Raw genomic sequence first — 56,325 nt, forward strand, 5'->3', positions numbered from 1 at the left:
TGCACCGCCCTTGACGATCTTCTCTTGCAAAACCTCACGGTTGATTGCCCAAGCCAAAGCGGTGCGGACATTGATGTCTTGGAACTCGGGCTTCGTCAGGTTGAAGCTGTAGAACGAGACATAGGTCGAGGGCGCGATCATCACCTGATCCGGGATCTCGGCCTTCAGCGCCTCGATTTGGTTCACCGGGATATCATAGGTGATGTCCAGCTCACCGGCTTGGAAACGCTTCAGCTCGGTCGCGACATCTTCGGTGACGTAATACTTCACCTTCTCGATGCTAACATTGGCCGCGTCCCAGTAATTGGGATTCTTTTCCAAAAGGATATGGCTTTGCGGCACGACTTCCTTGATCGCATAGGCGCCGTTCGTGACCACTTTGGTCGGATCGCCAAAGGCCGCGGTGCCGCTGGCTTCAAGGCTCGGGCTATGGACTGGCGACATCTGGAAAGCGCCCATCAGATACAGCAGATGCGGCGCGGGATTGTCCAAAGTGATCACAACCGTGCGATCATCGGGCGCGGTGACGCCAAGGGTCGAGACATCCGTGGTCTCGCCATTGGCCAAAGCCGCGGCCCCGGTGATGCTGACCGTGGAATAGAAGTAATAACCCTTCTCCGAAATCGTATCAGGGTTCAGCGTGCGCGAGACGGCATTGACGAAATCTTGCGCCACCAGCGGCTCGCCATTCGACCATTTCAAGCCTTCGCGCAGATGAAAGGTATGGGTCAAACCATCTTCAGAGCTTTCCCAACGCTCAGCCGCGCCGGGCACGATCGTGCCACCGGGACCGAAGTTGATCAGCCCCTCATAGGCATCCATCAAGATCCAGCCGGTCGCGCCGTCAAAGACGACATGCGGGTCCAGCGTCGACCATTCCGAGCCCATGCCGCGATCCAAAACCCCGTCCGCCATCGCCGCCCCGCCCAAGCCAAAGGACAGCGCCGCGCTGGCAAGTAACAGGCCAATTCCCTTCATCTTCATGGTCTAACTCCCTGTCATTATTGTTTATTTTTAGTGATTTTAGTTTGAAAGTAGGTCCCCACTTCGCACCGGGGTCTCCCCGGCGACATGCGCAAGCCCCTGCCCTTTCAGGCAGAAGGGGTGTAAATCACGCCGGAAGAAAAGCCCGGCATTGGGGGCAAGAAGCGGCAAGCGCCGCCGGGTCAAAGGGTCGCTGACATGGCCAAGGATCTGGTCCTTCTCGACCATTGCTCCCGGCGTCAGCGCCCAAGTCACAATGCCGCCCTGCGCGGCAAAAACCTCACCCGCGCCATTGAGCGGAGTTTGCAGGGCGGGCGGATGGGCGGGCTTTGGCGCGCCGGAGATCACACCCGCCGCACCCAAAAACGCCATCATATTCAACGCATCTTGCTGCGCCTGCGCATCCGAGACATCGCGCTGACCGCGATATTCCAGTGTGGTGGCGAAGGTCGGCTGCGCAATCGGATGGTCCGGGAAGCGCTTTTGCAGCGCCCGCCAAGGCGCGGTATGCGCCTCATCAAAGGCATTGCCGCCAGAGGTATCTTCCATCAGCGCAAGCACGGCCCCGGTGCAGCGGCCCAAAGCCTCGGTCAGCGCGGGGTGCGAGGAGGAGGTGTAGAAATGCATCACCGCCTCATGGTCGCAGTGCAGATCCAGCACCAGATCAGCATCATGCGACCATTGCAAAAGCCGCTGACGCAGCTCTTCATTCTCGGATTTCGGGGCCAGTGCCTTTAGGGCTTTGGCAAAAGCTGCGCGGATGATCTTGGTGTTCTGGCCTGCATCTTGGGTCAACTGACCTTCCAGCGCATCGCCCGCCAAAGCGGCAAGATCGAAATGGCCACGATTATAATTCTGCATGGTTTCAAGGTCTTGCCGCCCCTGCGGCTTGCCTTGCAGCCATTGCGTCAGCCCGATCGGATTGGCGAATGGCACGACCGAGATCTGCCCGGTGATCCGCCCCTCAGCCTCGGCCGTATCCAAAAGTTCCATCAGATGCCAAAGGAGGATCGCCCCCGGCATTTCATCGGCATGTAAAGCGGCTTGCAGATAGACCTTGGGGCCGCCCCCCGCATCCCAGAAATGACGGGTCAGCTGGCGGCGGCTGCCGGGGCTTACGGGCGTCAGATCTAGGATCTCAGTTTTCATGGCAACCTCACCGGGTCAGCAATGATCTTTGCAGGTTTTTCAAGTCGATCAACTCTCATCCGCATCCTCCAGCTTGCCCAGCAATGGCTCTAGCAAGCTTTGCGCCGCCGCCAGTGCACGCGCGGAATCAAACCCTTCGGGATCGATGCATTGTTCAAGCCAAAAGCCATCCGCCAAAGCGATCACCGAGGCAGCCATTGCGGCCGCATCCACCTTCAACCCATGCGCAAAGCAATGCTCTTCAATCGCCGCCTCGACCGCCGCTTTGTAGCTGCCGTAATTGCGTTGATGGGCCGCGCGCAGTTTGGGGTTCACTGCAAACTCCCCCCAAAGCGCCAACCAAATCCGAAGGTTTTCAACGCTGTAGCTTTCAACGCCGAAAATGCGCTTTAACATTGAGGGAAATTTCAGCGGCGGGTCCGAGTTCACCTCTTGCAGCATCGGCTCATAAGCTGCCTCGTAAACCGCCGCCAAGAGCCCGTCTTTTGAACCGAAATGATGCGCGATCAAACCGCGCGAGGCCTCGGCCTTTTTGCAGATATTGTCGATGGTGAAGGCGGTGATCCCGCCCTCCCCAAGACATTCAAGTCCGGCCTTCACCAGCATCGCGGCCCGCTCTTCGGCGGCGTAACGGCGGAATTTTGGAGGCTCAGATATGGTCACGCGGGATCGCCCTTTCCCAAGACCGGCGGCGAATCTCACTGCCGTTTTCGCTGATCACCGTCTCGGCGGTCAGATGGAAATGCGTCAGATCGCAGGTCATTCTGGCGCGGCTTTCATGGGTGAATGTGCCGTCCTTGCGGATCTGATCAACCCTGTAAGCCAATGACATCTCAGCCGATAACGGGTCTCCCTCAGTGATCTGATAGCGGGCAAAGCCGTCGCTGCGCTGGCGAATGCCAATCTCGGGGAACTCGTGATCATAGGTCCAGCGCGGGAAATCGACCGTGATGCGGCCTTCAAGCAGGTCCCGGGTGATCCGGCGCGGACTGGCGGGGGCGACCGGATGGCTGATCATCGGTGATTCCGGCGCGGCCTCAGGCGGATCGAAGGCGCGCAGATGCGCATCCTCGGCGCGCGGCGGGCGCACCGGCAGGTGCAGCACGGTGGCACCGGTGTCGATGGTCAGCGTCACCGCCTCGGGCGATGGCCAAGCGATCGGCCAATAGTTGGACGAGAGCGACAGGCCGATGCGATGGCCCGCCGCAAAGGCATGGGCGATATCGTCAAGCTCGACCTCAACAGTGATTTCCTGCCCCGGAACAAGGGCTTGCGGATTTCCGTGGCCCTGATGATGCGTCAGGTTCATCAGCCCCAACGTCACCCGAGTTGAGGCGCCGTTCGGGGCCACATCGTTCAGCCGCGCCGCGACCAAAGCCAACGGCTTATCGCTGGAGACTCGCAGGGTAACCCTCGGCGCGCCAAGGATTTCCAGCCGCTCGGGCAAGGGCTCTGACAGCCAGACCAGTGAGCCCGCATCATCCTCGCGCTGGTCCACCGGCCAATCGGCATCCGCGCCGTAGCGGCCAATCTCGCCCGCCGCCATCCCCACCCAAAGCGGCGAAGAGATCTGCGCTTTGCCCGGAGCTGCTGCCGCGTTTAAGCCCGCGCCAACCGGATGATACTGCCGCCAATCAATGCGCGGTGAGGGCCATTGATCCTCGCCCACCCAGCGGCCGGGCCGCTCAGTATAGCAAGGTTTCGGCGGCAGCCCCTCTTGCATCCAAACCCGCAAAGCGGGTTCGTCCATGATGCCGGTGTCACGCCCCTTCATCCAATGATCGCACCAGCGCAGCACTTCTTGCAGCCAGCCGATCGCCGGTTCCACCGTAACATCATGCGGATAACTATGCGCCCAAGGGCCAATCAGCCCGCGCACCTTATCCGCGCCAAGCCCCGCCAGAAGCCGCGGCACCGCTTCCGAGTAATTGTCCGCCCAGCCCGAAACCGCATAGACCGGGATCTGGATTGCCGAGAAATCCTCACAAACCGAGCCCTGCTGCCAGTATTCATCACGCCGCTGATGATCGAGCCAAATAAGGCCCCAAGGATCATTCGCTTCGATCCGATCCAGCCAGATTTGCCGCCAAGCGTCGCCGTGCAAAGCCGGATCCGGCGGCAGGTCCATGCCGGCCACCATCGTGCCCGACCAATCAAGATTGTCCTTGGACAGACAACCACCGATGTAATGCACGTCAGTGGCATAGCGGTCATCGGTGAAGCCCACCGCGATCACCGTTTTCAGCGCCGGAGGCTGACGGGCCGCGATCTGCAAGCCGTTGAAACCGCCCCAAGATATCCCGATCATCGCAACCTGACCGTCGCACCAATCCTGCGCCGCGATCCAAGCGATCAGATCGACGCCATCCAACTGTTCTTGCAGCGAATATTCGTCGTAAAGCAGCCCCTCGCTCTCGCCACAGCCGCGGATATCCACGCGGATACAGGCATAGCCATGCCCGGCCAGATACATATGCAGCCCCTGATCGCGCGAACGGGTGCCGTCATGCTTGCGGTAGGGCAGATATTCCAAGATCGCCGGATGCTTGCCGGAAGCCGGACGCCAGATCTTGGCCGCCAGCCGGGTGCCATCGGGCAAAGGGATGAAGAGATTCTCCACCACGTCCACCTGATGCGGAAAATCTGTGCGGATCTCGGCCACCGGTCACCCCCTGCTACTGAACGACCATGCAACAAGGCGCGATCTTCTGTCAAACACTCATGCATGCTTGACCGATCGCGGAAGGCGCTCTTACTATACGAATGTTCAGCAAGGAGTCACCATGCCCCGGAATCCCCGCTACAATACCCTGTTCGAGCCGGTTCAAATTGGCCCGAAAGTCGCCCCAAACCGGTTCTTTCAGGTGCCGCATGCCAGCGGCATGACCAATGTCAGCCCGCGCGTGCGCGCTGCGTTTCGCGGCATGAAGGCCGAGGGCGGTTGGGGCGTGGTTTGCACCGGGGCCTGTTCGGTGGATCCTTCGTCTGACGACAGCCCGTTTCCGAATGCCACGCTCTGGGACAAGGCCGACATTAAGGCGCATAGGTTAATGACTGATGCAGTCCACGCGCATGGCGCTTTGGCGGGGGTAGAGCTCTGGCACGGCGGGGCGGCCGCGATGAACCGCACCACCCGCTTCGCGCCTTTGTCGCCCTCGGGCGTGCCTTGGATGGCGACCCATGTCGGCTTCATGACCTCGGCCCGCCCTAAGGTCATGGATGCGCAGGATATTCGCGATCTCATCCGCTGGCATGCCGAAGCGGCAAAGCGCTCTGAGGAGGCCGGGTTTGACATCCTCTATGTCTATTCCGGCATGGGCTACCTGCCCTATCAATTCCTTTTGTCGGATTATAACCACCGCACAGATGCCTATGGCGGCTCGGTGCAAAACCGGGTTCGGTTAACGGAAGAGCTGATTGACGCTGTGCGCGATGCCACCGGCGGGCGCTGTGCGGTGGCCTTGCGGATCTCGATGCAAGAGCTGCGGTCGCGGCCTTCTGAGGTCGCGGAATCCGAGGCGCATGAGGTGATGTCCTACCTCAAAGACGCGCCGGATCTGTTCGATGTGAAGATGGATTATTCGGCCTTTGACTGCGCGCCAAGCCGCTATTCGGCCGAAGGAAGCCATGAGCAGACGATTGAATTCATGAAGAAAGTCACCACGAAGCCCGTGGTTGGCGTGGGGCGTTTCACCTCGCCCGATACGATGGTGTCGATGGTGAAGCGCGGCGTTCTTGACCTGATCGGCGGCGCGCGGCCCTCGATCGCTGACCCCTTCCTGCCCGCCAAGATCAATGAGGGGCGCGAGGAGGATATTCGTGAATGTATCGGCTGCAACATCTGCATTTCCTCGTGGCATGACGGGGTTTGGGTGCGTTGCACGCAGAACCCGACGGTGGGCGAGGAATATCGCCGGGGCTGGCATCCGGAGAAAGTTACAAAAGATTCAGCGGGTTCGGTGCTGGTGATCGGCGGCGGGCCGGCGGGGCTGGAGGCGGCGCTGACCTTGGCGCGGCGCGGCTTTGAGGTGAGCCTCGCCGAAGCGCGGCGCGAATTTGGTGGGCGGCTTTTGTGGGAAAGCAGCCTACCGGGGTTGCGGCAGTGGTTCCGGGTGGCAGATTATCGGCTGGGGCAGCTCGCAAAGCTGCCAAATGTCACGCTTTATCCCGAAAGCCCGCTGACGGCAGCAGAGGCTATGGAGTTTGGTGCAGACCACATCGTTGTGGCCACCGGCGCCGATTGGGACCGCGCGCTCTGCGGGCCGAATGAGATCCCCGAGGGGCGGCTTGAGGGGGCTGCGGTCTATACGCCCACCGATTTGGCCGCAGGGCGCATCCCGCAAGGCCCTGTTTTGGTGCATGATTTCGACAATTACTACATGGGCTCGGCCGTCAGTGAATGGCTTTCGGGCAAGGGGCTTGAGGTGACGCATGTCACCACGGCGGGCAATGCGGCGGCTTGGGGTTTCATGACCAATGAGCAACCGCAGGTGCATAAGTCCTTTGCCGCAAAAGGAATTACCCTGCGGACCGCAGAACGAGTGACCGGGTTTGACGGCGGGGTGGTGCGGCTGGCGCATATGCTCTCAGAGACGCCGTCTGAGGTTGCGGCGGCCTCGGTTGTGCTGGTCGGCACACGGGTTTCCCGCTCCAGTCTGGCCGAGGAATTGCGGGCCTTGGGGGCAATTTCGGTGCATCTTGCAGGGGATGCATTTGCGCCCGGCGCCTTGGCACATGTGACCTATAGCGCGCATAAGACGGCACGGGAGATTTCCGCCAAGCCTTTGATCAAACGGGATTTCGCAATCCCCAGCCTTGAGTTGCAAGCATGAGCCGCCGCCCCGAACGCAGCCGCCAAGCGGCGGTGCAGCAACGCCCCTTTGGCCAAGTGCCGAGGCATATTGGCCCGGTGGAGGCGATCAGCGCCGATCAGGTTGAGGCGATCCATCAGGCCGCGCTGACCGTCCTGCGCGATACCGGCATGCGGGTGCTGGAGGATGGCGCGCGCGATCGCTTCCGTGACGCGGGGGGGAAGGTCGACGGACAGATGGTCCGTTTCGACCCAGAGATGGTGGAGGAACACCTTAAAACCGTGCCCGCGCGGTTTACGCTGGCCGCCCGTAACCCATTGCACAATTTGACTTTAGGTGGCGCGGATACGGTTTTTGCCTCGGTCGGCGGGCCGGCCTATGTGATGGATCTTCAGCGCGGGCGGCGCGAAGGGACGCTCTCGGAGATGGAGGATTACCTGCGTTTGGTGCAGGTTTTGAACGTCATCCAGCAAGAGGGTGGCGGGCCGTTTGAGCCGATGGAATTGCCGGCGCATACGCGGCATCTCGACATCTATTCCTCGCAGATCCGGCTTCTGGATAAGAACTGGCAGACCCAGACTCTGGGCCGCCGCCGCACGCTTGATGGGCTTGAGGCGGCCCAGCTTGGCATGGGGCAAAGCCTTGAATATATGGCAGAAAACCCCTGCCTTTTGGGCATCATCAACACCAATTCCCCGCTGCAATTGGACATCCCGATGTGCGAGGGACTGATCACAATGGCCGAGCATGGGCAGGTCAATGTGATCACGCCTTTCACCCTGTCGGGGGCGATGGCGCCGGTGTCTTTGGCGGGGGCTTTGGTCCTGCAACATGCCGAGGCTTTGGCGGGGATTATCCTGACGCAAATCGTGCGGCCCGGGGTGCCGGTGATGTATGGCGGCTTCACCTCAAACGTCGATATGCTCTCGGGCTCGCCTGCTTTTGGCACTCCGGAATATTCCATCTGTTCAATGGCTTCTGGGCAGCTTGCCCGTCGGATTGGGGTGCCGTTCCGGTCTTCCAACGTGACTTCGGCCAATGCGGTGGATGCGCAGGCGGCTTATGAGAGCATGATGTCGCTTTGGGGCGTGATGCTGGGCGGCGCGCATCTCGTCAACCATGCGGCGGGCTGGATGCATGGCGGGCTAACCGCCAGTTTTGAAAAACTTATTCTCGACGCCGAGATGCTGCAAATGCTGCAAGCTATGCAGCAGCCCGTCTCGACCGATCCGAGCGAATTGGCGCTTCAGGCGATTGCCGAGGTTGGCCCCGGCGGGCATTTCTTCGGGACTTCTCATACACTTGAGCGCTACCGCGAGGCCTTCCATAAGCCGCTGATCTCGGACTGGACGGCGCATGAGGCTTGGAAGGCGGGCGGCAGTTTGGGAACGGTGGAGCGTGCCTCGGCGCTTTGGCCAAAGCTTCTGGCGGAATACCAAGAGCCGAAATTGCCTGAGGATCGGGCGGAAGAATTGGCCGCTTGGGTGACAAAACGCAAAGCCGAAGGTGGCGCGCCGATGAACTGACCTCGGCTCGGTTAACCTTCGGAAAAGGCCCGAAAATCTACGTATGGTTTTGGGCTGTTTTACGTATGGTTTACGTATGGCTTTGGTCGGGCTTTTTGCGCTTCACCCAATGGTTAACGGTAGGGCGGCTTATTTGCCGCCGCCCGCCGTCTCGGACCCGCCGCGGGTCAGGTAATAGGCGATCAGGATCGGTAGGAAGGTCGCGGCAAAGACCACAATGGCGACCACATTGGTCACTGGGCGCTGCCTTGGCCGGATCAGCTCATTATACATCCAGATCGGCAGGGTGCTTTGCTGGCCTGCGGTGAAGGTGGTGACGATCACCTCATCAAAGCTGAGCGCGAAGGCGAGCATCCCCCCGGCCAAGAGCGCCGAGCCGAGGTTGGGCAGCAGCACATAGCGGAAGGTCTGGAAGGCATTGGCGCCAAGATCGGCCGAGGCCTCCATGATGCCACCGGACAGGCGGCGCATCCGGGCGACGGCGTTGTTATAGACGATGACGATGCAGAAGGTGGCATGGCCAAGGATGATCGTCCAAGTGCTGAACGGGATCTCCATCACGCCGAAGGCCGAGCGCAGCGACATGCCGGTGATGACGCCGGGCAGAGCGATGGGCAGGATGACCAGAAGCGAGAGTTGCTCGCGGCCGAAGAATTTGGCGCGCGACATGGCGGCGGCGACGAGCGTGCCGAGGATGATGGCAAGGATCGTGGCGACGCTGGCAACCTTGAGCGAGAGCCACAAGGGCGGCCAGATATCGGCGCGGTTCCAAGCGACGCCGAACCACTGGGTGGTGAGGCCGGGCGGCGGGAATTGATAGGTCTTCTCCTCGGTCGTGAAGGCATAAAGGAAGATCAGCAGGATCGGCAGGTGCAGGAACAAAAGCCCCGCGAAGGCGGCGGCTTTGAGGCCAAGCGAGGCGCGCGGGCCAGAGAGTCTGGGGTCAGAGAGGCTGAGGTCAGAGCGCATCGAAAGCCCCCGCCCGTTTGGCCAAAGCCAGATAGATCAGCATGATCAGGATCGGCACCACGGCGAAAGCGGCGGCGAGCGGGATATTCCCGGCGGTGCCTTGCAGCTGATAGACCGCCATGCCGATGGAATTGGCCGAATTGCCAATGATTTGCGGGATAATGTAATCGCCCAAAGTCAGCGAGAAGGTGAAGATCGAGCCTGCGATCACGCCGGGCATCGCAAGCGGCAGGATCACGGTGCGGAAGGTTTGGGCCGAGGTGGCGCCAAGGTCGCTGGAGGCTTCCAGCATCGAGGTCGGCACACGCTCAAGCGCGGCCTGCATTGGCAGGATCATATAGGGCAGCCAGACATAGACGAAGACCATGAAGGTGCCTGCCGGAGAGGTGGAGAGGGAGGAGCTTTCCAGACCCGGTATCGAGAGGATCCCGTTGATGATCCATGATGTATGCGTGCCCTCGGCCGCCCAAGTGAGGATACCCTCTTTGGCGAGGATCAGCTTCCACGCGTAGACTTTGACGAGATAGCTCGACCACAGGGGCAGCATGATGCCGAGGTAGAAGGCAGCTTTCCATGCGCCTTTGGCGTAGCGGGCGGCGAAATAGGCGATGGGGAAGGCAAGGATCGCCGAGGTCAGGGTGACGGCACCGGCCATCAGCACGGTGCGGCGGATGATGTCGAGGTTTTGCGCCCGAAAAAGCTCGGCATAGGTTTTGAGGGTGAATTCCTCTTTCACCACGCCGGAAAATTCATCGATGGAATAGAAGCTTTGCAGCAGGAGGGCGGCGAGGGAGCCAAGATAGACCACCCCCAGCCAGAGAAGCGGCGGGGTGATGAGGAGGAGCAGCAGCAGCCCCGGGCGGCGCCAAAAGAGTGCGGTGAGCTTATCGGCCCAGCCACGGGCGGGGAGGATCGCGCCTTTCATGCGTGGGTCCTCTGTGTTCGACCGCCGGGGGCCAGCCCCGCCGCCGATTGGTTCTCGAACCAATGGCGAACGCAATCGGCAGCCCCCGGAGTATTTCGGTCAAGATGAAAGCGGAACGTGGTTTTCATCTTGATATAAATACTCACAGCAACGCGAGTCCGGGGCGCAGCGATGGTCATGCGCCCTCCATCAGATGCAGAGCTTTGGGGTCGAAGCGCAGCGAGCGGGTGTCTCCGATCGCGGGTACGGGTTGGCCGCTCGGCAGGAGGGCGGCGATTTCGGTGCCTTGGGCGGTGAGGAGGATGCGAGTGGCGGCACCGAGATAGCGCAGGCCGGTGACTTGGCCGCTGATCTGGCCCTCGGGGCTCCCGGGTTCCACCAATTGCACCGATTCGGGACGGAGTGAGGACCATTGCGCGGGGCCGCCGAGGCTTTGGGTCAGGGCGGGCGGCAGGACGTTGGAGGAGCCGACGAAATCAGCGACGAAGCGGCTGGAGGGTCGGTCGTAAATTTCTTGCGGGCTGCCGACTTGCGCGATGCGGCCTTGGTTGAAGACCGCAAGGTGATCGGCCATCGACAAAGCCTCGTGCTGGTCGTGGGTGACGAAGACGAAGGTGAGGCCAAGTTTGGCTTGCAGGGCTTTAAGCTCATCCTGCATCGCCTCGCGCAGTTTGAGATCGAGGGCGCCAAGGGGTTCATCCAGCAAGAGGACGCGGGGTTCGTTGACCAAGGCGCGGGCCAGCGCCACGCGTTGGCGTTGGCCGCCGGAGAGTTGTGCGGGTTTGCGGTCGCCGTAGCCTTCGAGTTTGACCAAAGCCAGCATCTCTTCGGCGCGGGCGTGGCGGGCGGTGCGGGACATGCCTTTGACCATCAGCCCATAGGCGACATTGTCGCGGACGTTGAGATGGGGGAACAAGGCATAATCTTGGAAGACCGTGTTGACCGCGCGCAGATGCGGGGGGATGCGGCTCACATCCTCGCCAAAGATGCGGATCTCGCCGGTGGTGGGTTGCTCAAAGCCCGAGATCAGCCGCAGGCAGGTGGTTTTGCCGGAGCCAGAGGGGCCGAGCATGGCGAAGAACGCGCCTTCGGGCACGGTGAGATCGACCCCGTCCACGGCTTTGGTGCTGCCGAAGTGACGGGAGACATTGGAAAACGTGACGGCTGCGGTCATCTGCGGGTCCGGGGATTGGGGCCTTGGCCGAAGGGGCAGGATGGACGCGCGGCCCATCCTGCAAGCTCAAGCGATCAGCGCCCGCCGATCACGCCGATGTAGTCAGAGACCCAGCGGTAATAGGGCACGCAAGCGCCCTCGCCTTGGGCGCAATTCGAGACCGGGGTGGTCCAGAAGCGGATTTTCTCAAAGTCATCCATGCCATTGGCGGTGCAGCTTTCCGCCGTCGATTTGCCCGAGCCATCGGTGCAGGCCGCGGGCACCGATGGGTTGGCGCCGAACCAGACCGCAAGGTCAGATTGCAGGTTCGAGGACAAAGAATGCTCCATCCACATATAGGCGCAGTTGGGGTTCTTTGAATCGACATGCAGCATCGAGGTATCTGCCCAGCCGGTGGCGCCCTCTTGCGGGATCACCGAGGCGATCGGCTGGCCGTCGGCTTGCAGAAGGTTGCGCTGGAAGGGCCAAGAGCCCGAGGCGACCACGCCTTCATTCTTGAAGTCGTCAATCTGGATGAAGGCGTCATGCCAATAGCGGCTGACGATCTGGCGCTGGCCGCGCAGCAGATCCAAAGCGGCGGCATATTGCTCTTCGTTCAGCTCATAGGGTGAGGTGATGCCCAGCTCGGGCTTGTGGAACATCAGATATTGCGCGGCATCGGCAATATGGATCGGGCCGTCATAGGCCTGCACCCGGCCTTTGTTCGACTGGCCATCGGGCAGGTTTTGCTCTTCGAAGACGATGTTCCAGGAGGTGGGCGGCTCTTTGAAGGTCTCGGTGTTATAGACCAGCACGTTGGGGCCCCACATATAGGGCACGCCGTAATGCACGCCGTCGACCGTGTGCCAGACCGCATCTTTCAGCCGGTCATCGACATTCTTCCACGAGGGCACAAGGTCGACGTTGATCGGCTGCACCCGGCCGCCGGCGACCAGCCGCAGGGAGGCATCGCCCGAGGCGGTGACGATGTCGAAGCCGCCTTCATTCATCAGCGCCACCATCTCATCCGAGGTGGCGGCGACTTTGACATTGACCTTGCAGCCTGAGCTTTCTTCAAACTTGGTCACCCAGTCAAAACCGGGATCGGTCTCGCCGCGCTCAACATAGCCCGCCCAAGCGACGATGTTCAGCTGGCCTTCACCGGCGCCGAGTTCGGTGACCTGCGCCAGCGCCGGGACGATCCCGGTCACCAGTGCCAGCGCCGTGGTGGCAAGCAGCTTAAATGATGTCATGGCAAACTCCCCATTGATCCCTCGGGCGGCTATGGCCGCACGGACGCCGGTTTTTCCGGTCATGGGAAAAAGCCTAGGTCAGGCTTTTCATTTCGCAAAGCTAAATCATTAAGCCGTTTCTGGCCGCCATAGTTCACGCTTTACCGCGCGAGCCGCGCAGAGAAACCGGTGAAAAACGAACATCCTTTGGCAGAGGTGTCGTGCTAAATTGTAGGTATCCTTGGATGGAGAGACTGGCATGCGCCTGCCTGGCCCTGCGATACTTGCAAGCTTTTTCTATGCATTTTCAACGCTTGGCGCTTTGGCCTGTGCGCGGCCCAACGATGCCGCCCAGATCGTGACCGAAGTGATGCAATGGGTGAATGCTGAGCGATCTGCGCGTGGCTTGTCATCGTTGAGGTCTTCAGCGCAGCTGGCCTCGGCCGCGCAGGCGCATGCCTGCGATATGGCCCGGCGCGGGTATTTTGACCATGAAGGCAAAGGGGGCCCTAGCTTTTCACGCCGGGTGAAGGCCTCGGGCTACCGGGTCGGCACGGCGGTGGAAAATATCGCCAGCAGCACCCAGCACAACGCGCAGGTTCCCCAAAGGCTTTGGCGCAACTCGCCGGGGCATTGGGAGAATGTGCTGGACCCAAGGTTGCGCGATATGGGCGTGGCCGTGGCCCTTTCGGGCAACAAGCTGCTTTTCGTCTATGTCGGCGGCGCGAATTAGGCGGTTTCGGGCGCTTGGCTGCGGATCTTGGCGGCCAGAAGCGCCACAAGATCCGAGCGGGTGACGATGCCGACAAGCTGGCCTTGGTCAACGATCGGCAGACTTTGCTGGCGGGTGTCGAGAAGCAGCGGCAGGATCTCGGCCAGCTGCGCCTCGGGCGGTTGAGTAACAGCGGGCTGGGCAAGGGCCGTGGCCGGTTGATCGGGGTCAGCCTCGATCAGGTCGCGGTCATGGATGAGGCCCGCGAAACCGCCCTTGGCATCGCGCAGCGGCAGGGTGTTAAAGCCGTGATGGCGGAAGGCTTGGGCCAACTCATGCGCGGTGGCCTCGGGCGGCAAGGCCACAACGTCGCGCGACATGATATCGGCGGCGGTGAGACCGCCCAAATGGCGAGCGGTCGCCTCGGCCTCGGCCACTTCCAAAGCGCGACCAAGGTCCTCGGGACCAAGGTTGGGCGAAAGGCGCAAGCGGGTGAGGATGGTTTGCAGATCCTCGGGCCGCAGGCCAAGGCGACGGTCGGCGGTAGGATCAGCGGTGAGGTTGGGGCTTTGCACCGGGGGCTGGCGGAAGGGATAGGTGCGGCCCGAAAGCCGGTGCCAGAGGTAGCCACAGAGCACCAAGAGCGCCGCACCATCACCAACCGGAGAGAGCGCGTAGAGCAGCGAGGGCGGTGCGGCGGGGTCGGCGCTGAGCACGATCACCAAGGCGACAGCGCCGCCGGGCGGGTGCATCGAGCGACTGGCATGCATGGCAAGGATCGCGAGCGCCACGGCAAGCCCAGCGATGGCGAGCGGCGGCAGGCTGGCGGGGAGCAACCAGAGCGCTGCAAGGGCGGCCATGGCCGAGACCACGCTGCCAATCACCACCGACCAAGGCTGGGCGAGGGGCGAGTTCGGCACCACGCAAATCAGAAAGGCGGTGGCGCCAAAGGGGGCGATGAGCCCTGCGGCAGGCGCTCCGGGCAAATGGCCAAGGAGGAGGCCGGTGATGAGAAGGATCAGCGCGGCCCCCAAAGCGGCGCGGGCCGAATCGCCCGTTGCCGGGCGCGGCATCGCCGGGCCAAGGGCGCGCAGGACGGTCTTCATGGCGCGGGGGCTTTCGGCCAGATGCCGCGGTCAAGCATCACCCAGCCTTCGCCCGGCGGCGCGGGGGGCGGCGGCGCACCGGGCTCGGACACCCAAAGCTGGATATGGTCGGGCTTTTCGGGCGCGTCGCCTGCGGCCATGATCCGCCAATCAAGGTTGAAACCTTCATCCAGCAAGCCCTCGGCGTAGAAGGCGATTTCTTCGGCCTCAAGCTCTTCGGCGGGGTCATGGGGCCAGCCACTGGCCTCCCAAAACACCAGACCTTCGATCAGGGGGGAGCGGGCAGCGAGCCGGGCCAGAGGGGCGAGGAAAGTCTGCGCGGGCGAAGGGGTGGCGGCCATAGGGGCGTCCTTTGGAATTGGTCAGGCGCGGCGGCGGTGGGCGATGCGCAAAAGGGAGCGCTCCATCAGCGCCATGCCGGGGGCGCGTGAGGAGGAGCGCAGGGTGAGGTCGGCGTCGAGCAGGTCGGTGATCGCGGCCTCAAGCACCGGGAGCGCCCAGCCGCGGGCTTGGGCCTGCATCTGGTCGCGGCGCGGGCCGAAGACGCGGGCGCGCATCAGGCCGGATTGAAGGCCGCCGGGGTCGGTCATCGCGATATGCAGGCTGCGGAAATGCCGCAAGGCGCCGATGCAGATGGTGACGGGCAAGAGCCCCTGCCCTTCCAGCCGACGCATCAGCAGGCCAAGGTCGCGCGAGCGGCCCTCGGCGGCGGCGCGGATCAGCTCATCCACTTCGGCATCAATGGTGGCGGGCGCCATAGCGGCGACCTCGGCCGGGGTCAGCTCCCCCTCATCGCCATGTTTATAAAGGGCGATTTTCTCAAGCGTCTGGCGGAAATCGCCGGGATCAAGCGCGCGGGCCAGCGTGGTCAGGTCAGCCATCGCATCTTGCGAGATGCGGCGCAGACCGGCTTTGGCAAGTTCGGCTTCGATCTCATCGCGGCTGGGCGGTTCGTCATAAAGCCCGATGCAGATGGCATTGGGGGCTTTTTCAAACAGGCCCTTGAGGCTGTTTTTCGCGGTCAAAGAGCCGGCGGTGACGATGATATTGGCGTCCCCCGGCTGCCAATCGCGCAAGGCAAGGCCGATGACTTCGGTCAGGCCTTCGGTCGCGTCTTCGACAAAGGCGACGCGGGGGCCGGGGAAGAAGCCGATCTCTTTGATCGCATCGAGCAGAAGCGAGGCGTCTTTGCGCAAATCCGAGGCGGCGATGCGCGAGAGGCGCATTTCGCCCTCGCCCTGCGGGCCGATCAAAGCGGCGATCGCTTCTTGCCGCTTCAGGGCGACCCGCATCGGATCGGCGCTGAAGATCAAGAGACCCGCGCGGTTGGGATCGGGTTTGGCGCAATAGCGCGCCGCTTCGGCGCCCTTCAGGATCACGGCAGTTTGGCCGCCTCGGCGATCAGCCGGGCGACGATCTGATCGGCCAAAAGCCGCATCAGCCGGTAGGCGGCACTCTCCTCGGCGGCGAGGCCCGCCACGGTCGAGCCGGTGGCGGCGTAAGAGGTGAAGCTTTGCACCTGCCCGCCGGTGATCCGCGCGCCGGTTTGGGCATCGGTCAGGGTGTAATCGATCACGCCGGTGAGGTTGTAGCGGGTGATCCGTTGGTCGGTGGTGAGACCCACTCCGACCGAATCGGTGCGGATCGTATAGGCAAGATCGTAAAGACGCTCTTCGGTCCGACCGAGGCGCTCTTCGATTCGCTCAACGAAATCAAAGCCGTTCTTGTCGGAAGGATCGGCGACGCGCACCGATCCCATCAGCCGGGTTGCGGCCCCACCGGGCGCATAGGCCGGGGTGAAACCGCAAGCTGCCAGCCCCGCAAGCGGGACCAGCGCGAGAAAGCTGCGACGGCTATACGACGACATTGATGATGCGCCCCGGAACGACGATGATCTTCTTAACCGCAGTGCCGGCCAAGAATTTGGTCACATCTTCATTCGCCAGCGCCAGCTTTTCAACCTCGGCCGCAGGCATATCCTTGGGCACGCTGATTTCCGCCCGACGCTTGCCATTGATCTGGATCGGCAAGGTCACGGTGTCATCGATCAAGAGCGCCGGGTCAGCCTTCGGCCAAGCGGCCAGAGCGCAGAGGCCAGCGCCGCCCTGCATCGCCCAGATTTCTTCGGCGAGGTGGGGGGTCATCGGCTGCATCAGCTGCGCAAGGGTGCGGATCGCCTCTTTGATCACCGGGGTCGAAGCATCGGCGCGGCTGATCGCATTGGCAAAGCCGTAAAGTGCCGCAATCGCCTTGTTGAAGGCAAAGCTTTCGATGCTGCGGGTGACCTCATCCACGGCTTTCGCGGTGGTGCGGGCAAGGTCTTTATCGCCGCCGCCTTGGTGATCGGCGGGCATATCGGCGATGCGGGCCGAGAGGCCCCAGACGCGGGAGAGGTGCTTGAACGCGCCCTCGGCCCCCGAGGCGGTCCATTCCACATCCCGCTCGGGCGGGCTGTCGGACAGGACGAACCAACGCGCGGTATCGGCACCGAATTGCGCGATGATGTTCATCGGGTCGACGACGTTTTTCTTAGATTTCGACATTTTGGCCGAGGGGATGACCTCGACCGCAGTGCCGTCTTTCAGCGTCGCACCATTCTCGCCACGGATGATATCTTCGGGCAGGTGATAGACCGGGCGGCCGCGCTCGTCGCGGGTGAGATAGATCTCATGGGTGACCATGCCTTGGGTGAAGAGCGCGTTGAAGGGCTCGGTCGCTTTGGCAGGCAGGTGGCCGGTCTTGTGCATCGCGCGGGCGAAGAAGCGCGAATAGAGGAGGTGGAGAATCGCATGCTCGATCCCGCCGATATATTGGTCAACGTTCATCCAATATTCAGCATCTTCCGCCACGGTCGGGGTGGAAGCGCGGGGCGCGGTGAAGCGGGCGTAATACCAAGACGAATCGACGAAAGTGTCCATCGTGTCGGTTTCGCGCTTGGCCGCGGCGCCGCATTTCGGGCAGGCGGTGTCGCGCCAAGTGGCGTGACGGTCCAAGGGGTTGCCGGGTTTGTCGAAGGCCACGTCATAGGGCAGCTCGACCGGTAGGTTTTCTTTCTTCTCCGGCACCACACCGCAAGCGGCGCAATGCACCACCGGAATCGGGCAGCCCCAATAGCGCTGGCGCGAGATGCCCCAGTCGCGCAGACGGAATTTGGTCACGCCGGTGCCAAAGCCCTTGGCTTCAGCAAAAGCGATGGCGGCGGCGATGGCGTCATCGCCGGTTTGGATCTCTTCGCCCGCAAAGCCACGGATGTATTGGACTTTTTCGGTCTTGGCGGGGACGAAAGGCTCGGCCAGCGGGGCTTCGTCCGCGCCTTGCGCGGTGAAGACCTGCGGGATGGAAAGCCCGTATTTGGTGGCAAATTCAAAGTCGCGCTGATCATGCGCCGGGCAGCCAAAGATCGCACCGGTGCCGTAATCCATCAGCACGAAATTCGCGATATAGACCGGGAGTTCGATCGAGGCGTCGAGCGGGTGGCGCACTTTGATGCCGGTATCGACACCGATCTTCTCGGCGGTCTCGATCTCTTCGGCGGTGGTGCCGCCCTTGCGGCATTCCTCAAGGAAAGCGGCGACATGCGGCAGATGCGCCAAGGCCTTGGCCAAGGGGTGATCGGCGGCAATGGCAGCAAAGCTTGCGCCCATCAACGTATCGGGGCGGGTGGTATAAACCTCAATCTTCTCAAGACCTTCCGGCGCACCAACCGTGTCAAAGCTGAACTGCAGCCCGCGCGAGCGGCCGATCCAATTGGCCTGCATCAGCCGCACTTTTTCCGGCCAGTTTTCCAGCCCGTCCAAGGCGTTCAAGAGGTCATCGGAATAATCCGAGATCTTGAAGAACCATTGTGTCAGCTCTTTACGCTCCACCGCCGCGCCCGAGCGCCAGCCCTTGCCGTCGATCACCTGCTCATTGGCAAGCACGGTCATATCGACCGGGTCCCAATTCACCACGGCGGCTTTGCGGTAGACGAGACCAGCGTCCATCATGTCGATGAACATGGCCTGCTGTTGGCCGTAATATTCCGGATCGCAGGTCGCAAGCTCGCGGCTCCAGTCGATCGACAGGCCAAGCGGCTTCATCTGCTGCTTCATCACGGCGATATTGCCGTAGGTCCAATCTTTGGGGTGGCCGCCCTGCTCCATCGCGGCGTTTTCGGCCGGCATGCCAAAAGCGTCCCAGCCCATCGGGTGCAGCACCGAGAACCCCTGACCGGATTTGGTGCGCGCGACCACATCGCCCATCGTGTAGTTGCGCACATGGCCCATATGGATGCGCCCCGAAGGATAGGGGAACATCTCAAGCACATAATATTTCGGCTTGGCGGGATCGCGGCGGGCGGCAAAGGCTTCGGCCTTGTCCCACTCGCCTTGCCATTTGGGTTCGATCACCGAAGGGTCATAGCGCGACATCGACAGGCCTCATGCAGATTTCAGCCGCGGAATTACACCGTGGCGGGGCGGAAGGTCCAGCCCTGAGCGTGAATTGGGGTGAAGGTGGCAAAAGGGGCCGTGGCCCCTTTTGGTCAAAGTTTAGAGTCGCGGATGCGCAGCTGGCGGGCGCGGGTGAGGATCGCATCCTCGACAGCGCGCTGCGTCTCGACCGAGACAGTGCCGCCGCCGCGACGCTGCAGCGAGACTTTCAGGCTGCGGGCATCCAGCGCCGGGTCTTGCACATAGATCGTGGCGCGGTAGGCGGTACCGCCACCGGGGGGCGTGCCGTAACCGGTGGAAATCACGCCGGTGAACGGGTCCACCGATTCGACGGGCAGGAAGTTCAAAACTTCAAGGCTGGCCTGCCAAAGATATTTGTTCACCTCAACCGTGGTGTTGGGGTCTTGGGAGTTAGAGAAGAGATCCCAGATCGTGCTGCGACGGGTATCTTCGCCATTGGCGCGGGCAATCGCGGCGCGCTTTTCATCGGCCGCTTGGCGGCTGCTGAACTCCGAGGCGGTGACCACACCGTCACGCGCGCCACAGCTGGCAAGGACCAAGGTCGCGCCCATAGCTAGAGAGACACTGACAAAGTTCGACCTGACAAGGCGCGACAAGGACATGCGGCTCTCCGAAAGACATCTGAGCGCTGTCTAGCCCGTCCAAAGCAGGCGAACAAGGGTTTTCCCCGCTACGGGCAGCGGCTTGCCATTTAGAGTCTCATAAAACCGAAGACTGCGGGCGCGCGCAGGCGCTTTAAAGGCACCCCTATAGGTAAAGTCACGCATTGCGCACGCAGGCCCATCAGGCGCAGGTGACGCCGGGCAAACCTGACGCACAACCGCAGCCACAAAGCGCCGAACGGCACAAATGCGTTCAGAGCGCTACGGTTGCCGGTCCAAGGCTGGGCAACCGGCAGTGTGACAAACCTGCACCATCACGCCCCGTATCGCCCAAGCTTTCGGCAGTCTTCGTTGCAATCGTAGCAGCTTGGGTCGAAATACGCTGCATACCCAATTCGGATTCCCCTGAGTTGGGCATCCTTGAATCCACGAGGGAAAAACGATGAAAAAGATTCTCCTTGCTACCACCATGCTGGCCGGCACCGCTGGCTTCGCAGCTGCTGAAGTTGCTGTTTCGGGCTACGCCGAAATTGGTATCTGGTCGAACGCAGCTGGCGACGTTGCTTTCTGGCAAGACGTTGAAGTGAAGTTCACCGGTTCGGGCACCACCGATGGTGGCCTCGAGTTCGGCGCTGTGATCGACCTGGACGAGACCGACGTTGACGTCAACGACGACAATGGCACCTCGGTTTGGGTTTCGGGCGCATTCGGCAAGCTGACCATGGGTGACACCGATGGCGCTATCGACTGGGCTTTGGCCGACATGGACGGCGGCATGACCTCGATCGCCGACGACCACTCGACCCATAACGCTTGGTTCGGCGGCAATGCCTTCGACGGCCAAGGCGACAACCAAGTCGTTCGTTACGAAAACACCTTCGGCGATGTTGCTTTCGCTCTCTCGGCTGAGCAAGAAAACAACGGCGTTTCGGGCTCCGAAACCATCCTCGGCGTTGCTGTGAAGTACACCGCGAACATGGGCGGCACCGACGTTGCTCTGGGTCTGGGCTACCAAGACGCGGGCGACCTGGGTTCGGCAATCGGTGTGTCGGCTTCGGCAGCTTTGGCTGGCGGCTTCGGCGGTAAGATCGCTTACATCGACTACAAAGACACCGGCGTCTTCGCTCCGGCTGTCCCGCCGGCTGCCGCAACCGGCCCCGAGTTCATCAATGGCGGCTCGCTCGCAGGCTCCATCGAATCGCACCTCGGCCTGGAAGTTTCCTACAAATCCGGCCCGATCGGCGTTGCTGTGAACTACGGCGAAGCTGACTTCGGCGCAGCTGGCAACGTTGACTCGTGGGGCGCTGTTGCGAACTACGACCTCGGCGGCGGCGCTGTGGCAATGTTCGGCTACGGCTCGGACGTTGGCGGCACCTCGGACGACCAGTGGTCGCTGGGTTTGGGTCTGTCGTTCTAATCAGAACGATCGATCTCTCGATCAGGGAAGGGCGAGCCATTGGCTCGCCCTTTTCCTTTGGCGGCGGGATTTGCCCGGGCTGGCGCCGCCGAATATCAAGGGCTCGCTTTCCTTCGCGCGGCGGTCCCGCTAGGGTGCGACGACTTCGATGAAGGACAAGATGCAGATGCCCAAGGCCCCGAACTCGGCCCCTCTTCCCCATCCGACGCATGCGCCCTCGGCGCGGGACGTCAAGGAAAGCTACGCCCGCGGCATGGCCGCCCTGCAGGCCGGCAAACTGGCCGAGGCGTTGGAGATCTTCGGGGCGATCCATGAGGCCAATCCGCGGATTGCCGAGGTGGAGTTCCAAATTGGGCGGCTCTTCACCGCGCAAGACCGCACCGCGCGGGCTTTGCCGCATGCGGCAGCGGCGGCGACTTTGGCGCCCGATCAACCGGTGGTTTGGCTGAGCTTTGCCGAAGCGGTGGCGCTGGACGGTGGGGCTGAGCCCCGCAAGGAATTTCTGCGTTTGGTGAATGGCTCACGCCTGAGCGTGGCGCAAAAGGCCGCTTTGGCGGACCGTTTTGGCGCAGGTTCCAAAGGCACGCTGCCCGCCGGGGGCGCTGCGGTCAAACAGACTCTGAGCCGGATCACCGCGCTTTTCAACGGCGGCCATTTTGCCGAAGCCGAAGCGGATGCCGCACGGCTGATCGCGGCGCAGCCCGATTGCGCAATGGCGCATAGCCTGCGCGGCTCGGCCCTTGCAGCTTTGGGAAAACCGACCGAGGCCCGAAAATCTTGGTATTCGGCCGTGGCCCGCGCGCCAGATCTGGTGCAGGCCTTGGGGGCTTTGGGGCTTGCGGCGCTGCGCGATGGCACTCCGGCGCAGGCTGTGCGGTGGCTGGACCGCGCCTTGCCTTTGGCGCCGGACCGTGTGGAGGTGCAGCGCGCGCGCGGTAACGCGTTGACGGCACTGCGCCAATACGAACCGGCTTATGAGGCTTTTGTCGATGTGGCCAAGCTGACCAAGCGCAAGCAGGCGCTGCCCTTGATGATGCTGGCACAAGCCGCTGCACATCTGGGCCGCGATGAGGAGGCAGAGGCCGCCTATCGCGAGGCCTTGGCCCTGGAGCCTGCGAATGCGCAACTTCTTGTTGCTTATGGGCTTTTCTTGCAGGGCTTGGGGCGTTTTGCCGAGGCTGAGGTGCAAATTCTAGCCGCGATCACGGCCGCACCTGAGATTGGTGAGAGCTATCGCCTCTATTACGCCTCGCACAAAGCCACGCCCGGTGAGCCGATGCTGGCCGAGATGGAGCGTCGCTTTGCCGATCCAGCAACTTCCGAGGCGGATCGGCGGGCCTTTGGCTTCGCAATCGCCAAAGCGCTGGAGGATATCAAGGACTACGGCCGGGTCTTTGACCACCTAGATCCCGCCAATGCTTTGATGCGCAAAGCAAAACCCTATGACATCACCGAGCGTGAGCGCCAAGTGGACGCGCTGATGCAGGCGCTGGACGGCATGGATTGGAGCCAAAAGATCGAAGGCGCCTCGGATGCCGCGCCGATCTTTGTGACCGGCATGCCGCGCTCGGGCACCACCTTGATCGAGCAGATCATTGCTTCGCATTCGCGGGTAACGGGGGGCGGGGAGCTGGCGGATAACACCGTCTCGGCGATGCGGTTGATGCCGGTTGCGGGCGGCAAGATCCGCCCTGCCTCGCTGATTCCAGCGACGGATTTTGTCAGCTTGGGGCAGGATTACGCGGCGATGATGCAGGCGCGCTTCCCCGAGACGCCGCAAATCACCGACAAATCGATTCAAACCTATCTGACCATGGGTTTGATGAAATTGGCGATGCCGAATGCCAAGTTCATCGTGGTGCGCCGCGATCCGCGCGACACGCTTTTGTCGATTTATAAGAACGTCTTCCCGGAAGGCACCCATCTTTACGGCTACGACCAAGTTGACCTTGCGCGCCATTATGCGACCTTCGTGCGGATGATCGATTTCTGGCGCGAACGGGTGCCGGGCTGGTTCCATGAGGTGCAATATGAGGCCTTGGTGGACGACCCCGAGGTGCAAAGCCGGGCGCTGATCGCGGCTTGCGGCTTGGATTGGGAGGAGGCTTGCCTGAACTTCCACGCCAATAAGCGTAAAGTGGAAACGCTGAGTGTGTTCCAAGTGCGCCAGCCGATCTCTAAGGGGTCCGTGAAGGCTTGGGAGCGTTATGGCGACCGGCTGGCGCCGATGATTGACCGGCTGCGGGCCGATGGGATGATCGAGGATTAAGCCTATGTCTTTGCAGGATATTCTGGCACGGGTGCGCGCGGCGGAAGTGGCGGCAGGGCGCGAGGTAGGCTCGGTGGAGCTGATTGCGGTATCCAAACTGCAACCCTCGGCGCGGGTTGAGGCGGTGCTGGAGGCAGGCCACCGGCTGTTCGGTGAGAATTATGTGCAGGAATCCTTGGGCAAATGGCCCGGCTGGCGCGAGCGTTTTGCCGGGGTGAAGGTTCATATGATTGGGCCTTTGCAGACCAATAAGGCCAAGCAAGCCGTTGAAACCTTTGACGCTATTCACAGCGTTGATCGGCCATCTTTGGCGGAGAAGCTGGCGCGGATGGCCGAGCAGCGGGGCGTCTCGCCCGAGGTTTTCGTGCAGGTGAACACCGGGGCCGAGCCGCAAAAGGCAGGGGTTTTGCCCGAGCAGACCGATGAGTTTGTCAGCGCGTGTCGGATGATGGGCCTGCCCGTTGCGGGGCTGATGTGCATCCCGCCGGATGGCGAGGACTCCGCCCCGCATTTCGCCATGTTGCGCGATATGGCCCAGCGGAACGGGCTTTCGGGCCTGTCGATGGGGATGAGCAGCGATTTTGAGGCCGCGATTGCGCATGGCGCGACGCATATCCGCGTCGGCTCGGCGATCTTTGGTGATCGCGCGGTGAAGGCTTAAGCCAAATCGCGGCGCGCTTTTCTTGCGCCGCGTCCGGCGAGGGTTTCGGGCACGATCAACCTTGTGCCCGGGACAATCCTTTGTGCCACCCACAAAAGATGCGAGCGTGAAAGCGCGATGCAGCCTGCAGTCGGCACGCGGGCGGCGCGCCATTCGTGGATGAAGATCGCCGAGCCGCGTCCCGGATGGGCCAGCGGCCAGTTCCAATCGGTGACCAGCACCAGATCATAAAGCGGATCGGGACGGCGCAACGCCTCATGCGAGTAGCCATGCGGGGCGGTGACATGTTGATTGTAATCAGGGTCTTCCACGTCATCTGACCACAGATCGCGCGGCCCGATGCGGGTGAGCCAAGCAGGCACCGCCGAGGCGGGCAGCCGATCGGGACGGAAGAAACCACCGACAATCTCATGCAGCCCGGCAGGGGTGCCGCCATCGCCTTCGACCTTATGTGCGACCACACCGCCGCGCCCGATGGAACAGGGCAGAACCCGGCCCGCAAAACGCAGGCCCATAGGGGTGAGGACGAGATCGGCAGGAGTCATCGGGAATTCCAGAGCGGCGTTGGCGCTATTTGGGTGGCAAGCACAGCAGCTTGCAAGGCTTTACATCAAATGCCCAGATTTCGCAGCTTTGGTCGCAAGATAGGCGGCATTCTCAGCGTTTTTGCCAACTTGCAGCGGCACACGCTCGGTCACGGTCAGGCCGCAGCCTTGCAGCATCGCGACTTTGCGCGGGTTGTTGGTGAGGAGCTTCACTTGCGAGAACCCCAGTTTCGCAAGGATCGCGGCGCCGATGCGGAAGTCGCGCTCATCGTCTTCAAACCCGAGGCGGTGATTGGCCTCGACCGTGTCAAAGCCTTGATCCTGCAAGGAATAAGCGCGCATCTTATTGGCCAGACCAATGCCGCGCCCCTCTTGGTTCAGATAGAGCAGCACGCCTGCGCCCTCGGCCCCCATTTGGGCCAAAGCGGCATGGAGCTGCGGGCCGCAATCGCATTTAAGACTGCCAAGCACATCGCCAGTGAAGCAGGCTGAATGCAGACGCGCGAGCACGGGCTTGGCGCGGTCGGGCTGGCCAACCTCGATCGCGTAATGCTCATCGCCGCCATCTTCGGGGCGGAAGATATGCAGACGCCCTGCCCCAGCGGCAGCCATCGGCAGGCGGGCGGCGACGACCTCGTCCAAGGGTGAGAGGCGGGCAAGCTCTTCAGAGATTTCATCCAAGCGCAGGAAGGTCAGGTCATGCTGGGCGGCAAAAGCCAAGGGATCGGCGATTTGCACCAGAAGCGCTGCGGGCAAAAGCCGCGCTGATTTGGCCAGCAGAAGGGCGGCGCGGTGCAGATCGGCCGAGCCTTCCCGCATGGCACGGAGCGGGCCTTTCAGCGGCACACGCAGATCATCGACCGGATCGGCGAGAGCGGTGAGCCAGTCCAGAGCCGCCGTCTCGGGCAGAGCGAGGCGCAAAAGATCGCCGTCATAGGCGGCCATTTTTAGCGTCGCGGCGCGGCGGGCGGTGAGCGCCAACTCGGGCGCACCAAAGCCGCGCAAGGCGGTGAGCCGGTCGCTGTCCAGCGCCTCGACCGCGACGGCCAGCGCCGCCGCGCCGCCACCGGCAAGCACAACAGGCACGCCCATGCGCAGATCGCCCCGCGCGCGGGTCAGACGTTCGATGCTGGTAGGACCAAGTGTCATGCCGCCATGTTTAGGCCTAAGGGCCGCAAACCGAAAGGCTTTGCGCAGGAAATTCCTGTCGCAAAGCCGGGCTTAACAACGACATGGACACAGTTTCAGGTGACAATTTTGAAACATACCCCCGTCCTACGACACGAGGGCGTGAGAAACTTGTCGCAATACTTGCCGGAACCGCGAGGGCCTCGCATGTCTTATCCAAGACCGAAAAAGGAGACCAAAATGGCCCAACTTCGCAAGATCCTGCTTGTGGACGACGATGATGACCTGCGTGAGGCTTTGTCCGAACAGCTGGTGATGACGGAAGATTTCGATGTCTTCGAGGCCAGCTCGGGCGCCGATGGCATGGAGAAGGCCAAGGCGGCGATCTATGATCTGGTGATCTTGGATGTGGGTCTGCCCGATACGGATGGGCGCGAGCTGTGCCGCCGGATGCGCAAACAGGGGGTGAAATGCCCGATCCTGATGCTGACCGGGCATGATTCGGATGCCGATACGATTCTGGGGCTGGATGCTGGCGCCAATGATTATGTGACCAAGCCGTTCAAATTCCCGGTGCTTCTGGCCCGCATTCGCGCGCAATTGCGCACGCATGAACAGTCGGAAGACGCGATCTTCCAACTGGGGCCTTACACGTTCAAGCCCGCGCAAAAGCTGTTGATCGATGAGAAGGACAAGAAGGTCCGGCTCACCGAGAAAGAGACCAACATCTTGAAATTCCTGTATCGCGCGCAGTCGAGCGTGGTGCCGCGCGATGTGCTGTTGCATGAGGTTTGGGGCTATAATGCCGGGGTCACCACCCACACCCTTGAGACGCATATCTACCGTCTGCGGCAAAAGATTGAGCCCGATCCCTCGAATGCGCGGCTTTTGGTGACCGAGAGCGGCGGCTATCGGCTGGTGGCGTGATCTCCGCATTTTCGCCTGAATTGGCGGATATAAGGTTCAGGAGAAATTAACCTTTACGCCTTAGACCTTAGCTTTGATGCGTCCCCTTGTTCTGTCGGGGTTATGACAGGACATCCTCCCTGTTGGACTGGCCGGGCCTTCGTGCCCGGCCTTTTTTTGGCTCAGAATGAGCTTGCGGCGGGGATAGTGACCTCAAAACCATCCTTTCGAGATAAATGCGCTGGTTTGGTGATTGGCGCGGACGGATCGCGGCGCGCCTGTGTTAGCCTTAACAGACCTCCCTGTTGGACCTTAGCCCGGCTTGGTCCGGGCTGCTTTTTGTCCGGTTGCAGCCATCCGCTGCCCCCCCTATCTTCGCGCCCGAAGACAAGGCTCTCCGATCAGGCTCTGCTGTCTTCGTGACCGAAGACAAAGGATGCTCAGATGGCCTTCACCCTTGCGACTTGGAACATCAATTCGGTCCGACTGCGTGAGGGATTGGTGGCGAAGCTGATGGCTGACGAAGGCCCGGATGTGCTGTGCTTGCAGGAGTGCAAAAGCCCGGTTGAGAAGATCCCGGTCGAGCAATTCCAAGCGCTTGGCTACCGCTGGATGGTGGCGCGGGGGCAGAAAGGCTACAACGGCGTGGCGATCCTGTCGAAACTGCCCTTGGAGGATGCCGGGGATCGCGACTATGCCAAGATGGGCCATGCGCGGCATGTGGCGGCGCGGCTGGAAAATGGCGTGGTAATCCACAATTGCTATGTGCCGGCGGGCGGCGACATTCCGGACCGCGAGGTGAATGTGAAATTCGGCCAGAAGCTGGATTTCCTGACCGATATGCGGGATGCGTTTTTGGCCGATAACCCGCAAAAATCCATTCTGGTGGGCGATTTGAACATCGCCCCGCGCGAGGATGATGTTTGGAACCACAAGGCGCTGTTGAAGATCGTCAGCCACACCCCGATTGAGGTGGCGCATCTGGCCGAGGCGCAAGAGGCGGGCAAATGGGTCGATGTGACCCGGCAGGATATCCCCGAGGGGCGGCTTTACAGCTGGTGGAGCTATCGTTCGCCCGATTGGGATGCGGCGGATAAGGGGCGGCGGCTCGATCATATCTGGGCCACGCCGGATATCTCGAACGCGGCGCATGGCAGCCGGATCTTGCGGCCGGTGCGGGGCTGGGAGCAGCCTTCCGACCATGTGCCGGTCTTCGCGACCTTTGATCTTTAAGAGAAAAACGATGAGCGGGTGGCTGGGCCACCCCTTTTGCTTTGCGGCTTAGCTGCCCGCTTGCAACGCCTTTAGCAGGGCCTGCGCCTCGGGGCTGTCCCATTCAGCATCGCCGATCAGCCGCCCAACCTCACGCCCCTCGGGGTCGAGGATCAGCGTCACCGGCAAGGCCGCGACGCCAAGCTGGCGGGCCAACGTGCTTTTAGGATCGCGCAGCACGGTGAGGTTTTCGATGGCGGCTTCCTCCCAGAAGCGGGTGACCGCCTCGGTCGGGTTGCGGCCCGTGGCGACCGGCAGCACGGCAATCTCGGGCATCGCGGCTTGCAGGCGGTCAAGCGCGGGCATCTCATGGCGGCAGGGCGCGCACCAAGTGGCCCAGAAGTTCAGCACCACCCATTTGCCTTGATAATCGCCCAAGCTGGCGGGGGCGTCCTCCATCGTCAGCAGCTCAACCTGCGGCAAAGCCTCGGCGCCGGGATCGGCCAAAGTCAGCTTGGACATCTCGCCGGTCAAAAGGCCTGTGACATCCTGCGCTGCCGCCGGGTTTGCACAGAGCCAAAGGCCCGTATAAAGAACCGCAAGCATAGTCCGCATCATCCGCACCTTCCCGAAGGCCAATTCCATGACCGCTTCTGACAAGACCAAAGCCGCCAACCAGATGTGGGGCGGGCGTTTCGCCGAAGGCCCGGACGCGATCATGCAGGCGATTAACGCCTCGATCGGGTTCGACAAGCGGCTCTACGCGCAGGACATTGCCGGCTCGCGGGCCCATGCCGCCATGTTGGCCGCCACAGGCATCCTGAGTGATAAAGATGCGGCCGCGATCGGGGAAGGCCTGCTCACGGTCTTGTCAGAGATTGAAACCGGCGCGTTTCAGTTCAAGGTCGAGCTGGAGGATATCCACCTGAACGTGGAATCGCGGCTGACCGAGATCGTGGGTGAGCCGGGCAAGCGGCTGCACACGGCGCGCTCGCGCAATGACCAAGTGGCTTTGGACTTCCGGCTTTGGGTGCGCGATCAATCTGATGCGGCGATTGAGGGGCTGTCGGGCCTGATGCGCGCCTTTGTGGCGCAGGCCGAAGCCGGGGCCGATTGGGTGATGCCGGGCTTCACCCATTTGCAAACCGCGCAGCCGGTGACTTGGGGCCATCACATGATGGCCTATGTCGAGATGTTCGCCCGCGACCGCTCGCGCTTTGAAGATGCGCGGCGGCGGATGAATGAATGCCCCTTGGGCGCTGCGGCTTTGGCGGGCACGGGTTTCCCGATTGACCGGCATATGACGGCCTCGGCGCTGGCGTTTGATCGCCCGACGGCCAACAGCCTTGATTCCGTCTCGGACCGCGATTTCGCGTTGGAGTTCCTTGCGGCGGCCTCGATCTGCGCGATGCACCTGAGCCGCTTTGCCGAAGAGCTGGTGATCTGGTCCTCGGCCCAGTTCCGTTTCGTGCGGCTGTCGGACAAATGGACGACGGGCTCGTCGATCATGCCGCAGAAGAAGAACCCCGATGCGGCCGAGCTACTGCGCGCCAAGCTGGGCCGGATCCTTGGCGCGACCGTGGCGCTTTTCACCGTGATGAAGGGTCTGCCGCTGACCTATTCCAAGGATATGCAGGAAGACAAAGAGCAGGTCTTTGATGCCGCCGACAGCCTGATGCTGGGTCTGGCGGCGATGACCGGCATGGTCGGCGATATGAACGCCAACCGCGAAGTGCTGAAGACCGCCGCTGCGAGTGGCTTCTCGACCGCCACCGATCTGGCCGATTGGCTGGTGCGCCGCCTTGATCTGCCGTTCCGTGAGGCGCATCACGTCACCGGCACTTTGGTGGCGATGGCGGAAAAGAAGGGCTGCGATCTGCCCGATCTGTCGCTGGCCGAGATGAACGAGGTGCATGCCGGCATCACAGACGAGATCTATTCGGTGCTGGGGGTCGAGAATTCGATCCGCTCGCGGATGTCCTATGGCGGCACCGCGCCGGATCAGGTCCGCGCGCAGGTGGCGCGTTGGAGCGAAGCGCTGAAATGACAAACGGGCGGGCAGGCCCCCTGCCCGCTTGACGCCCCCTCAAGGCTGCCTTCTGGACCATAAGGATCTTTCGAATGCGTGCGCTTTTGTTGTTGAGCCTTCTGACCCTTGCAGCTTGCGGCGCCGATGGCCCGCCGCGCGCTCCGGGCCAAGATGCCCCCCCGGCCAATGGCTTTTCCGGCCAGCTGACCATCGGCACTGTAGGGCGCTGATATTTTGAAAAGCGGCGAGGCGGAGGCTTTAAAGCCTCCGTCCCGATTTCAGGGCAGAAATCGGCGCTTTGCTCTATCCAAACGCGCGTCTATATCGGCGAGATATGTTTTCGGCGAAGGGTGCTGCGATGGATCATTTCCTTTATCAGGACGGCGCTCTGCACGCCGAGGGCGTGGCAATCGCCGATATCGCGGCGAAGGTCGGCACACCCTTCTACGTCTATTCAAGCGCCACGCTGACCCGGCATTTCCAGCTTTTCACCGAGGCCCTGTCGCCGCTGCAGCATCTGGTGTGCTTTGCGATCAAATCGCTTTCGAACGTGGCTGTGCTGAAGGTTCTGGGCGATCTGGGCGCGGGCATGGATGTGGTCTCAATCGGGGAATATCTGCGCGCCAAGGCGGCGGGCGTTCCGGGTGAGCGCATCGTTTTCTCCGGCGTTGGCAAGACGCGTGATGAAATTCGGGCGGCGTTGGAGGGCGGCATCCGCCAGTTCAACGTTGAGTCCGAGCCTGAGATGCGGGCGATCTCGGAAGTGGCCACGGCGCTTGGAGTGGTTGCCCCGATTGCGATCCGGGTGAACCCGGATGTCGATGCCAAGACCCATGAGAAGATCGCCACCGGAAAGTCTGAAAATAAGTTCGGCATCCCGATCGCCAAAGCGCGTGCGGCCTATGCCGAAGCGGCGGCGCTGCCGGGGCTGAAGATCGTCGGCGTCGATGTGCATATCGGCAGCCAGCTGACCGAACTTGCGCCCTTTGAGGCGGCGTTCCTGAAGGTGCGCGAGCTGACCTTGCAGCTGCGCGAGGATGGCCACAGCATTGAACGCCTCGATCTGGGCGGCGGTTTGGGCATTCCCTACACCCGCTCAAACGAAGCGCCGCCTTTGCCGACCGATTACGGTGCGATGATCAAGCGGGTTTTGGGCGATCTGGGCGCCGAGATTGAGATTGAGCCGGGTCGGCTGATCTCGGGCAATTCGGGGCTTTTGGTCTCGGGCGTGATCTATGTGAAGAACGGCGAGGGCCGGGATTTCCTGATCGTCGATGCGGCGATGAATGACCTCGTGCGGCCGTCGATGTATGGCGCGCATCACGACATTATCCCGGTGGTGGAGCCGGTTCCGGGTGGCCCGACGCAATCTTTCGACATCGTCGGCCCGGTTTGCGAGACCGGCGATACCTTTGCCAAATCCCGCGAGCTGCCGCTTTTGGCCGAGGGCGATCTGGTCGCCTTCCGCTCGGCCGGGGCCTATGGCGCGGTGATGGCGTCCGAGTATAACTCGCGCCCGCTGATCCCCGAGGTGCTGGTGCAGGGGGATCAATTCGCCGTCATTCGCGAGCGGCCGAGCTATGAGGAAATGATTTCCCGCGATAAGATCCCTGAGTGGCTGTAACCGCCGGGGCCGTCTCTTCATGGCCCTGATCCCCCTCCCCTTTGGCAAAGGCGCTGAATGACCGGTAAGACCCCGCCCGATGCCTTGAAGGCGCTGGTTTGGCCGCTGCGGCTGACCAAAGCGGGGCTTTGGGCCGAGCGGATTGTGCGGGCGTTTTGGCCGCTTTGGACGCTGGTGTTGCTGAGTTTCTCGGCCTTGGCCTTTGGCTTGCAGGATCTGGGGCCGCTGTTCTGGGTGCAGATCGCGGCCGGGATTGTGGGCCTTGCGGCTTTGGCCCTTGCCGCTTGGGGCTGGTGGCAGTTCCGCCGCCCGACGGAAGAGGAGGCGGTCGCGCGGCTTGATGCCTCGCTGCCCGGGCGGCCCTTGGCTGCCCTGCGCGACAGCCAAGCGATTGGGGCGGATGATCCGGCCTCTTTGGCGGTCTGGCGCGCGCATTTGCGGCGGATGGCCGAGCGGGCGAAGACGGCAAAGCCGGTGGCGCCGGATTTGCAGCTGTCTTCCCGCGACCCTTACGCTTTGCGCTATGTCGCACTGATCGCGGCGGTGATGGCGGCGATGTTCGGCTCGCTCTGGCAGGTGTCTTCGGTGGTCGGGCTTGCGCCCGGACCGGCGGTGGCGGCGGTGGCCGGACCATCGTGGGAGGGCTGGGCCAAGCCGCCGTCCTACACGGGCAAACCCTCAATCTATCTGGGTGATGTGACGGCGCCCGAGCTTGAGCTGCCGGTGGGCAGCCAGATCCAGATCCGGTTCTACGGCACCGACAGCCCGCTTTCGATTGACCAAAGCATCGCGCAGGTCGCTCCAGAACCGGCTGGCGCTGAGGGTTCTGAGCCGATGGCCGGGGTGACCAAGCTGGTCGTCAGCCAATCGGGAGAGCTGGCGATCGATGGCCCCGGCGGTCGCAGATGGCAGATCATCGCCACACCCGATGCCGCGCCGATGATCGAAGTGATGGGCGAGATGAAGCGTGAGGCGGATGGACGCTTCAAGCAAAGCTTCAAGGCCCGCGATGATTACGGCGTGACGGCGGGGCGGGTGGAGATTTCGCTCGACCTCGATAAGGTCTCGCGCCGCTATGGGCTGAGCGCGGAGCCGGAAGCGATTGCGCCGGTCACCTTGGATCTGCCGATGCCGATGAAGGGCGGGCGCAAAGATTTTACCGAAGTGCTGCTCGACGATCTGTCGAAATCTTTGCTGTCGAACATGCCCGTCAGCATGGTCTTCACCGCGACCGATGCCGCCGGGCAAGAGGGCCATTCCGCGCCTTATGAGGTGGTTCTGCACGGTCGACGCTTCTTTGATCCCGTCGCGGCGGCGGTGATCGAGATGCGGCGCGATCTGCTGTGGTCGCGCAGCAATGCGCCGCGCGTGTCGGATGTCTTGAAGGCGATCTCGCATCGCCCTGAAGATCTGATCCGCTCACAACGCGCGGCTTTGCATCTGCGCGTGGCTTTGCGCGAGCTCGATAAGATCAAAGACGACATGACCAGCGAGCAGCGCGAGGCGATGGCCGAGACGCTGTGGAACATTGCGTTGATGTTTGAAGAGGGTGATCTCGCCTCGGCGATGGAGCGGTTGCAGCGGGCGCAGGACCGGCTGGAGGAAGCCATTCGCAATGGCGCCTCTCCGGAAGAGATTGAGCAGCTGATGAAAGAGCTGCAGCAAGCGATGAAGGATTACACCCGCGAGTTGGGTGAGCAGGCGCAGCGTGACCCTTCGGCGCAAGGTCAGGGCGAATCGCGTGAGATCACTGGCGATCAGCTGCAGCAGATGCTGGATGAGATTGAGCGGCTGATGAAGGAAGGCAAAACCGCCGAGGCGATGGCCCTGATGGAGCAGCTGCGCCAGCTGATGGAGAACCTGCAAGTTCAGCAAGGCCAAGGCGGCGAGGGGGATGGCGACGGCGACGGCCCGATGCGCGAGCTGGGCGATACGCTGAAGGACCAGCAGGGCCTGTCGGATGACGCCTACCGCGACATGCAGCGTGGCCGCTCGGGCCAAGAGCCGGGGCAGGATCCGGGCGAGTTGGCCGAGCGGCAGCGCGAGTTGCGCGACCGTTTGGGCCAGTTGCAAGACCAGGAATTGCCCGGTGATGGCAGCGAGAAGGGCGAAGCGGGCCGCGACGCCTTGGAAGGCGCTGCGCGGTCAATGGAAGAGGCCGAGCGCGCCTTGGAAGAGGGCGATCTTGACAGTGCGCTGGACCATCAGGCCGATGCCTTGGAAGCGATGCGCGAAGGCATGAAGGACTTTGGCGAGGCCTTGGCCGAGGAACGCCGCGAGGGCCAAGAGCCGGGTGGCAGCTCGCAGGCCGAGCGCACCGATCCCAATGGCCGCGACCCCTTGGGACGCGAGCCGGGCGATGGCGCGCGGATCGGCAGCGACCGCAATATGGTGCAAAACACCCCCGACCAGCGCGCCCAAGAGTTGACGGATGAAATCCGCCGCCGCTCGGGCCAAACGGAACGGCCTGCGGAAGAGTTGGATTACCTTAAGCGGTTGCTTGAGCTTTTCTGACCCCAGAGGCACGAGGCAAAAGAAGAAAGCCGCAACAAGATGTTGCGGCTTTCTTCTTTTGCGGTCAGCCGCTTAGCTGGCGGTGCTGGTCAGAGACGCTGTGGCGGCGTTCATCTGCTGGTTCAGCCAGATCCGCAAACCATCGACGAAGCTCACATAGCTGTCGAGATGGGGCTGAATCTGCGGCAGTTGCGCGCCAAGTTGCGGTGCCAGAACATAGGCGGCAGAGGCCAGCAGCAAGATGAGGATCGCGAAAAGGAACCCAACCCGGAAGCTGCGGCTGCCGCTGGTAAGGTCGGGCAAAGCCTCGACCTCGGCGTCGAGCGCGGCGGCATCGCCGGGTTGCAGGGTTGAGTTGATCTCTTCAACATCGGGCAAAAGATCGCGCCGGGCCGGGGGACGCGGCGGCTCGGGCGGCGCAGCATCGGGGTCACGGCCCTCAAGCATGGCAAGACGGCGCTGCACCGGAGTGAGGCCAGCGCCGGCGGCATCGATCGCCAATTCGGGCTGCACCTGCATTTGGCCCTCGGCCTCGGCCTTGCGACCGGCGCGCTGCGCCTCAATCCGGCGGGCTTCGGCCTCGCGCTCGGCCTCTTCGCGCAAAAGCGCGCGCAGGTCTTCGTCAAGCTCAGGCCGCGGCATAAGGGGCGCGCCGGGCGCGGGCGGGGGGGCGGAATCCTGCAGCACCGCACCAATGGCCGCTTGCAAAGCAGCGTCATCCTGCGCTGGCGGTTCGGCATCTGTCACTTCGAACTCGGCCGAGGGCGCGTTCAGCGCGGCTTGCAACTCGGCCTCGGCATCCGCTTGGGCCAAAGCTTCGGCGACGGGCCGCCCCTGTCCGGCCGCGTGCAAGGGCGGCGGGGTGAAGTCATCGAGAGCGGGCGTGCGCCCGACGGCTGCGGGGTCTTCGCTTAACTCATCGTCAAAGCTGTCGGCCTCTGCCCAAGCATCGTCCACAGCCGCAGGCTCTGGCGTTGCGAAGGGGTCCTGCTGCGCTTGGAACCAAGCATGGCCGCAAGCCGAGCATTGGACATCGCGCCCTCCCTCGGGGATTGCGCCATCCGGAACTTCGTATTTTGCATCGCAATTCGGGCAGACCAGCCGCATCCAACACTCCCCAAACTGGGCTTCGCCGCACCAATTCAACTTTGTTGTAGCAACGATATCGTTCCTCTCCAAGAGTTTGTGCCTCGGTCTTGTCTAATGCTAAAGCCTCGTGCGATTGAAAGCACAGCTGACGCGCGCCATCATGGCCCGCAGATCGCTTAAAATTGGGTGCAGTCACAGTGATCGCCTTTGAGAATGTGGCCTATAATTACGGCGGCGGAGAGCTTCTGAGCGAGGTCAGCTTGCGGCTGGCGCCGGGCTCGTTTCACTTTCTGACCGGGCCTTCCGGGGCGGGCAAAACCACCTTTCTAAAGCTGGCTTATGCCGATTTGCTGCCCACCTCGGGCCATGTCACTTTGTTTGACCGCGAAGTGCGCAGCCTAAGCCGTGATGAGATTGCCCATACCCGTCGGCGGATTGGCGTGGTGCATCAAGATGTGCAGTTTCTCGACCACATGCCTTTGGCGGCCAATGTGCAGCTGCCGCTGACGGTGGCGGGCAAGGGCGGCGATCTGGCGGATCTGAAGGATTTGCTGACTTGGGTCGGGCTTGGCCATCTGGCCGATGCGGTGCCGCCCTCGCTTTCGGGCGGTGAGCGGCAGCGCGCGGCTTTGGCGCGGGCGATCATCATGGACCCCGATGTCATCATCGCGGACGAGCCCACGGGCAACGTCGATTGGGAGATGAGCTTGCGGCTGTTGACGCTGCTGGTCGAGCTCAATCGGATGGGCAAGACCATTGTGGTTGCTACCCATGATCTGAACTTGATCCGGCAAGCCAAGGCGCAGGTGCCCGCACGGGTGCTGCGGATTGCGCGGCGGCGGATTCAGCTGGCGGGGGCAGATCTATGAGATGGCCCGCCGCCTTGCTGCGCCTTCTGGATATGGGCAAACAGGCCGAGCGTGTGGTGCCGCCCACGGGCCATACCGCTTGGCTGACCAGCTTTACCGCGGGTGCGATGACCTTCCTTTGCGTCTTTGCCTTGGCTCTGTCCTTGGCCTCGGGGCGGCTGGCGGATCGCTGGTCGGATGCTTTGGCGCGGACGGCGACAATTCGGCTGTCGGCGCCGCCCGATCAGATGCAGTTGCAAACCGATGCGATCTTGCTTCTGCTCTCCACCACCCCCGGCATCGAAAGCGCCAAGGCCCTGAGCGATGACGAGGCGCGGGCTTTGCTTGAGCCGTGGTTCGGCCCTGATCTGCCGATCGAGGCGCTGCCGATCCCGCGGCTGATTGAGATCATCGAGGCAGATCCCGGCTATGACGGCGCGGGCCTGCGTCAGCGGCTCGCGGCCGAGGCGCCGGGTGCGGTGCTGGACGATCACACCCGCTGGCGCCGCCCCTTGGCCGAGGCGGCGGGGCGGTTGCGCCTGTTGGGCTGGCTGGCGATTGGGCTGATTGGCTTCACCATGGCAGCGATGATTACGCTGGCCGCCAATGCCTCGCTTGCGGCCAATGCGCAGGTGGTGCGGGTGCTGCGGCTGATTGGGGCGCGTGACAGCTATATCGCCCGCGCCTTCGTGCGTCGCTTCACCTTGCGCGCGCTTTCGGGCTCGGTCGTGGGCGCCATCTGCGGTGCGATTGGTGTGGCGCTTCTGCCCAGTGCCGATGCCGCGGGTGGCTTTTTGACCGGGCTTGGCTTTACCGGAGCGGGCTGGCTTTGGCCCTTGGTGCTGCCGCCGCTGGCCGCCGTGGTGGCCTTTGCCGCCACCCGCCGGGCGGCGTTTCAGAAATTGCGAGAACTGCCATGATTGTCCTTCGCTGGGTCTTGTCGCTGATCTTTATCATCCAGATGTATCTGGCGATGGCGGTGATCGCGGTGCTTTTTGCACCTTGGGCTTTGTTCTCACGCCGGGGGGCTTTGGCTGCCTGCAAAACCTATTGCCGCTGGGTGATCTTTACCCTGCGCTGGCTTTGCGGCACCCGCTGTGAAGTGCGTGGCACGCCGCCGACGGGTGAGGTTTTGGTGGCCGCAAAGCACCAAAGCTTCCTTGATATCATCATGATCTTCAACGCCGTCCCCTCGGGCAAGTTCATCATGAAGCGCGAGTTGATGTATGCGCCCTTCCTTGGCCAATATGCGATGCGGCTTGGCTGTGTGCCGGTGGATCGCGGCAAGCGCGGCAATGCGGTCACCAAGATGAAGGCCGATGTCGCCAAGGGGGCAGCGCATCCGGGCCAGCTTATCATCTACCCGCAAGGCACCCGCGTCGCGCCGGGGGTCGAGATGCCCTATAAGGTGGGCACAGGCCTTCTTTACACGCAGCTGGAGCAGCCTTGTGTGCCGGTGGCAACCAATGTCGGTCTCTTCTGGCCGCGCCGGGGCATCCTGCGCAAGCCGGGCCTTGCCGTGGTCGAGTTCCTGCCCGAGATCCCGCCCGGCCTGCCGGTGAAAGAGTTCATGCGCCAGCTTGAAAGCGTGGTGGAAACCCATTCCGATAAGCTGCAAGCTGAGGCAGGCTTTCACGGCTAAAGGATAGGGTCGGCATGGCGACGCAAGCTGCGACGATTGCGCATATCCTTGATACGCTTGCCATGCTGCCGCTGACGAGCCGCAAGATGTTTGGCGAATATGCGCTTTATCTTGAGGGGCGCACGGTGGCCTTCGTCTGCGATGACACGTTGTTCATCAAGCCTACGCCGGGGGCTAAGGCCCTGCTGCCCGAGGCTGAAATGGCCCCGGCCTATCCCGGCTCAAAGGATTACATCCTCGGCTCTGAGCTTTTGGATGAGCCGGACTTCTGCGCGCAGGTTTTGCGAGCGGTGATGCAAGACACCCCGCCGCCAAAGCCAAAAGCCCCGCGCAAGAAAAAGGCGGCGAAACTGGCTTAAAAGCTCAGCGGGGGCCAGCACAGCAAAAAGCCGGCCTTCTGAACCGCTGCCCCGGCCCCGAATGGGCCAGAGCCAGCGCCAAAAGACCGGCTTTTTTCAAGAGTGAGCCCTTAGGCTGCGAGGCCCTTGGCCCCCATCGACAGGAACTTCTCGCGGCGGTCCTTGATGATCGCATCGCGCTTCTTGCCCGACAGGTCCTTCAGCATCGCCTCAATCGCTTTGCCAACGGCGTCAATCGCCTCTTTCGGTGCGCGCTGCGCGCCGCCGACCGGCTCATTCACGATGCGGTCGATGAGGCCCAGCTTTTGCAGGTCTTGCGCGGTCAGGCGCAAAGCCTCGGCCGCTTCGCGCATCTTATCGGCGTCTTTCCAAAGGATCGAGGCACAGCCTTCAGGGCTAATCACCGAATAGACCGAGTGTTCCAGCATGGCGATGCGGTTGGCCGTCGCAAAGGCCACAGCGCCGCCCGAGCCACCCTCGCCGATCACCACCGAGATCAGCGGCACGCCAAGCGACAGGCATTTCTCGGTCGAGCGGGCAATCGCCTCGGCCTGACCGCGCTCTTCCGCGCCCTTGCCCGGATAGGCACCGGGGGTGTCAACCAGCGTGATCACCGGCAGGCCAAAGCGGTCGGCCAGATCCATCAGGCGAATGGCTTTGCGGTAGCCCTCGGGGCGAGCCATGCCGAAATTCCGCTCGATGCGGGATTTGGTGTCATTGCCCTTTTCATGGCCGATCACCATGATGGGACGGTCATTGAAGCGGGCAAGGCCGCCCATGACCGCATGGTCATCGGCAAAGGCGCGGTCGCCAGCAAGGGGGGTGTATTCGGTGAACAACGCCTCGATGTAATCGCGGCAATGCGGCCGGTCCGGGTGACGCGCCACTTGGCACTTCTGCCATGCGCTCAGCCCCTTATACATGTCGCGCAGCGCCGTCTCGGCTTTGCGATCCAAAGCTTCGGCCTCTTTCGAGACATCCATGCCTTCGGATTGCCGAGCCATCGCCCGCAACTCCTCGGCCTTGCCTTCGATCTCTGCCAGAGGCTTTTCGAAATCAAGGTAGATCATACAAGAGACCCTCTTTGTCAGGCCCCCTATATGGCCGCAGGGGGCACAAAGCGCAACCTACAGCGCGACGGCTTTGCACGAAGGAAGCGAAGGAAGCCGCAAGAAGAGCCCGTTCTGTTCTGCGCTGGCCCTTAAAAGCCAGAGCAGATCAGATCACATTAGCCTTCGGCTTTGTAGCACATCAGGGCGACGTTATTGGCGAAATCAGTCACGGCCTGCTTTTTCATCGAATCCGTCGAAAAGCCCGGCAGGTCATACGCGGTCAGAACCATCGTCTGCATCAGCTCGTTGGCGAACTCATCGTCACTTTTCAACAGCTGCATCATATCGATCAGAGTGACCCCGTTCTGGCGGCCTTCCATGATCTTTGCTGCAAGTTGGCTTAAGGTGACACAGTGGTCACTGGCCAGAACCGCGGTGGGAGCGCTGCCCATCAGGGCAGCAACGAGACCGCCCACCATCACCAAATGCCGAAAAATCATTGCATTCCCTATACTTAATTCTACCGCCTTGAACTATCAGATCATGGCGCGCCTGAGGCAAAATTAAGATAATGCTGGACTGGTCCCGCCGCTTAGCGGCTAAGACCGCCCGGCAGGTCCGGCACGTCCAAGGCGCTGAAGCCGTAATGGCGCAGCCAGCGCAGGTCGGATTCGAAGAAGGCGCGCAGGTCGGGGATGCCGTATTTCAGCATAGCGATGCGGTCGATGCCCATGCCGAAGGCAAAGCCTTGCCATTGCTCAGGATCGACGCCGGCGGCTTGCAGCACCTTGGGATGCACCATGCCCGAGCCAAGGATCTCCATCCATTTGTCGCCCTCGCCGATGCGGAGCTGGCCGCCGACGTTGGAGTAACGGATGTCCACTTCAGCCGAGGGTTCGGTGAAGGGGAAGTGGCTGGCGCGGAAGCGCAGCTCGACCTTGTCCACCTCGAAGAAGGCACGGCAGAATTCTTCCAGCGTCCATTTGAGGTTGGCCATCGAGATGTCGCGGTCAATCGCCAGACCCTCGACCTGATGGAACATCGGCGTATGGGTTTGGTCCATGTCCATGCGGTAGACGCGACCGGGCGCGATCACGCGGATCGGCGCGCCTTGCTCCATCATCGCGCGGATCTGCACCGGCGAAGTATGGGTGCGCAGAACATGCGGCGGGCGGGCATCGCCTTCGGCGCGGTGCATGAAGAAGGTGTCATGCTCTTGCCGCGCGGGGTGCTCGGGCGGGATGTTCAAAGCGTCGAAGTTATACCAATCGGATTCGACTTGCGGGCCTTCGGCCACGGCAAAGCCCATATCGGCGAAGATCGCGGAAAGCTCTTCCATCACTTGGCTGACCGGATGGATCGAGCCCTGACGGCGCGGGCGGCCCGGCAGGGTCACGTCAAGCCATTCAGACTTCAGACGCGCATCCAGCGCCGCATCGCCAAGTGCCACTTTGCGGGCACGCAGGGCGGCATCGATCTCGTCTTTGACGAGGTTCATCTGGGCGCCAGCGGCCTTGCGGGCCTCGGGGTCCATTTTGCCAAGCGTGGACATCAGGGCCGAGATCTCGCCCTTTTTGCCCAAAGCGGCCAGGCGGACCTCTTCCAGAGCCGCCTCATCGGCTGCACCAGCCACGGCCTCGATGTATTTGCCACGGATTTCGGTCAGATCCATCTGAGCCCCCGGAAGAAGAATTGCGGCCTCCGACTAGCTCTTTAGGGGCTTGATGACAAGGGAAACTCCGGCCTATCCCGCAGAACTGCCGTAAGGCGCCGGCAGGGTTTCTGGCGCGCAATAGCTATAGCGCCCCTCAACCACGCCATCATTGAAGCGGAAGGTGTTATCGTCGATGATCTCGATGGTGCCCTCGTTGAGGTAGGGCGCGCGTTGTTCGACATGCTCGCATTCGCCGGCGAAGCTCCAAACCTCGAGATCGATTTCCTCGGCAAACTCGAATTCGCAGTAAAGCTCGGGGGTGTTGACGCCCTTTTCATGCACCAAGGCCAGATTGGCATCATTCGCGGTGGCGCAAGCCTCGCCCTGCCGGATGTAAGAGCCCGCGGCCAAAGGCAGGCCAAGAGGGTCGGCAAAGCTTGGGGCAGCAAGTACTGCAAGGCATAGGGCAAGGGGGGCAAAGCGCAGGGTCACGGGAGCAATCTCCAAAGGTCACAGCGGATCATTCAACTGCTTCGACCATGACCTGCAAGACATTGCATCTCAAATGAAATTTTCGGTCATGCGGGGACTGTAAAGAATACCTTACCCAGCCCATACCCCGCTGCGCCAAATGAAAAAGCCGCCCCGAAGGACGGCCTTTCCGAAGGATTGTCGCAAAAGCTTAGGCCAGAGCGGCGCGGGCTTTGTCAGCGATGGCGTTGAAGGCTTCCGGCTCATGCACGGCCAGATCGGCCAGCACTTTGCGGTCCACTTCGATGCCAGCTTTTGCCAGACCCGCGATCAGACGCGAGTAGGTGAAGGCCGGGTCGAACAGACGGACAGCAGCGTTGATACGCTGGATCCACAGAGCGCGGAATTGGCCTTTTTTGGCTTTCCGGTCGCGGGTCGCATACTGCTGGGCCTTGTCGACGGCCTGAGTGGCGGTGCGGAAGTTCGTCGAGCGGGCGGCGTAGTAGCCTTTCGCTTTCTTGATAACCTTGCGGTGACGGGCGTGGGTTACAACGCCGGATTTAACGCGGGACATCTGGGGCTCTCCTTAGCGGTTGTACGGCATGTATTTTTTGACGATTTTCTCGTCCGCGGCGCAGAGGATCATGGTCCCCGACGCGTCACGGATGAATTTCGTCGTGCGTTTGATCATGCCGTGGCGCTTGCCAGCCACACCCGCCTTCACATGGCCATTGGCCGTGAAGGAGAACCGCTTTTTCGCAGCGGATTTCGTCTTCATCTTGGGCATTTCACTCTCCAGTGTTCGACGCGCGCCAAGGCATGCCACTTTCGCCGGGCGCGCGGTCTGTTCCGAAGGCTTGGCTATAGAAGCGCACCGGGAAAGGTGCAAGGGGATTCGTGCCTGCGGCGGGGCGCGGTCAGTTCACATAGCGCCCGACGACCGAAAGCATCACCTTTGGGATCTCATCAACGGAATAAGAGCCGGGCTTTTGAGTCAGCGCCAAAGCGACCAGAGCCGCCCCGGCGAAGAACACGACCGCCCCCATCCGGGGCGGTCGACCTTCGGTCCATGCCGAAAGGAGCGAGGGAATGGTCAAAACCACCAAAACGATACCGATGGTCAGAAACAGATCCGGATCCATATCGCCTCAACAAAGAGCTGCTTGCGCGCAGAGCTTAGCCGGGTTCTGATTTCGAGATCAATCTTTCATCGCAAGGCGCGACGCGCAGGATGTTGGTGGTGCCAACTACGTTGAAGGGCACCCCGGCGGTGACCACGATATGATCGGTCTCGGTCGCAAACCCGCCCGTGCGGGCGGCGCGCACGGCGCTGATGACGGCCCCTTTGAAGCGCTCTTGCTCGGGCACGATCACGCAATGCGCGCCCCAGCTCAGCGCCAGACGGCGAGCGGTGGCAATCAGCGGGGTCAGCGCGATGATCGGCACCGAGGGACGCTCGCGCGCCACAAGGCTAACGGTGGTGCCCGATTGGCTGAAGCAAGCGATCGCCTTGATGTCGGTGGCTTCGGCGATCTCACGCGCGGCGGCGACGATGCCATCGGCGATGGTCTCGCGCTTCACGCTGCGGCTGGCCTCGATCACATTGCGATAGGTCGGGTCGATTTCGACCGAGCGGGCGACGTTGTCCATCGTCGCCACGGCCTCAACCGGGAAGCGGCCGGCAGCCGATTCTGCCGAAAGCATCACCGCATCGGCGCCCTCATAGATCGCCGTTGCCACGTCGGAGACTTCGGCGCGGGTCGGCATCGGGTTCTCGATCATCGATTCGAGCATTTGCGTCGCCACGATCACCGGCTTGGCGGCTGCGCGCGCGCCGCGCACCAGACGCTTCTGGATCGGCGGCACCGAATAGACCGGAAGCTCTACGCCGAGATCGCCGCGCGCCACCATGATACCGTCCGAGACCTTCAAGATCTCATCATAGGCTTTCACAGCGGCGGGCTTTTCGATCTTCGACAGGATCGCGGCGCGGCCTTTGGCCAAGGCGCGGGCCTCGGTCACATCCTCGGCGCGCTGCACGAAGGAAAGCGCCAGCCAATCAACGCCAAGCTCACAGACAAACTCAAGATCGCGGCGGTCTTTTTCCGACAAAGCGGCAAGCGGCAGCACCACATCGGGGACGTTCACGCCCTTGCGGTTCGAGATCACGCCACCGACGGTGACGGTGCATTCGGCGAAATCCGCGCCGCAGGTCTCAACGCTGAGACGGATCTTGCCGTCATTGACCAAAAGCGTGGCACCCGGCTCAAGCGCCGCAAAAATCTCGGGGTGCGGCAGCTGCACGCGGCGCGCATCGCCGGGGGTCGGGTCAAGATCGAGCCGGAAGGCCGCGCCATCGGCCAGATCATGGCCACCATCGGCGGCAAAAGTGCCGACGCGCAGTTTCGGGCCCTGAAGGTCGGCCAAAATGCCGATCGGGCGGCCAAGGTCTTTCTCGACCTGACGGATGATCTCATGCCGGGCGCGGATGTCGTCATGGACACCGTGGCTCATGTTCAGGCGGAACACATCGGCCCCGGCCTCACACAAGGCGCGGATCATTTGGTAATCGCTGGACGCTGGCCCAAGAGTGGCCACGATTTTCACGTTGCGGTGGCGGCGCATCAGCCATCCTCCTCAAGAATTGTTGCGTTTCGTGGTGGGCCGGCTGCGTTATGGCGCAAGTTGCCCCGTCCCGCAACGCCTGCTTTACCTGCAATGCTCGCTTTAGTTGCAACAGAAATGGGACAATACCGTGACAGGCTGGACGCATCGCAGGCGATGGATTACCCCGACAGTTCAGAATGATGAAAGGAAAGCCTCGTGGCGTTTCAGCTGGAAGGTGAGGCGCGGCCGGGCCGCTGGCTGGTAACCTGCGATCACGCCTCAAACCGGGTGCCCGATTGGGTGGCGGGGGGCGATCTGGGGATCGCGGCCGAGGATATGACGCGGCATATCGCATGGGATGTGGGCGCGGCCGGTCTGGCGCGGGCCTTGGCAGTGCAGCTCGACAGCCCCGCAGTGCTGTCGGATTTCAGCCGTTTGGTGATTGACCCCAACCGGGGCGAGGATGACCCGACCTTGGTGATGCGACTTTACGATGGCACCATCATTCCGGCCAACCGCCATATCGATGCCGCCGGGATCGAAGAGCGGTTGGAGCGGCTCTATCGCCCCTATCACGCCGCCTATGCCAAGGCAGCCGCGCGCCAACCCGATACGGTGATCGTGGCGATCCACAGCTTCACCCCGGCGCTAAAGGGCCGCCCGCCCCGGCCTTGGCAGGTTGGGGTGTTGCATTCGCATCTCGATACCCGGTTGTCGCAGGCGCTGATTGCGCGGCTTCAGGCCGAGCCCGACCTTTGCGTCGGTGACAATGAACCCTATTCGGGCCATCTTCCCGGAGATGCGATCGACCGTCACGCTTTGGCGACAGGCCGGCACAACACGCTGATTGAGCTGCGCAATGATCTGATTGCCACGCCCGAGGCTCAGGCGGCTTGGGCCGCGCGACTGGCTCCGATCCTGACCGCCGCTTTGGCCGATACTTTGGAGGACTGACCATGGATGACACCACAAAGACCGAGCTGGAAGCCGCCGCCTTCCGCGCCTTGATGCATCATCTGCTGCAAAAGCGCCCCGATGTGCAGAACATCGATCTGATGAATATGGCCGGATTTTGCCGCAACTGCCTGAGCCGTTGGTATCAAGAGGCCGCAGCGGAGCGTGGCATCGAGATGTCAAAGGTTGAGGCGCGCGAGATCGTCTATGGCATGCCCTACGGCGATTGGGTGGCGCAGAATCAGACCCCGGCAGATGCCGAAAAGCAGGCCGCCTTCACCGAGGCCTTTGCGAAGAATGTTGGCGCGCAATAGGGTCTCGAAAACCTAATAATCCGAAACAATCCAGCATGAAACCCGGCACCGTTTCGTGCATCCAGCGATGTTAACTCTTTGTTAGCAATTGCGCTTGCTTGGGCATGCTCTGCGATGATTTTGTCGTACAGTGTAGTATGCCTGTTCGTTTTTACGGGCATTGCCCACAGCTCATTTTGTGCTCTGCCCCCACGCGCCGCCCCTGGCCGGCTGCTTTTCTGCGATTGAGGTATTTGATGGAATTGCTGTTTTTGTTGCCGCTGGTATTGGCCGGTTTGCTGATCGATCAGGGGAATTCGGACGACGACAACCAGTCCACGGATGAAGGCCAGGATCGCTCTGGCAGTGATGCTGATGACCTTCTGCGAGGCGGTGCGGAAGGCGATACTTTGCGCGGTGGCGCTGGCGATGACCAGATCTATGGCCACGGCGGCGATGATTGGCTTTTCGGCGAAGCAGGCGATGACAGCCTATACGGTGGTTATGGCGACGACAGACTTTCTGGCGGTGATGGTGCGGATGGGCTGCGCGGCGGCGCGGGGGATGACTTCCTTGAAGGCGGCGCAGGCGATGACAAGCTCGAGGGCGATGCCGATGACGACCAGCTTTATGGCGGGTTGGGCAATGATCTTCTCTATGGCGGGGAGGGTGCTGACAGCCTTTGGGGCGAAGATGGCGACGACACGCTCTACGGCATGGCCGGAGATGACCAGCTTTACGGCGGCGCGGGCGCGGATAGCCTGCGGGGCGACGCGGGCGATGATACTCTCACCGGTGAGGCAGGCGATGATCGGCTGCTTGGCGGGCTTGGCGACGACCAGTTGGACGGCGGCACCGGCAATGACATTCTGTTCGGCGGCTTCGGTCAGGACCAACTCATTGGTGGTGAGGGCGATGACACGCTGCTGGGCGAAGAGGGCAATGACATCCTGAGCGGCGGCGCGGGGGCTGATGTGCTGCGCGGCGGCGAAGGCGATGACACGCTGGATGGCGGGCTCGGAGCCGATCTGCTTTACGGCGGCGCTGGCAATGACGCACTTTACGGCGGTGAGGGCGACACGCTCTTTGGTGGTGCTGGCGATGACACGCTCTTTATCCAAGGCGCGGCGACATTTGCCACCGGAGCCGGCGCGGATGTGACCGAGATCCTTCCCGCAGCGGACGGCGTGCCCTCGGTCACGGATTACGCTGCCGGCCAAGATGAATATGCGATCATCTTCACCGCAGCGCCCCCGACAGCACCGATCACTTTGGCGCAAGAAGCGAATGCCGCTGGCGGCTTTGACACTTTGGTTCAAGTGGACGGTCAGACCTATCTGCGGGTGCTGGATATGGCGTCGGCAGATGTGCAGCTTAGCGATTTTCACGCTGTCACCCGGCCACTGACGGCGGCGTAAGATCAGAGTTCACGGGCGCAGCGCGGTCACGAAGCCAGCCTTCTGAACTACGCCCCCGTTACCAAAAGCGAAGCCCGCCCTTTGCGAAAAAGGGCGGGCCCGAGACGTGCTTGAGGGTCGCCTTACGCTCAGAGGGCGGCCTTCAGCATTTCCTCAAGATAGATCTCCCGCAGGCGCGCCACGATCGGACCCGGAGTACCGGCGCCGATCTTTGCACCATCGATCTCAACCACCGGCATCACGAAGGTGCTGGCCGAGGTGACGAAAGCCTCATCTGCGGCCTGTGCCTCTTCGATCGAGAAGCTGCGCTCTTCGACCTCCATCTGCGCTTCGGCGGCAAAGCGCAGCACGGCGGCGCGGGTGATGCCGTGCAAGATATCATTGCTGAGCGCGCGGGTGATGATCCGGTTGCCCTTGACGATATAGGCGTTGTTCGAGGTGCCTTCGGTGACCAGTTCCTCTTCAACGAACCAAGCGTCATCGACGCCAGCTTTCTTGGCCATCATCTTGCCCATCGACGGGTAAAGAAGCTGCACGGTTTTGATGTCGCGGCGGCCCCAGCGGATATCGGGGATCGAGATGATGCGCAGACCGGTTTTGGCGGCCGGATTGTTGGCAAGTCCCGGCTTGGCTTGGGTGAAAAGCACCACCGTCGGCGGCAAATCAGCCGGCGGGAAGGCAAAATCGCGGTCGCCCGGATTGCCACGGGTGACTTGCAGATAGATCATCCCCTCATCGATGTTGTTGCGCACGATCAGCTGGCGGTGAACTTCAAGCCAGTCGTCCGAGCTGAGCGGATTGCGGATCTCCAGCGCATCCAGCGAGCGTTGCAGCCGCACGATGTGGCCGGGGAAATCGACCAGCTTGCCGCCGAGCACCGAGGTGACCTCGTAGACGCCATCCGCCATCAGAAAGCCGCGATCAAAGATCGAGACCTTGGCCTCGGTCTCGGCAAGGTATTGGCCATCAAGATAAACGATACGAGTCATTGCGGTCTCCGGGACACAGCTGTGATGAATGTCAACGCTTGCGTTTCTTTGCCCATCCGGGGCTAGGGTCAAGGCCGGTAAGCGGCGAAATAGGCCAGCCTTGCGTCGCGGAAAGCCGTTGAGATTAAAGCGCGCCTTGCAGGCGCAAGCTGATACCTCGCCTCTGGCGCGTTCCGCGCCAACCGGCTCAAGGTCGCTCCGCGGGGGATATTTTCGTTCCAGTAGAGGCCTAATCCCCGCAGGTTACCCCCAGAGTTCGGGTGCGGCGGGATGGATGCGTCGGTCATCGTAATGCACCGGCGGGCTGCGGTCCGTCGCCATATCGGCGGGGCCATCAAGGTCGGACCAGTCGGCGCCTTGCGCGACCAAGATTGCGGGCGCCATTGAGAGCGAACTGGCCACCATGCAGCCCACCATGACCTTAAGCCCCAATTGGCGGGCCTGATCGCGGGCTTTCAGCGCCTCGGTCAGACCGCCAGTTTTGTCGAGCTTCAGGTTCACCACATCATATTTGCCGATAAGGCCACGCAGGCTGGCCGCATCATGCGCCGATTCGTCGGCACAGACCGGCAGCGGGCGAGCGATCTCGGCCAACATGTCATCCGCGCCTTGCGGCAAGGGTTGCTCGACCATCTCCACGCCAAGGCGGATGAGGTGGCGGGCGAGGTCGGTATAGACCTCGGGCGTCCAGCCTTCGTTGGCGTCAACGATCAGCCGGACATGCGGCGCGCCTTGCCGCACGGCTTCAATCCGAGGCATGTCCGAGGGGGTACCGAGTTTCACTTTCAGCACCGCGCGATGCGCATTGCGGGCGGCGGCTTCGCGCATGTTCTCGGGCGTGTCGAGCGAAAGGGTGAAGGCGATTTCCACCGGCTGCGGCGGCTGAAGGCCCGCGAGTTGCCAGACCGCGCGACCGCTGGCCTTGGCCTCAAGATCCCAAAGCGCGCAATCGACGGCATTGCGGGCGGCCCCGGCGGGCATCAAGCTTTGCAGCGCTTCGCGGGTGATGTCTTGCGGCAAAGCGTGGATCGCGGCGATGGTCTCTTCGACCGTTTCGCCATAGCGCGGATAGGGCAGAGCCTCACCCCAGCCGCGGTGGCCCTGACGGGTGATCGTGGCGGTGACCACCCGCGCCTCGGTCTTGGAACCGCGACTGATGGTGAAGGGATTGCGCAGGGCAAAGGTCTGGGCTTCGGCTTGGATCATGCGGGGAGATTAGCGTGGGGCGGGGATTTGCGGAAGCCGGTTGCTTGGGGTTTGGCGGCGTCATGCTGCAACTGCGAAGAAATCCACTTGCAGATGGATGCGCAACATTATAACCCACAAGAAGCCCCTTGCGAAACTTGATTACCGAGAGATCCTGATGAGCTTCCGCATCCAGCCCGCCCCGCCTGCCCGTCCGAACCGCTGCCAACTCTTTGGCCCCGGCTCGCGTCCGGCGCTTTTTGAGAAGATGGCGGCCTCGGCGGCGGATGTGATCAACCTTGATCTTGAGGATTCGGTGGCGCCAGCCGACAAGCCGCAAGCGCGGCTGAACATCATCGAAGCGATCAACAGCGTCGACTGGGGCAAGAAGACGCTTTCGGTGCGGATCAACGGCCTTGATACGCCCTATTGGTATCAAGACGTGGTGCAACTGCTTGAAAATGCCGGAGATCGGCTGGATCAGATCATGATCCCGAAAGTGGGCTGCGCCGCCGATGTCTATGCGGTGGACGCTTTGGTCACCGCGATTGAGCGCGCCAAGGGCCGCCGCAAGCCGATCAGCTTTGAGGTGATCATCGAGACCGCGGCGGGCATCGCCCATGTCGAAGAGATCGCGGCCTCGAGCCCTCGGTTGCAGGCGATGAGCCTAGGTGCGGCGGATTTTGCCGCCTCGATGGGAATGCAGACCACCGGCATCGGCGGGACGCAGGAGAATTACTACATGCATCGCGAGGGGGCCAAATATTGGTCCGATCCTTGGCATTGGGCACAGGCAGCGATCGTGGCGGCCTGCCGCACGCATGGCGTGCTGCCAGTGGACGGGCCTTTCGGCGATTTCTCGGACGAGGAAGGCTTCCGCGCTCAAGCCCGACGCTCGGCAACCTTGGGCATGGTCGGCAAATGGGCGATCCACCCCAAGCAAGTCGCGCTGGCCAATGAGGTCTTCACCCCCTCGGAGACGGCGGTGAGCGAGGCGCGCGAGATCTTGGCGGCGATGGCCGAGGCGACGGCGGCCGGTCAGGGCGCTGCGGTCTATAAGGGGCGGCTCGTCGATATCGCCTCGGTCCGGCAGGCGGAGGTGATCGTGCGCCAAGCCGAGTTGATTGCCGGCTCGTAAGGCGAAGGATTGACAGAAGGGCCTGCCATCCGGCAGCTTGACCCAAGGTTACCCGCGTCGCGCATCAGGGGAGAGGAGGCCCCGCGCGACAAAACGGGAGGATGCGCAGCCCGTGGCCGAAAGGTCGCGGGCTGTTGCTTTTGCGCCCCGGACATCGGCGCGGGCGGTTACAGGCGGCGCGCTTGCATGAGTTGCGCTTGAAGGCTTGGATTGGCGGCGATGATGCCATCGGCGAGGGGCGGGCTTTGGTTGAAGCGAAGGGCTTCGCCCTTGCTGTCCAGAACCTCACACCCCGCACGCTCGGCGATCAGGCTGCCGGCGGCGATGTCCCATTCCCAGCTTGGACGCAGGGCAAGCATCGCGTCATGGCGGCCCTCGGCCACCAAGCAAAGCCGGTAGGCGATGGAGGAGCGAAAGCTGCGTTTGACGGGCGGCAGACCGCCGGGCCAGTTCTCGGGCGCAAGGGTCGAGCGGTTGGACAGGACATCCGCACCGCTCAGCGCTTGGCGGGTGCTGCAATGGATGGGCTGGCCGTTGCACAAGGCCGGACCGCCTGCTGAGGCCGCGTAGAGCCGGTTTTTGGCGGGGAGATAGACAACGCCAGCAATCGGGCGGCCGTCTTCGACCACGGCCATGGAAAGGGCAAAGTCTGGCTGATTGTTCAGATAAGACCGGGTGCCATCGATGGGGTCGATGATGAAGAGGCGCCGGGCCGCCAGCCGCTCGGGCCCATCTGGGCTTTCCTCGGAGAGCCAACCATAGCCGGGGCGGGCGGTGCGGAGCTGCGCCTCAAGCGCGTCATTCACCGCCAGATCGGCCTCAGAGACGGGACCGGCATCGCCGTCCTTCTCCCAAGATTTGGGCGCATTGCGCCAATAGCGCAGGGCCACCGCGCCGCCTGCGCGGGCAGCGGCCTCAAGGAGCGCCAGATCCTCAGCTGCCGGCAAGCGTGAGCCCCTCGACCAGCAAGGAGGGCACGCGGATCGAAAGGTGATCGCGGGCATCATTGGCCGGGATGATGCGGCGCAGCATATCCTTCAGGTTCCCGGCGATCGTGCATTCATGCACCGGATATTTCAGCTCACCACCCTCGACCCACCAGCCCGAAGCGCCGCGCGAATAATCCCCGGTGGTGGGGTTGATGGTCGAGCCGATCATCGAGGTGACCAGAAGGCCGGTGCCCATCTGCGCCAGCAAATCGGCGCGGCTGCTCTGTCCGGGGGTCAGGTCAATGCAGGTGGTTGAGGGCGAGGGTGGCGCCGAGGTGCCGCGCGCCGCATTGCCGGTCGAGGGCAGGCCAAGCTTGCGGCCCGTGGCAAGGTCGAGCACCCAAGACGCCAGCACACCGTCTTGCACCAAGGCGCGCTTTTGCGTTGGCAGGCCTTCGGCATCGAAGGGCCGCGAGGCGCCGATGCGCACCCGGTGGGGATTTTCGATCAGCGAAAGACCGCTGGGCAACAGCTCTTGCCCCATCATCTTGGCCGCCCAGCTGGAGCCGCGCGCCACCGAACTGCCGTTGATGGCCGAGAGCAAATGCCCGATCAGCGAAGCCGCAACCCGCTCATCATAAAGCACCGGGAAATGCCCGGTCGGCGGTTTGATCGCGCCAAGCCGTGACAGGGCACGCTCGGCGGCAAGAGCGCCGATGGTCTCGGCACTGGGCATGTCAGAGGCGTAGATCCGCCCCTCACCCGCCCAATCCCGCTCCATCGCGGTGCCGGAGCCGCAGAAGGCAGTGGCGGAAAGCGAATGCGAACTGCGGCCATAGCCGCCCGCAAAGCCGTTCGAGGCCGCCAGATGCATCTCGCGCTGCGACCAAGTGGCCGAGGTCTCGACCTGCGTGATGCCCTTCGCGGACATAGCGGCGGCTTCGGCGGCACGCGCCTGCGCCTCAAGCGCGGTGGCGGCGGGTTCGGGAGACGAGTCGCGCAGGTCCAAAGCATCTGCATCGCGCAAGGTCGCAAGTTGCGAAGGATCGGCCAGACCCGCCGTTGGATCCTCCGGCGCCTCGCGTGCCATTGCCACGGCGCGTTCGGCCAAAGCCGCGATGGTCGCGGCTGAGGTGTCCGAGGCGGAAACGCAGGCCTGCCGCCGCCCGATCAGCACGCGCAACCCGATCTCGGTGCCTTCGGCGCGTTCGGCTTGCTCAAGGTTGCCCTGCCGCAGATCGATGGTCAGCGACTGGCCCGCGACGGCCAAAGCATCCGCCGCTTCGGCCCCGGCCTTGCGGGCAGCGTCAAGCAAAGCTTCGGTGAGGGACGAGAGCGAAGGGGATTGCGACATAGACTTGTGGCTCCTTGGCCCAAGGGCGGGCCAGTTTGAGGTAATCGCGCGCGGCAATAGGCGCAAGGTGGCGCCCATTGCCGCCGCAAAGGGGAGGATCAGCGGATCTTCATCCCGTTAAGCACGATAGAGCCGTCTTTGAACTCAAGCTCGGTGGTCAAGACATCTGGGTCATCGCTCAAGGCTTTGCCCGCGAACATCAAAGCAAAGCGCGCGCCGGTGAGCTCATCGGGGGAGATCGCGCCAAGAGCCACCAGATTATCGAGCAGCGCATTGGCGCCTTTGGTCAGGAAGGAAAGCGCGCCCTCGGGCACCGGCAGATCATCGATATAGCGGCTGCGGTCGGTGAAGTCGAAATCAAGCGCGCCTTCGCCGGAGAAGCTGACCCCCGCCCCTGCGACCAAAGCCTCATTCAACTGGGCCGTAAGCGCGGTAAGCGGCAGATCATGCGCGCTGGGGCTGCCGCTGAGCAAACGCGGGTCAGGGGTCCAAGTGCCGGTCAGATCCAGCACCAGCGAGAGCGGATCGCGGGGCAATTGGCGCGCCGGATCGAAGATGTCCCAGATCGTCTCGGAGACATCGATGCCGGCGAATTTGTAAAGAAGCGCCCAATCCGAAGCCCCGCCGGCCGAAGGCAGGCCCAGCCGCACCGTCTCACGCATCTCGGCGATGCTCAGAGAAAGGTTGTCCAAAGGCATGTCGGTCAATTGGCCTTGGAAGCTGAAGGCCGTTCCTTCGGCGCCCTTGTCATAGACCAAGCCATTACGATCCAAAGAGAACTCTGCATCCGAACCGGCCATAGACAGGTCCATAGCAAAGGGCCCCTCGGGCAGTTCTGGCATGTCGATGGCCAGTTGCACCGGTCCCATTTGGTAGCGCAGATGCAGCCGCAAGCCCTGCTCAAGCATCGCAAGGAATTGCGGCAGCTTTTGCAGATCCGGGGCATCGGCGCTTTCCATCAGCGCTATGCCGCCGGGCGGGAAGAGCGCTTCAAGCGCCAAGCTGAGCTCGGAGAGGTTCAGCGAGACCTGCCCTTCAACGCCTTCCGATGGGATCACAGCGCGGGCATCCAGGCTAAGATTGCCCAACGACAGATGCGCATCGGCCCCCGCGCCTTTGGCATTCAGTTCCGGCTCGGGTGGCAGCTGGCTTAGCCAAGCAAAGCTCAGATCATCCAAGGTCAGTGCCGCGACGAGAGTATTTTTGCCATTCCACCCGGTCGCTTGGGTGATCGGCTCCATCACCGCCGAGAGGCTTCCTGCGCTGATCGCAACATCAATGTCTTCGGCGTCGATATCGCGGAACACCGCTTGCAGATCGGGGGCGGTGATGGTGAGGGTGACTTTCTCGGGCGCGTCCGGCCCCGTAAGCCCTTGCAGCTCAACAGGGAAATTCGGCGGAAGCTCAAGCGTGACCGCGCCATCGCTTTGCTGACGCAGGGTGATGTTGGGCAGCGCCAGCCAAGCACCATCGGGCAGGGCAAGGCGCGGATGGCTCAGCACCAAATCCGAGCCGCGCCGGCTTTCCTGAGCAGTCAGCACGGGTCCGGCTTCCTCTTGGATCAACTGCCAAACCGCCTCGGGCGTGGTGTCGGCCTGCAAGGGCTGGGCCAAAAGCGCCAGTGCCGCCGCGGGCAAGGCCCAAGCCGGCCGCGTAACGCGCGCGCCCGTCAGGGAAATTTGGCGAAAGGTGGGGCGGCTTTGCATCGTCAATCATCCTTTACACGTCCCAACGGCTGGCTTGGCAAAGCTGCCAACCGCTGGCGGCCACCGCTTTTGCGGCCGAATTGCCGCCATCGTGTCGGCGGCGCTGGCGGGGTGCAAGCAGAAAGGCCAGGCCCGGCGTGAGGCGCGGCTGGCTTTCCAGACCGGCTCGGGCAGGTTATGCCCTAAGCCATAAGAAGGAGCGGCCAATGATCCGGGTTGAAGACGAAAGCCATGCGGGTGGGGTGATGCGGCTGATCCGGCTGGATCGGCCCGAAAAGGCCAATGCTTTGACCGCTGACATGCTGGAGGCTTTGGCCGAGGCGGTTGAGACCGCAGGCGCGGCTCAGGCCTTGATCCTGACCGGGACCGGCAAGGTCTTCTCGGCCGGGGCGGATCTTGAGGCAGCGGCGGCGGGGCTTGCCACCTCGCCCCTCTGGGAGCGGCTCTCGGGCGCGATTGCTGCTTTCCCGGGGCTCTCCATCGCGGCCTTAAATGGCACTTTAGCGGGTGGGGCCTGCGGCATGGCCTTGGCTTGCGATCTGCGGCTTTCCATGGCCGAGGCAAAGGTCTTCTACCCGGTGATGCGGCTGGGCTATCTGCCGCAACCCTCGGACCCGGCGCGGCTGGTGGCGCTTGTGGGGCCGGCGCGGGCGCGGATGATCCTGATGGCCGGAGCCAAGATCCCCGCGGATGAGGCGCTACAATGGGGCCTGATTGACCGCATCATCCCGGCTGAAGCTTTGCTCGACGCTGCCCGCGCGCTCTGCGCCGATGTGCTGGCCGCCGACGCGGGCCATGTCGCCGCGATCAAGCGGATGACCGAAAGCCCGCGCGTTTTGCAGCCGGGTCGGGCCGCAACGTGAGCGGGTCCGGCGCATCCTTTGCCCTTGTCATCGGGGCGGGTCCGGCGGGCCTGATGGCAGCCGAGGCTTTGGCGCGCGCCGGGAGGCGGGTGGTGGTGGCCGAGGCCAAGCCCAGCCCCGCCCGTAAGTTTCTGATGGCCGGGAAATCCGGGCTGAACCTGACCAAGGATGAGCCGCTTGCGCCTTTTGTCGCGACCTTTGGCGCCGATTGGTTGGCGCCGGTCTTAGGTAAATTTGGCCCCGTTCAGGCGATGGATTGGGCAAAAGGTCTTGGCGTTGAGATCTTCACCGGCTCCTCTGGCCGGGTGTTTCCGGTCTCGATGAAGGGCTCACCTTTGCTGCGCGCTTGGCTGCGGCGGCTTGAGGGCTTGGGGGTTGAGCTGCGCACGCGCTGGCGCTGGACCGGCTTTGAGGGTGAAGCCTTTGCCTTTGACACGCCCGAGGGCCTGCAAGCGCTGCGCCCCGAGGTAACCGTGCTGGCGCTTGGCGGGGCCAGTTGGTCGCGCTTAGGTTCGGACGGGGCTTGGGTGCCTTGGCTCGCCGAGAAAGGCGTTGAGATCGCGCCTTGGCAGGCGGCGAATGTCGGGCTGCGGGTGGATTGGTCGGCCCATATGGCGCGGCATTTTGGCAGCCCGGTGAAGGGCGCGACCTTGCGGCTTCTGCCCTCAGCCAGCCTGCATCGCGGCGAATTTATCGTCTCGGAGCGCGGGCTTGAGGGTGGTGGGCTTTACCCCCTTTCCCCCGCTTTGCGCCAAGGCGAGCGGTTGGAGCTGGATCTTCTGCCCGCCACTTCAGAGGCTGAGGTTGAGGCGAAACTCGCTAAGATGAAACCGGGGGAGACCGGTGCCAACCGCCTGCGTAAGCTGGGCCTGTCGCCAGTCGCGGCAGCCTTGGTGATGGAATGGGGCAAGGGCCAGCCCTTGACGGTGCTCAAACGCCTGCCCGTGCAACACCAAGGCCCGCGTCCTTTGGATGAGGCAATCTCGGTCGCGGGCGGGATCACGGCCGCTGCTCTAACCCCGGACCTAGAGCTGCGCGCCATGCCGGGGGTCTTTGCCGCTGGCGAGATGCTGGATTGGGAGGCGCCCACGGGGGGCTACCTTTTGACTGGCTGCCTCGCGACCGGGCTTTGGGCCGGAGCGGCCGCCGCCCGGCATTAAAGAAACCCGGCGCTAAAGAAAAAGGGCGGCGATCTTACGATCACCGCCCCATCTTAACTTATTTCAGATCAACGCTTTTTCGGCGGCACGAAGCGCTTCGACGTGTCATTAGCATCGCCACGCGGTGCGGCGCGTTTCGGTGCATCCGATTTGCCGAAGGCCGGTTTGCTGCCGAAAGCAGGCTTGCCCGCTTTGCTGTAGGAGGGCTTGCTGTCGCCGAAGGATTTCGAGCCGAAGCTACGGCCTTCGGGCTTGGCGCCACCCTCTTTACGGGCATAGGGCTTGGCATCATCGCCGCGCGGGGCCCAAGGCTTGCGATCGCCGCCTTCCGAGCCGTGGCTCTTATAGCCAGCGGCGCGGGCCGGACGGCCCTCATCGCCACCATGCGATTTGAAGCCTGCCGATTTGTAACCGGGCTTTTCGCGGTTCGAAGGCGCAGCACCCTTGGCAGCGCGATCATCCGGCGACCAGCGCGGCTTCTTGGCGAAATCGCCTTCAGCAGCGGCAGCGCGGGGGGCGTAAGGCTTACGCTCGGCGCCTTCGCGCGGAGCCCAAGGCTTGCGATCGCCATCGCCACGCGGGGCGTAGGGCTTGCGGTCGGCATTGTCACGCGGCGCGTAAGGCTTGCGCTCGGCACCTTCGGCGCGGGGCGCATAGGGCTTGCGGTCAGCATTGTCACGCGGTGCATA

54 protein-coding genes (2 of these 54 running past the window's edge) are annotated in these 56,325 nt (G+C 62.6%); 22 read left to right on the top strand and 32 right to left on the bottom strand.

All coding sequences use genetic code 11. The features are described from left to right. The 4 genes in view from Q9295_RS08100 to Q9295_RS08115 are tightly spaced (at most 48 nt apart) and all read right to left on the bottom strand, a layout consistent with a single transcriptional unit that may run on beyond the window. Nucleotides 1–984: the 5' portion of a peptide ABC transporter substrate-binding protein gene (locus Q9295_RS08100; RefSeq protein ID WP_306680030.1), read on the bottom strand. The gene continues 609 nt to the left of window position 1, outside the view; only the first 984 of its 1,593 coding nucleotides appear in the window; its start codon is at nt 982–984; its stop codon lies beyond the left edge, outside the window. A gap of 39 nt (nt 985–1,023) precedes the next feature. Further along, nucleotides 1,024–2,133, bottom strand: coding sequence for a succinylglutamate desuccinylase/aspartoacylase family protein (locus Q9295_RS08105; protein WP_306680031.1), 1,110 nt, complete (start codon nt 2,131–2,133; stop codon nt 1,024–1,026). Nucleotides 2,134–2,181: 48 nt separating this feature from the next. Next, complete coding sequence (locus Q9295_RS08110) at nt 2,182–2,796, bottom strand: TetR/AcrR family transcriptional regulator (protein WP_306680032.1); 615 nt, start codon at nt 2,794–2,796, stop codon at nt 2,182–2,184. Further along, on the bottom strand, nt 2,783–4,795 hold the full coding sequence (locus tag Q9295_RS08115; protein ID WP_306680033.1) for a CocE/NonD family hydrolase: 2,013 nt from the start codon (nt 4,793–4,795) through the stop codon (nt 2,783–2,785). The genes Q9295_RS08110 and Q9295_RS08115 overlap by 14 nt, the downstream gene beginning before the upstream one ends. Nucleotides 4,796–4,916: 121 nt before the next feature. On the opposite strand from Q9295_RS08115, the gene Q9295_RS08120 reads away from it, so the two are divergent. Together Q9295_RS08120 and Q9295_RS08125 are read left to right on the top strand one after the other, a co-directional pair. After that, nucleotides 4,917–6,965: an oxidoreductase gene (locus tag Q9295_RS08120; protein WP_306680034.1), complete on the top strand. Its 2,049-nt coding sequence runs from the start codon at nt 4,917–4,919 to the stop codon at nt 6,963–6,965. Further along, nucleotides 6,962–8,470 (top strand): trimethylamine methyltransferase family protein, encoded by a 1,509-nt coding sequence (locus Q9295_RS08125; RefSeq protein ID WP_306680035.1) that lies wholly within the window; start codon nt 6,962–6,964, stop codon nt 8,468–8,470. Before Q9295_RS08120 ends, Q9295_RS08125 begins: the two co-directional genes overlap by 4 nt. Nucleotides 8,471–8,599: 129 nt before the next feature. Here the strand turns inward: Q9295_RS08125 and Q9295_RS08130 are convergent, their stop codons facing one another. The 4 genes from Q9295_RS08130 to Q9295_RS08145 form a co-directional block, all read right to left on the bottom strand. After that, a complete protein-coding gene (locus Q9295_RS08130) occupies nt 8,600–9,439 on the bottom strand; it encodes an ABC transporter permease (RefSeq protein ID WP_306680036.1) in 840 nt (279 codons plus the stop codon). Further along, nucleotides 9,429–10,364, bottom strand: coding sequence for an ABC transporter permease (locus Q9295_RS08135; RefSeq protein WP_306680037.1), 936 nt, complete (start codon nt 10,362–10,364; stop codon nt 9,429–9,431). The genes Q9295_RS08130 and Q9295_RS08135 overlap by 11 nt, the downstream gene beginning before the upstream one ends. A 175-nt stretch (nt 10,365–10,539) precedes the next feature. Next, nucleotides 10,540–11,538, bottom strand: coding sequence for an ABC transporter ATP-binding protein (locus Q9295_RS08140; protein WP_306680038.1), 999 nt, complete (start codon nt 11,536–11,538; stop codon nt 10,540–10,542). A 74-nt stretch (nt 11,539–11,612) separates the two neighbouring features. Next, nucleotides 11,613–12,770, bottom strand: coding sequence for an ABC transporter substrate-binding protein (locus Q9295_RS08145; protein WP_306680039.1), 1,158 nt, complete (start codon nt 12,768–12,770; stop codon nt 11,613–11,615). Nucleotides 12,771–13,008: 238 nt separating this feature from the next. On the opposite strand from Q9295_RS08145, the gene Q9295_RS08150 reads away from it, so the two are divergent. Continuing rightward, nucleotides 13,009–13,482 carry a CAP domain-containing protein gene (locus Q9295_RS08150; protein ID WP_306680040.1) on the top strand — a complete coding sequence of 158 codons (474 nt, stop codon included), beginning with the start codon at nt 13,009–13,011 and terminating at the stop codon, nt 13,480–13,482. Here Q9295_RS08150 and Q9295_RS08155 read toward each other — a convergent pair. From Q9295_RS08155 to Q9295_RS08180, 6 genes are all read right to left on the bottom strand, one after another. Continuing rightward, nucleotides 13,479–14,567 (bottom strand): HPP family protein, encoded by a 1,089-nt coding sequence (locus Q9295_RS08155; protein ID WP_306680041.1) that lies wholly within the window; start codon nt 14,565–14,567, stop codon nt 13,479–13,481. The two genes, Q9295_RS08150 and Q9295_RS08155, sit on opposite strands and share 4 nt — an antisense overlap. After that, nucleotides 14,564–14,908 carry a hypothetical protein gene (locus tag Q9295_RS08160; RefSeq protein ID WP_306680042.1) on the bottom strand — a complete coding sequence of 115 codons (345 nt, stop codon included), beginning with the start codon at nt 14,906–14,908 and terminating at the stop codon, nt 14,564–14,566. Before Q9295_RS08160 ends, Q9295_RS08155 begins: the two co-directional genes overlap by 4 nt. A gap of 21 nt (nt 14,909–14,929) precedes the next feature. Then, complete coding sequence (gene holA / locus Q9295_RS08165) at nt 14,930–15,946, bottom strand: DNA polymerase III subunit delta (protein ID WP_306680043.1); 1,017 nt, start codon at nt 15,944–15,946, stop codon at nt 14,930–14,932. Then, nucleotides 15,943–16,434 (bottom strand): LPS assembly lipoprotein LptE, encoded by a 492-nt coding sequence (lptE, locus tag Q9295_RS08170; protein WP_306680044.1) that lies wholly within the window; start codon nt 16,432–16,434, stop codon nt 15,943–15,945. The genes holA and lptE overlap by 4 nt, the downstream gene beginning before the upstream one ends. Then, on the bottom strand, nt 16,421–18,976 hold the full coding sequence (gene leuS / locus Q9295_RS08175; RefSeq protein ID WP_306680045.1) for a leucine--tRNA ligase: 2,556 nt from the start codon (nt 18,974–18,976) through the stop codon (nt 16,421–16,423). Before leuS ends, lptE begins: the two co-directional genes overlap by 14 nt. A gap of 113 nt (nt 18,977–19,089) precedes the next feature. After that, nucleotides 19,090–19,620, bottom strand: coding sequence for a DUF3576 domain-containing protein (locus Q9295_RS08180; protein ID WP_306680046.1), 531 nt, complete (start codon nt 19,618–19,620; stop codon nt 19,090–19,092). Nucleotides 19,621–20,062: 442 nt separating this feature from the next. Between Q9295_RS08180 and Q9295_RS08185 the strand changes: the two genes are divergently transcribed. From Q9295_RS08185 to Q9295_RS08195, 3 genes are all read left to right on the top strand, one after another. Next, nucleotides 20,063–21,037 carry a porin gene (locus Q9295_RS08185; RefSeq protein WP_306680047.1) on the top strand — a complete coding sequence of 325 codons (975 nt, stop codon included), beginning with the start codon at nt 20,063–20,065 and terminating at the stop codon, nt 21,035–21,037. A gap of 166 nt (nt 21,038–21,203) precedes the next feature. Then, on the top strand, nt 21,204–23,306 hold the full coding sequence (locus Q9295_RS08190) for a sulfotransferase (protein WP_306680048.1): 2,103 nt from the start codon (nt 21,204–21,206) through the stop codon (nt 23,304–23,306). Nucleotides 23,307–23,310: 4 nt separating this feature from the next. After that, nucleotides 23,311–23,967: a YggS family pyridoxal phosphate-dependent enzyme gene (locus Q9295_RS08195; protein WP_306680049.1), complete on the top strand. Its 657-nt coding sequence runs from the start codon at nt 23,311–23,313 to the stop codon at nt 23,965–23,967. On the opposite strand, the gene Q9295_RS08200 is transcribed toward Q9295_RS08195, so the two are convergent. Both Q9295_RS08200 and ribA read right to left on the bottom strand, forming a co-directional pair. After that, nucleotides 23,964–24,512, bottom strand: a complete 549-nt coding sequence (locus Q9295_RS08200; RefSeq protein WP_306680050.1) for a L,D-transpeptidase family protein — start codon at nt 24,510–24,512, stop codon at nt 23,964–23,966. The two genes, Q9295_RS08195 and Q9295_RS08200, sit on opposite strands and share 4 nt — an antisense overlap. 60 nt (nt 24,513–24,572) lie before the next feature. Further along, nucleotides 24,573–25,661, bottom strand: a complete 1,089-nt coding sequence (gene ribA, locus Q9295_RS08205) for a GTP cyclohydrolase II (RefSeq protein ID WP_306680051.1) — start codon at nt 25,659–25,661, stop codon at nt 24,573–24,575. Nucleotides 25,662–25,880: 219 nt separating this feature from the next. Between ribA and Q9295_RS08210 the strand changes: the two genes are divergently transcribed. Continuing rightward, on the top strand, nt 25,881–26,567 hold the full coding sequence (locus Q9295_RS08210) for a response regulator transcription factor (protein ID WP_306680052.1): 687 nt from the start codon (nt 25,881–25,883) through the stop codon (nt 26,565–26,567). Between the two features lie 423 nt (nt 26,568–26,990). After that, nucleotides 26,991–27,779: an exodeoxyribonuclease III gene (locus tag Q9295_RS08215; RefSeq protein WP_306680053.1), complete on the top strand. Its 789-nt coding sequence runs from the start codon at nt 26,991–26,993 to the stop codon at nt 27,777–27,779. A 48-nt stretch (nt 27,780–27,827) separates the two neighbouring features. On the opposite strand, the gene Q9295_RS08220 is transcribed toward Q9295_RS08215, so the two are convergent. Continuing rightward, on the bottom strand, nt 27,828–28,376 hold the full coding sequence (locus tag Q9295_RS08220) for a TlpA family protein disulfide reductase (protein ID WP_306680054.1): 549 nt from the start codon (nt 28,374–28,376) through the stop codon (nt 27,828–27,830). A 25-nt stretch (nt 28,377–28,401) separates the two neighbouring features. On the opposite strand from Q9295_RS08220, the gene argH reads away from it, so the two are divergent. The 4 genes from argH to Q9295_RS08240 all read left to right on the top strand — a co-directional run bounded on the left by argH (nt 28,402) and on the right by Q9295_RS08240 (nt 33,925). After that, nucleotides 28,402–29,805 carry an argininosuccinate lyase gene (gene argH / locus Q9295_RS08225; RefSeq protein ID WP_306680055.1) on the top strand — a complete coding sequence of 468 codons (1,404 nt, stop codon included), beginning with the start codon at nt 28,402–28,404 and terminating at the stop codon, nt 29,803–29,805. Between the two features lie 74 nt (nt 29,806–29,879). Beyond that, a complete protein-coding gene (locus Q9295_RS08230; protein WP_306680056.1) occupies nt 29,880–30,017 on the top strand; it encodes a hypothetical protein in 138 nt (45 codons plus the stop codon). 128 nt (nt 30,018–30,145) lie between these two features. After that, nucleotides 30,146–31,411 carry a diaminopimelate decarboxylase gene (gene lysA, locus Q9295_RS08235; RefSeq protein WP_306680057.1) on the top strand — a complete coding sequence of 422 codons (1,266 nt, stop codon included), beginning with the start codon at nt 30,146–30,148 and terminating at the stop codon, nt 31,409–31,411. A 57-nt stretch (nt 31,412–31,468) separates the two neighbouring features. Next, a complete protein-coding gene (locus tag Q9295_RS08240; RefSeq protein WP_306680058.1) occupies nt 31,469–33,925 on the top strand; it encodes a DUF4175 domain-containing protein in 2,457 nt (818 codons plus the stop codon). A 72-nt stretch (nt 33,926–33,997) separates the two neighbouring features. On the opposite strand, the gene Q9295_RS08245 is transcribed toward Q9295_RS08240, so the two are convergent. After that, nucleotides 33,998–35,032, bottom strand: coding sequence for a zinc-ribbon domain-containing protein (locus Q9295_RS08245; protein ID WP_306680059.1), 1,035 nt, complete (start codon nt 35,030–35,032; stop codon nt 33,998–34,000). Between the two features lie 179 nt (nt 35,033–35,211). On the opposite strand from Q9295_RS08245, the gene Q9295_RS08250 reads away from it, so the two are divergent. Genes Q9295_RS08250 through Q9295_RS08265 form a run of 4 tightly spaced genes read left to right on the top strand, consistent with a single transcriptional unit; the run spans nt 35,212 to nt 37,863 of the window. Next, a complete protein-coding gene (locus tag Q9295_RS08250; protein ID WP_306680095.1) occupies nt 35,212–35,883 on the top strand; it encodes a cell division ATP-binding protein FtsE in 672 nt (223 codons plus the stop codon). Continuing rightward, nucleotides 35,880–36,782, top strand: a complete 903-nt coding sequence (locus tag Q9295_RS08255) for a cell division protein FtsX (RefSeq protein WP_306680060.1) — start codon at nt 35,880–35,882, stop codon at nt 36,780–36,782. The genes Q9295_RS08250 and Q9295_RS08255 overlap by 4 nt, the downstream gene beginning before the upstream one ends. Then, entirely contained in the window at nt 36,779–37,504 is a 726-nt protein-coding gene (locus Q9295_RS08260) for a lysophospholipid acyltransferase family protein (RefSeq protein ID WP_306680061.1), read from the top strand. The genes Q9295_RS08255 and Q9295_RS08260 overlap by 4 nt, the downstream gene beginning before the upstream one ends. A 14-nt stretch (nt 37,505–37,518) precedes the next feature. Further along, a complete protein-coding gene (locus tag Q9295_RS08265) occupies nt 37,519–37,863 on the top strand; it encodes a TfoX/Sxy family protein (protein ID WP_306680062.1) in 345 nt (114 codons plus the stop codon). Between the two features lie 110 nt (nt 37,864–37,973). On the opposite strand, the gene Q9295_RS08270 is transcribed toward Q9295_RS08265, so the two are convergent. From Q9295_RS08270 to pyk, 8 genes are all read right to left on the bottom strand, one after another. Then, nucleotides 37,974–38,933 carry an acetyl-CoA carboxylase carboxyltransferase subunit alpha gene (locus tag Q9295_RS08270; protein ID WP_306680063.1) on the bottom strand — a complete coding sequence of 320 codons (960 nt, stop codon included), beginning with the start codon at nt 38,931–38,933 and terminating at the stop codon, nt 37,974–37,976. Between the two features lie 158 nt (nt 38,934–39,091). Next, complete coding sequence (locus Q9295_RS08275; RefSeq protein WP_306680064.1) at nt 39,092–39,415, bottom strand: hypothetical protein; 324 nt, start codon at nt 39,413–39,415, stop codon at nt 39,092–39,094. 92 nt (nt 39,416–39,507) lie between these two features. Continuing rightward, a complete protein-coding gene (gene pheS / locus Q9295_RS08280) occupies nt 39,508–40,587 on the bottom strand; it encodes a phenylalanine--tRNA ligase subunit alpha (protein WP_306680065.1) in 1,080 nt (359 codons plus the stop codon). Nucleotides 40,588–40,659: 72 nt separating this feature from the next. Next, nucleotides 40,660–41,061, bottom strand: coding sequence for a hypothetical protein (locus Q9295_RS08285; protein ID WP_306680066.1), 402 nt, complete (start codon nt 41,059–41,061; stop codon nt 40,660–40,662). Nucleotides 41,062–41,251: 190 nt separating this feature from the next. Further along, nucleotides 41,252–41,614 (bottom strand): 50S ribosomal protein L20, encoded by a 363-nt coding sequence (gene rplT, locus Q9295_RS08290; protein ID WP_306680067.1) that lies wholly within the window; start codon nt 41,612–41,614, stop codon nt 41,252–41,254. Nucleotides 41,615–41,626: 12 nt separating this feature from the next. Continuing rightward, nucleotides 41,627–41,827, bottom strand: coding sequence for a 50S ribosomal protein L35 (gene rpmI, locus Q9295_RS08295; RefSeq protein ID WP_306680068.1), 201 nt, complete (start codon nt 41,825–41,827; stop codon nt 41,627–41,629). A 130-nt stretch (nt 41,828–41,957) separates the two neighbouring features. Beyond that, nucleotides 41,958–42,182, bottom strand: coding sequence for a hypothetical protein (locus Q9295_RS08300; protein WP_306680069.1), 225 nt, complete (start codon nt 42,180–42,182; stop codon nt 41,958–41,960). A gap of 34 nt (nt 42,183–42,216) precedes the next feature. Next, nucleotides 42,217–43,665, bottom strand: coding sequence for a pyruvate kinase (gene pyk / locus Q9295_RS08305; protein WP_306680070.1), 1,449 nt, complete (start codon nt 43,663–43,665; stop codon nt 42,217–42,219). A gap of 198 nt (nt 43,666–43,863) precedes the next feature. Here pyk and Q9295_RS08310 point away from each other — a divergent pair, with 198 nt between their 5' ends. The 3 genes from Q9295_RS08310 to Q9295_RS08320 all read left to right on the top strand — a co-directional run bounded on the left by Q9295_RS08310 (nt 43,864) and on the right by Q9295_RS08320 (nt 46,312). Continuing rightward, complete coding sequence (locus Q9295_RS08310; protein ID WP_306680071.1) at nt 43,864–44,601, top strand: N-formylglutamate amidohydrolase; 738 nt, start codon at nt 43,864–43,866, stop codon at nt 44,599–44,601. A gap of 2 nt (nt 44,602–44,603) precedes the next feature. After that, complete coding sequence (locus Q9295_RS08315; protein WP_306680072.1) at nt 44,604–44,915, top strand: DUF1244 domain-containing protein; 312 nt, start codon at nt 44,604–44,606, stop codon at nt 44,913–44,915. A 236-nt stretch (nt 44,916–45,151) separates the two neighbouring features. After that, nucleotides 45,152–46,312: a calcium-binding protein gene (locus Q9295_RS08320; protein ID WP_306680073.1), complete on the top strand. Its 1,161-nt coding sequence runs from the start codon at nt 45,152–45,154 to the stop codon at nt 46,310–46,312. A 128-nt stretch (nt 46,313–46,440) separates the two neighbouring features. Here the strand turns inward: Q9295_RS08320 and Q9295_RS08325 are convergent, their stop codons facing one another. Next, nucleotides 46,441–47,301: a D-amino-acid transaminase gene (locus Q9295_RS08325; RefSeq protein WP_306680074.1), complete on the bottom strand. Its 861-nt coding sequence runs from the start codon at nt 47,299–47,301 to the stop codon at nt 46,441–46,443. A 243-nt stretch (nt 47,302–47,544) separates the two neighbouring features. Continuing rightward, nucleotides 47,545–48,507 carry an N-acetyl-D-Glu racemase DgcA gene (dgcA, locus tag Q9295_RS08330; protein ID WP_306680075.1) on the bottom strand — a complete coding sequence of 321 codons (963 nt, stop codon included), beginning with the start codon at nt 48,505–48,507 and terminating at the stop codon, nt 47,545–47,547. Between the two features lie 157 nt (nt 48,508–48,664). On the opposite strand from dgcA, the gene Q9295_RS08335 reads away from it, so the two are divergent. After that, nucleotides 48,665–49,624, top strand: coding sequence for an L-malyl-CoA/beta-methylmalyl-CoA lyase (locus tag Q9295_RS08335; protein ID WP_306680076.1), 960 nt, complete (start codon nt 48,665–48,667; stop codon nt 49,622–49,624). Between the two features lie 167 nt (nt 49,625–49,791). Here the strand turns inward: Q9295_RS08335 and Q9295_RS08340 are convergent, their stop codons facing one another. The 3 genes from Q9295_RS08340 to Q9295_RS08350 form a co-directional block, all read right to left on the bottom strand. Continuing rightward, nucleotides 49,792–50,571 carry a 3'(2'),5'-bisphosphate nucleotidase CysQ gene (locus Q9295_RS08340; protein WP_306680077.1) on the bottom strand — a complete coding sequence of 260 codons (780 nt, stop codon included), beginning with the start codon at nt 50,569–50,571 and terminating at the stop codon, nt 49,792–49,794. Next, entirely contained in the window at nt 50,558–51,907 is a 1,350-nt protein-coding gene (locus tag Q9295_RS08345; RefSeq protein WP_306680078.1) for a TldD/PmbA family protein, read from the bottom strand. The genes Q9295_RS08340 and Q9295_RS08345 overlap by 14 nt, the downstream gene beginning before the upstream one ends. Before the next feature lie 98 nt (nt 51,908–52,005). Then, a complete protein-coding gene (locus tag Q9295_RS08350) occupies nt 52,006–53,613 on the bottom strand; it encodes a hypothetical protein (RefSeq protein WP_306680079.1) in 1,608 nt (535 codons plus the stop codon). A gap of 206 nt (nt 53,614–53,819) precedes the next feature. On the opposite strand from Q9295_RS08350, the gene Q9295_RS08355 reads away from it, so the two are divergent. Both Q9295_RS08355 and Q9295_RS08360 read left to right on the top strand, forming a co-directional pair. After that, the gene (locus tag Q9295_RS08355; RefSeq protein WP_306680080.1) at nt 53,820–54,476 is read left to right on the top strand and encodes an enoyl-CoA hydratase/isomerase family protein; all 657 of its coding nucleotides are present in this window, start codon (nt 53,820–53,822) and stop codon (nt 54,474–54,476) included. After that, nucleotides 54,473–55,636, top strand: a complete 1,164-nt coding sequence (locus tag Q9295_RS08360) for a TIGR03862 family flavoprotein (protein ID WP_306680081.1) — start codon at nt 54,473–54,475, stop codon at nt 55,634–55,636. Before Q9295_RS08355 ends, Q9295_RS08360 begins: the two co-directional genes overlap by 4 nt. 68 nt (nt 55,637–55,704) lie before the next feature. Here Q9295_RS08360 and Q9295_RS08365 read toward each other — a convergent pair whose 3' ends face one another. Then, a protein-coding gene (locus Q9295_RS08365; protein ID WP_306680082.1) for a DEAD/DEAH box helicase crosses the window boundary here: on the bottom strand, nt 55,705–56,325 show its final stretch. Its footprint extends 1,737 nt past the window's final position; 621 of the gene's 2,358 nt are visible here — the last part of the coding sequence; the start codon falls outside the window, past its right edge — the gene reads right to left on this strand; its stop codon occupies nt 55,705–55,707.

It is taken from the genome of Pseudogemmobacter lacusdianii (assembly GCF_030848395.1).
Lineage (GTDB): Bacteria > Pseudomonadota > Alphaproteobacteria > Rhodobacterales > Rhodobacteraceae > Pseudogemmobacter > Pseudogemmobacter lacusdianii.

Coding starts and splice junctions, on each gene's coding strand:
- Q9295_RS08105 (WP_306680031.1), bottom strand. CDS start 2,133: ATGAAAACTGAGATCCTAGATCTGACGCCCGTAAGCCCCGGCAGCCGC.
- Q9295_RS08120 (WP_306680034.1), top strand. CDS start 4,917: ATGCCCCGGAATCCCCGCTACAATACCCTGTTCGAGCCGGTTCAAATT.
- Q9295_RS08125 (WP_306680035.1), top strand. CDS start 6,962: ATGAGCCGCCGCCCCGAACGCAGCCGCCAAGCGGCGGTGCAGCAACGC.
- Q9295_RS08130 (WP_306680036.1), bottom strand. CDS start 9,439: ATGCGCTCTGACCTCAGCCTCTCTGACCCCAGACTCTCTGGCCCGCGC.
- Q9295_RS08135 (WP_306680037.1), bottom strand. CDS start 10,364: ATGAAAGGCGCGATCCTCCCCGCCCGTGGCTGGGCCGATAAGCTCACC.
- Q9295_RS08140 (WP_306680038.1), bottom strand. CDS start 11,538: ATGACCGCAGCCGTCACGTTTTCCAATGTCTCCCGTCACTTCGGCAGC.
- Q9295_RS08145 (WP_306680039.1), bottom strand. CDS start 12,770: ATGACATCATTTAAGCTGCTTGCCACCACGGCGCTGGCACTGGTGACC.
- Q9295_RS08150 (WP_306680040.1), top strand. CDS start 13,009: ATGCGCCTGCCTGGCCCTGCGATACTTGCAAGCTTTTTCTATGCATTT.
- Q9295_RS08155 (WP_306680041.1), bottom strand. CDS start 14,567: ATGAAGACCGTCCTGCGCGCCCTTGGCCCGGCGATGCCGCGCCCGGCA.
- Q9295_RS08160 (WP_306680042.1), bottom strand. CDS start 14,908: ATGGCCGCCACCCCTTCGCCCGCGCAGACTTTCCTCGCCCCTCTGGCC.
- lptE (WP_306680044.1), bottom strand. CDS start 16,434: ATGTCGTCGTATAGCCGTCGCAGCTTTCTCGCGCTGGTCCCGCTTGCG.
- leuS (WP_306680045.1), bottom strand. CDS start 18,976: ATGTCGCGCTATGACCCTTCGGTGATCGAACCCAAATGGCAAGGCGAG.
- Q9295_RS08180 (WP_306680046.1), bottom strand. CDS start 19,620: ATGTCCTTGTCGCGCCTTGTCAGGTCGAACTTTGTCAGTGTCTCTCTA.
- Q9295_RS08185 (WP_306680047.1), top strand. CDS start 20,063: ATGAAAAAGATTCTCCTTGCTACCACCATGCTGGCCGGCACCGCTGGC.
- Q9295_RS08190 (WP_306680048.1), top strand. CDS start 21,204: ATGCCCAAGGCCCCGAACTCGGCCCCTCTTCCCCATCCGACGCATGCG.
- Q9295_RS08195 (WP_306680049.1), top strand. CDS start 23,311: ATGTCTTTGCAGGATATTCTGGCACGGGTGCGCGCGGCGGAAGTGGCG.
- Q9295_RS08200 (WP_306680050.1), bottom strand. CDS start 24,512: ATGACTCCTGCCGATCTCGTCCTCACCCCTATGGGCCTGCGTTTTGCG.
- ribA (WP_306680051.1), bottom strand. CDS start 25,661: ATGACACTTGGTCCTACCAGCATCGAACGTCTGACCCGCGCGCGGGGC.
- Q9295_RS08210 (WP_306680052.1), top strand. CDS start 25,881: ATGGCCCAACTTCGCAAGATCCTGCTTGTGGACGACGATGATGACCTG.
- Q9295_RS08215 (WP_306680053.1), top strand. CDS start 26,991: ATGGCCTTCACCCTTGCGACTTGGAACATCAATTCGGTCCGACTGCGT.
- Q9295_RS08220 (WP_306680054.1), bottom strand. CDS start 28,376: ATGATGCGGACTATGCTTGCGGTTCTTTATACGGGCCTTTGGCTCTGT.
- argH (WP_306680055.1), top strand. CDS start 28,402: ATGACCGCTTCTGACAAGACCAAAGCCGCCAACCAGATGTGGGGCGGG.
- Q9295_RS08230 (WP_306680056.1), top strand. CDS start 29,880: ATGCGTGCGCTTTTGTTGTTGAGCCTTCTGACCCTTGCAGCTTGCGGC.
- lysA (WP_306680057.1), top strand. CDS start 30,146: ATGGATCATTTCCTTTATCAGGACGGCGCTCTGCACGCCGAGGGCGTG.
- Q9295_RS08240 (WP_306680058.1), top strand. CDS start 31,469: ATGACCGGTAAGACCCCGCCCGATGCCTTGAAGGCGCTGGTTTGGCCG.
- Q9295_RS08245 (WP_306680059.1), bottom strand. CDS start 35,032: ATGCGGCTGGTCTGCCCGAATTGCGATGCAAAATACGAAGTTCCGGAT.
- Q9295_RS08255 (WP_306680060.1), top strand. CDS start 35,880: ATGAGATGGCCCGCCGCCTTGCTGCGCCTTCTGGATATGGGCAAACAG.
- Q9295_RS08260 (WP_306680061.1), top strand. CDS start 36,779: ATGATTGTCCTTCGCTGGGTCTTGTCGCTGATCTTTATCATCCAGATG.
- Q9295_RS08265 (WP_306680062.1), top strand. CDS start 37,519: ATGGCGACGCAAGCTGCGACGATTGCGCATATCCTTGATACGCTTGCC.
- Q9295_RS08270 (WP_306680063.1), bottom strand. CDS start 38,933: ATGATCTACCTTGATTTCGAAAAGCCTCTGGCAGAGATCGAAGGCAAG.
- Q9295_RS08275 (WP_306680064.1), bottom strand. CDS start 39,415: ATGATTTTTCGGCATTTGGTGATGGTGGGCGGTCTCGTTGCTGCCCTG.
- pheS (WP_306680065.1), bottom strand. CDS start 40,587: ATGGATCTGACCGAAATCCGTGGCAAATACATCGAGGCCGTGGCTGGT.
- rplT (WP_306680067.1), bottom strand. CDS start 41,614: ATGTCCCGCGTTAAATCCGGCGTTGTAACCCACGCCCGTCACCGCAAG.
- rpmI (WP_306680068.1), bottom strand. CDS start 41,827: ATGCCCAAGATGAAGACGAAATCCGCTGCGAAAAAGCGGTTCTCCTTC.
- Q9295_RS08300 (WP_306680069.1), bottom strand. CDS start 42,182: ATGGATCCGGATCTGTTTCTGACCATCGGTATCGTTTTGGTGGTTTTG.
- pyk (WP_306680070.1), bottom strand. CDS start 43,665: ATGCGCCGCCACCGCAACGTGAAAATCGTGGCCACTCTTGGGCCAGCG.
- Q9295_RS08315 (WP_306680072.1), top strand. CDS start 44,604: ATGGATGACACCACAAAGACCGAGCTGGAAGCCGCCGCCTTCCGCGCC.
- Q9295_RS08320 (WP_306680073.1), top strand. CDS start 45,152: ATGGAATTGCTGTTTTTGTTGCCGCTGGTATTGGCCGGTTTGCTGATC.
- Q9295_RS08325 (WP_306680074.1), bottom strand. CDS start 47,301: ATGACTCGTATCGTTTATCTTGATGGCCAATACCTTGCCGAGACCGAG.
- dgcA (WP_306680075.1), bottom strand. CDS start 48,507: ATGATCCAAGCCGAAGCCCAGACCTTTGCCCTGCGCAATCCCTTCACC.
- Q9295_RS08335 (WP_306680076.1), top strand. CDS start 48,665: ATGAGCTTCCGCATCCAGCCCGCCCCGCCTGCCCGTCCGAACCGCTGC.
- Q9295_RS08345 (WP_306680078.1), bottom strand. CDS start 51,907: ATGTCGCAATCCCCTTCGCTCTCGTCCCTCACCGAAGCTTTGCTTGAC.
- Q9295_RS08350 (WP_306680079.1), bottom strand. CDS start 53,613: ATGCAAAGCCGCCCCACCTTTCGCCAAATTTCCCTGACGGGCGCGCGC.
- Q9295_RS08355 (WP_306680080.1), top strand. CDS start 53,820: ATGATCCGGGTTGAAGACGAAAGCCATGCGGGTGGGGTGATGCGGCTG.